59 protein-coding genes, 1 tRNA gene, 1 rRNA gene and 1 pseudogene (1 of these 62 running past the window's edge) are annotated in these 57,671 nt (G+C 41.7%); 8 read left to right on the forward strand and 54 right to left on the reverse strand.

Going from position 1 to position 57,671, the window contains the following annotated elements; all coding sequences use genetic code 11:
- Positions 1-65: 65 nt before the first annotated feature.
- From BN6556_RS00190 to spoIIE, 15 genes are all read right to left on the reverse strand, one after another.
- Positions 66-1,630 (reverse strand): 16S ribosomal RNA (locus BN6556_RS00190).
- Between the two features lie 297 nt (positions 1,631-1,927).
- Positions 1,928-3,409, reverse strand: coding sequence for a lysine--tRNA ligase (gene lysS / locus BN6556_RS00195; RefSeq protein ID WP_066185565.1), 1,482 nt, complete (start codon positions 3,407-3,409; stop codon positions 1,928-1,930).
- A 181-nt stretch (positions 3,410-3,590) separates the two neighbouring features.
- Complete coding sequence (locus BN6556_RS00200; RefSeq protein WP_066185568.1) at positions 3,591-3,815, reverse strand: helix-turn-helix domain-containing protein; 225 nt, start codon at positions 3,813-3,815, stop codon at positions 3,591-3,593.
- Complete coding sequence (folK, locus tag BN6556_RS00205) at positions 3,767-4,297, reverse strand: 2-amino-4-hydroxy-6-hydroxymethyldihydropteridine diphosphokinase (RefSeq protein WP_066185570.1); 531 nt, start codon at positions 4,295-4,297, stop codon at positions 3,767-3,769. The genes BN6556_RS00200 and folK overlap by 49 nt, the downstream gene beginning before the upstream one ends.
- Complete coding sequence (folB, locus tag BN6556_RS00210) at positions 4,294-4,659, reverse strand: dihydroneopterin aldolase (RefSeq protein ID WP_066185574.1); 366 nt, start codon at positions 4,657-4,659, stop codon at positions 4,294-4,296. The genes folK and folB overlap by 4 nt, the downstream gene beginning before the upstream one ends.
- Positions 4,652-5,488: a dihydropteroate synthase gene (folP, locus tag BN6556_RS00215; RefSeq protein WP_066185581.1), complete on the reverse strand. Its 837-nt coding sequence runs from the start codon at positions 5,486-5,488 to the stop codon at positions 4,652-4,654. Before folP ends, folB begins: the two co-directional genes overlap by 8 nt.
- A 450-nt stretch (positions 5,489-5,938) precedes the next feature.
- Entirely contained in the window at positions 5,939-6,865 is a 927-nt protein-coding gene (gene cysK / locus BN6556_RS00220; RefSeq protein ID WP_066185583.1) for a cysteine synthase A, read from the reverse strand.
- 124 nt (positions 6,866-6,989) lie between these two features.
- Positions 6,990-7,868: an Hsp33 family molecular chaperone HslO gene (hslO, locus tag BN6556_RS00225; protein ID WP_066185586.1), complete on the reverse strand. Its 879-nt coding sequence runs from the start codon at positions 7,866-7,868 to the stop codon at positions 6,990-6,992.
- A gap of 15 nt (positions 7,869-7,883) precedes the next feature.
- Positions 7,884-8,666 (reverse strand): type III pantothenate kinase, encoded by a 783-nt coding sequence (locus BN6556_RS00230; RefSeq protein ID WP_066185589.1) that lies wholly within the window; start codon positions 8,664-8,666, stop codon positions 7,884-7,886.
- A gap of 325 nt (positions 8,667-8,991) precedes the next feature.
- Positions 8,992-11,019 carry an ATP-dependent zinc metalloprotease FtsH gene (ftsH, locus tag BN6556_RS00235; RefSeq protein WP_066185592.1) on the reverse strand — a complete coding sequence of 676 codons (2,028 nt, stop codon included), beginning with the start codon at positions 11,017-11,019 and terminating at the stop codon, positions 8,992-8,994.
- A 95-nt stretch (positions 11,020-11,114) separates the two neighbouring features.
- Positions 11,115-11,660 carry a hypoxanthine phosphoribosyltransferase gene (gene hpt / locus BN6556_RS00240; RefSeq protein ID WP_066185595.1) on the reverse strand — a complete coding sequence of 182 codons (546 nt, stop codon included), beginning with the start codon at positions 11,658-11,660 and terminating at the stop codon, positions 11,115-11,117.
- Positions 11,653-13,077, reverse strand: coding sequence for a tRNA lysidine(34) synthetase TilS (gene tilS / locus BN6556_RS00245; protein ID WP_161485660.1), 1,425 nt, complete (start codon positions 13,075-13,077; stop codon positions 11,653-11,655). Before tilS ends, hpt begins: the two co-directional genes overlap by 8 nt.
- A gap of 125 nt (positions 13,078-13,202) precedes the next feature.
- The gene (locus BN6556_RS00250; protein WP_066185599.1) at positions 13,203-14,120 is read right to left on the reverse strand and encodes a protein kinase domain-containing protein; all 918 of its coding nucleotides are present in this window, start codon (positions 14,118-14,120) and stop codon (positions 13,203-13,205) included.
- Positions 14,092-14,826: a vWA domain-containing protein gene (locus tag BN6556_RS00255; RefSeq protein WP_066185602.1), complete on the reverse strand. Its 735-nt coding sequence runs from the start codon at positions 14,824-14,826 to the stop codon at positions 14,092-14,094. Before BN6556_RS00255 ends, BN6556_RS00250 begins: the two co-directional genes overlap by 29 nt.
- A 75-nt stretch (positions 14,827-14,901) precedes the next feature.
- Positions 14,902-17,358 (reverse strand): stage II sporulation protein E, encoded by a 2,457-nt coding sequence (gene spoIIE / locus BN6556_RS00260; protein ID WP_066185605.1) that lies wholly within the window; start codon positions 17,356-17,358, stop codon positions 14,902-14,904.
- Between the two features lie 452 nt (positions 17,359-17,810).
- Here spoIIE and BN6556_RS00265 point away from each other — a divergent pair.
- A tRNA-Met gene (locus BN6556_RS00265) sits at positions 17,811-17,884 on the forward strand.
- A gap of 1,243 nt (positions 17,885-19,127) precedes the next feature.
- Here BN6556_RS00265 and BN6556_RS00275 read toward each other — a convergent pair.
- The 7 genes from BN6556_RS00275 to BN6556_RS00305 all read right to left on the reverse strand — a co-directional run bounded on the left by BN6556_RS00275 (position 19,128) and on the right by BN6556_RS00305 (position 24,220).
- Positions 19,128-19,538, reverse strand: coding sequence for a S1 domain-containing RNA-binding protein (locus tag BN6556_RS00275; protein ID WP_066185612.1), 411 nt, complete (start codon positions 19,536-19,538; stop codon positions 19,128-19,130).
- A 75-nt stretch (positions 19,539-19,613) separates the two neighbouring features.
- On the reverse strand, positions 19,614-19,991 hold the full coding sequence (locus tag BN6556_RS00280) for an FtsB family cell division protein (RefSeq protein ID WP_066185615.1): 378 nt from the start codon (positions 19,989-19,991) through the stop codon (positions 19,614-19,616).
- A gap of 22 nt (positions 19,992-20,013) precedes the next feature.
- On the reverse strand, positions 20,014-20,568 hold the full coding sequence (yabQ, locus tag BN6556_RS22780; protein ID WP_066185618.1) for a spore cortex biosynthesis protein YabQ: 555 nt from the start codon (positions 20,566-20,568) through the stop codon (positions 20,014-20,016).
- Positions 20,565-20,864: a sporulation protein YabP gene (yabP, locus tag BN6556_RS00290; RefSeq protein WP_066185621.1), complete on the reverse strand. Its 300-nt coding sequence runs from the start codon at positions 20,862-20,864 to the stop codon at positions 20,565-20,567. Before yabP ends, yabQ begins: the two co-directional genes overlap by 4 nt.
- Positions 20,865-20,937: 73 nt before the next feature.
- The gene (locus tag BN6556_RS00295; RefSeq protein WP_066185624.1) at positions 20,938-21,195 is read right to left on the reverse strand and encodes an RNA-binding S4 domain-containing protein; all 258 of its coding nucleotides are present in this window, start codon (positions 21,193-21,195) and stop codon (positions 20,938-20,940) included.
- 12 nt (positions 21,196-21,207) lie between these two features.
- Positions 21,208-22,659, reverse strand: a complete 1,452-nt coding sequence (gene yabN / locus BN6556_RS00300) for a bifunctional methyltransferase/pyrophosphohydrolase YabN (RefSeq protein WP_066185627.1) — start codon at positions 22,657-22,659, stop codon at positions 21,208-21,210.
- Positions 22,660-22,675: 16 nt separating this feature from the next.
- Positions 22,676-24,220: a putative polysaccharide biosynthesis protein gene (locus BN6556_RS00305; protein WP_066185630.1), complete on the reverse strand. Its 1,545-nt coding sequence runs from the start codon at positions 24,218-24,220 to the stop codon at positions 22,676-22,678.
- A gap of 207 nt (positions 24,221-24,427) precedes the next feature.
- On the opposite strand from BN6556_RS00305, the gene BN6556_RS00310 reads away from it, so the two are divergent.
- Positions 24,428-26,230 carry a cation:proton antiporter gene (locus tag BN6556_RS00310; RefSeq protein WP_066185633.1) on the forward strand — a complete coding sequence of 601 codons (1,803 nt, stop codon included), beginning with the start codon at positions 24,428-24,430 and terminating at the stop codon, positions 26,228-26,230.
- A gap of 313 nt (positions 26,231-26,543) precedes the next feature.
- Here BN6556_RS00310 and BN6556_RS00315 read toward each other — a convergent pair whose 3' ends face one another.
- Entirely contained in the window at positions 26,544-27,410 is an 867-nt protein-coding gene (locus BN6556_RS00315) for a YitT family protein (protein ID WP_066185775.1), read from the reverse strand.
- A 95-nt stretch (positions 27,411-27,505) separates the two neighbouring features.
- Positions 27,506-27,685, reverse strand: coding sequence for a YvrJ family protein (locus BN6556_RS00320; protein WP_066185635.1), 180 nt, complete (start codon positions 27,683-27,685; stop codon positions 27,506-27,508).
- A 125-nt stretch (positions 27,686-27,810) separates the two neighbouring features.
- Here BN6556_RS00320 and BN6556_RS00325 point away from each other — a divergent pair, with 125 nt between their 5' ends.
- Both BN6556_RS00325 and BN6556_RS00330 read left to right on the forward strand, forming a co-directional pair.
- The gene (locus BN6556_RS00325; RefSeq protein ID WP_066185637.1) at positions 27,811-28,014 is read left to right on the forward strand and encodes a glutaredoxin family protein; all 204 of its coding nucleotides are present in this window, start codon (positions 27,811-27,813) and stop codon (positions 28,012-28,014) included.
- 112 nt (positions 28,015-28,126) lie between these two features.
- Positions 28,127-28,396, forward strand: a complete 270-nt coding sequence (locus tag BN6556_RS00330; RefSeq protein ID WP_066185639.1) for a hypothetical protein — start codon at positions 28,127-28,129, stop codon at positions 28,394-28,396.
- Between the two features lie 467 nt (positions 28,397-28,863).
- Here the strand turns inward: BN6556_RS00330 and BN6556_RS00335 are convergent, their stop codons facing one another.
- The 4 genes and pseudogenes from BN6556_RS00335 to BN6556_RS00345 all read right to left on the reverse strand — a co-directional run bounded on the left by BN6556_RS00335 (position 28,864) and on the right by BN6556_RS00345 (position 30,228).
- Positions 28,864-29,223 carry a type II toxin-antitoxin system PemK/MazF family toxin gene (locus BN6556_RS00335; RefSeq protein ID WP_066185643.1) on the reverse strand — a complete coding sequence of 120 codons (360 nt, stop codon included), beginning with the start codon at positions 29,221-29,223 and terminating at the stop codon, positions 28,864-28,866.
- Complete coding sequence (locus tag BN6556_RS00340; RefSeq protein WP_066185650.1) at positions 29,223-29,489, reverse strand: AbrB/MazE/SpoVT family DNA-binding domain-containing protein; 267 nt, start codon at positions 29,487-29,489, stop codon at positions 29,223-29,225. The genes BN6556_RS00335 and BN6556_RS00340 overlap by 1 nt, the downstream gene beginning before the upstream one ends.
- Before the next feature lie 225 nt (positions 29,490-29,714).
- Positions 29,715-29,792 (reverse strand): annotated as a pseudogene (locus tag BN6556_RS22415) (ATP-binding cassette domain-containing protein); the annotation flags it as partial.
- Between the two features lie 37 nt (positions 29,793-29,829).
- Positions 29,830-30,228, reverse strand: coding sequence for a hypothetical protein (locus BN6556_RS00345; protein ID WP_066185656.1), 399 nt, complete (start codon positions 30,226-30,228; stop codon positions 29,830-29,832).
- Positions 30,229-30,484: 256 nt separating this feature from the next.
- On the opposite strand from BN6556_RS00345, the gene BN6556_RS00350 reads away from it, so the two are divergent.
- Positions 30,485-30,748, forward strand: coding sequence for a hypothetical protein (locus tag BN6556_RS00350; RefSeq protein WP_066185659.1), 264 nt, complete (start codon positions 30,485-30,487; stop codon positions 30,746-30,748).
- 151 nt (positions 30,749-30,899) lie between these two features.
- Here BN6556_RS00350 and BN6556_RS00355 read toward each other — a convergent pair whose 3' ends face one another.
- From BN6556_RS00355 to BN6556_RS00365, 3 genes are all read right to left on the reverse strand, one after another.
- Complete coding sequence (locus BN6556_RS00355; protein WP_066185662.1) at positions 30,900-31,313, reverse strand: hypothetical protein; 414 nt, start codon at positions 31,311-31,313, stop codon at positions 30,900-30,902.
- Positions 31,314-31,387: 74 nt separating this feature from the next.
- Complete coding sequence (locus BN6556_RS00360) at positions 31,388-32,050, reverse strand: hypothetical protein (protein WP_066185664.1); 663 nt, start codon at positions 32,048-32,050, stop codon at positions 31,388-31,390.
- Between the two features lie 43 nt (positions 32,051-32,093).
- On the reverse strand, positions 32,094-32,519 hold the full coding sequence (locus BN6556_RS00365) for a hypothetical protein (protein ID WP_066185668.1): 426 nt from the start codon (positions 32,517-32,519) through the stop codon (positions 32,094-32,096).
- A gap of 522 nt (positions 32,520-33,041) precedes the next feature.
- Between BN6556_RS00365 and BN6556_RS00370 the strand changes: the two genes are divergently transcribed.
- Positions 33,042-33,347: a hypothetical protein gene (locus BN6556_RS00370; protein ID WP_148436625.1), complete on the forward strand. Its 306-nt coding sequence runs from the start codon at positions 33,042-33,044 to the stop codon at positions 33,345-33,347.
- Positions 33,348-33,684: 337 nt separating this feature from the next.
- Here BN6556_RS00370 and BN6556_RS00375 read toward each other — a convergent pair whose 3' ends face one another.
- Complete coding sequence (locus BN6556_RS00375; RefSeq protein WP_066185673.1) at positions 33,685-33,957, reverse strand: hypothetical protein; 273 nt, start codon at positions 33,955-33,957, stop codon at positions 33,685-33,687.
- 151 nt (positions 33,958-34,108) lie between these two features.
- On the opposite strand from BN6556_RS00375, the gene BN6556_RS00380 reads away from it, so the two are divergent.
- On the forward strand, positions 34,109-34,384 hold the full coding sequence (locus BN6556_RS00380) for a hypothetical protein (RefSeq protein WP_066185674.1): 276 nt from the start codon (positions 34,109-34,111) through the stop codon (positions 34,382-34,384).
- A gap of 83 nt (positions 34,385-34,467) precedes the next feature.
- On the opposite strand, the gene BN6556_RS00385 is transcribed toward BN6556_RS00380, so the two are convergent.
- From BN6556_RS00385 to metG, 20 genes are all read right to left on the reverse strand, one after another.
- Positions 34,468-34,677 carry a hypothetical protein gene (locus BN6556_RS00385; protein ID WP_130858616.1) on the reverse strand — a complete coding sequence of 70 codons (210 nt, stop codon included), beginning with the start codon at positions 34,675-34,677 and terminating at the stop codon, positions 34,468-34,470.
- Between the two features lie 205 nt (positions 34,678-34,882).
- On the reverse strand, positions 34,883-35,419 hold the full coding sequence (gene spoVT, locus BN6556_RS00390; RefSeq protein WP_066185679.1) for a stage V sporulation protein T: 537 nt from the start codon (positions 35,417-35,419) through the stop codon (positions 34,883-34,885).
- A gap of 108 nt (positions 35,420-35,527) precedes the next feature.
- Positions 35,528-39,061: a transcription-repair coupling factor gene (mfd, locus tag BN6556_RS00395; protein WP_066185682.1), complete on the reverse strand. Its 3,534-nt coding sequence runs from the start codon at positions 39,059-39,061 to the stop codon at positions 35,528-35,530.
- Positions 39,062-39,211: 150 nt separating this feature from the next.
- Positions 39,212-39,442, reverse strand: a complete 231-nt coding sequence (locus tag BN6556_RS00400; protein ID WP_066185685.1) for an anti-sigma-F factor Fin — start codon at positions 39,440-39,442, stop codon at positions 39,212-39,214.
- An 83-nt stretch (positions 39,443-39,525) separates the two neighbouring features.
- Positions 39,526-40,086: an aminoacyl-tRNA hydrolase gene (gene pth / locus BN6556_RS00405; RefSeq protein ID WP_066185687.1), complete on the reverse strand. Its 561-nt coding sequence runs from the start codon at positions 40,084-40,086 to the stop codon at positions 39,526-39,528.
- Positions 40,087-40,156: 70 nt separating this feature from the next.
- The gene (locus tag BN6556_RS00410; RefSeq protein ID WP_066185689.1) at positions 40,157-40,765 is read right to left on the reverse strand and encodes a hypothetical protein; all 609 of its coding nucleotides are present in this window, start codon (positions 40,763-40,765) and stop codon (positions 40,157-40,159) included.
- Positions 40,762-41,538 carry an ABC transporter ATP-binding protein gene (locus BN6556_RS00415; RefSeq protein ID WP_066185692.1) on the reverse strand — a complete coding sequence of 259 codons (777 nt, stop codon included), beginning with the start codon at positions 41,536-41,538 and terminating at the stop codon, positions 40,762-40,764. The genes BN6556_RS00410 and BN6556_RS00415 overlap by 4 nt, the downstream gene beginning before the upstream one ends.
- Positions 41,539-42,453: 915 nt before the next feature.
- The gene (locus BN6556_RS00420; protein WP_066185694.1) at positions 42,454-43,086 is read right to left on the reverse strand and encodes a 50S ribosomal protein L25/general stress protein Ctc; all 633 of its coding nucleotides are present in this window, start codon (positions 43,084-43,086) and stop codon (positions 42,454-42,456) included.
- Between the two features lie 160 nt (positions 43,087-43,246).
- On the reverse strand, positions 43,247-44,194 hold the full coding sequence (locus BN6556_RS00425) for a ribose-phosphate diphosphokinase (RefSeq protein ID WP_066185778.1): 948 nt from the start codon (positions 44,192-44,194) through the stop codon (positions 43,247-43,249).
- 22 nt (positions 44,195-44,216) lie between these two features.
- Positions 44,217-45,581, reverse strand: a complete 1,365-nt coding sequence (gene glmU, locus BN6556_RS00430) for a bifunctional UDP-N-acetylglucosamine diphosphorylase/glucosamine-1-phosphate N-acetyltransferase GlmU (protein ID WP_066185700.1) — start codon at positions 45,579-45,581, stop codon at positions 44,217-44,219.
- Positions 45,582-45,904: 323 nt separating this feature from the next.
- Complete coding sequence (gene spoVG, locus BN6556_RS00435) at positions 45,905-46,195, reverse strand: septation regulator SpoVG (RefSeq protein WP_066185701.1); 291 nt, start codon at positions 46,193-46,195, stop codon at positions 45,905-45,907.
- Positions 46,196-46,344: 149 nt separating this feature from the next.
- Complete coding sequence (gene purR, locus BN6556_RS00440; protein WP_066185702.1) at positions 46,345-47,157, reverse strand: pur operon repressor; 813 nt, start codon at positions 47,155-47,157, stop codon at positions 46,345-46,347.
- A gap of 58 nt (positions 47,158-47,215) precedes the next feature.
- Entirely contained in the window at positions 47,216-48,082 is an 867-nt protein-coding gene (gene ispE, locus BN6556_RS00445) for a 4-(cytidine 5'-diphospho)-2-C-methyl-D-erythritol kinase (RefSeq protein WP_066185706.1), read from the reverse strand.
- Between the two features lie 155 nt (positions 48,083-48,237).
- Positions 48,238-48,417, reverse strand: coding sequence for a small, acid-soluble spore protein, alpha/beta type (locus BN6556_RS00450; RefSeq protein ID WP_066185708.1), 180 nt, complete (start codon positions 48,415-48,417; stop codon positions 48,238-48,240).
- Positions 48,418-48,614: 197 nt separating this feature from the next.
- Positions 48,615-48,875 (reverse strand): biofilm formation stimulator Veg, encoded by a 261-nt coding sequence (gene veg / locus BN6556_RS00455; protein ID WP_066185711.1) that lies wholly within the window; start codon positions 48,873-48,875, stop codon positions 48,615-48,617.
- 311 nt (positions 48,876-49,186) lie between these two features.
- Entirely contained in the window at positions 49,187-50,083 is an 897-nt protein-coding gene (rsmA, locus tag BN6556_RS00460; RefSeq protein ID WP_066185716.1) for a 16S rRNA (adenine(1518)-N(6)/adenine(1519)-N(6))-dimethyltransferase RsmA, read from the reverse strand.
- The gene (gene rnmV / locus BN6556_RS00465; RefSeq protein ID WP_066185719.1) at positions 50,076-50,657 is read right to left on the reverse strand and encodes a ribonuclease M5; all 582 of its coding nucleotides are present in this window, start codon (positions 50,655-50,657) and stop codon (positions 50,076-50,078) included. The genes rsmA and rnmV overlap by 8 nt, the downstream gene beginning before the upstream one ends.
- A gap of 559 nt (positions 50,658-51,216) precedes the next feature.
- Positions 51,217-52,560, reverse strand: coding sequence for a ubiquitin-like domain-containing protein (locus BN6556_RS22700; protein WP_066185722.1), 1,344 nt, complete (start codon positions 52,558-52,560; stop codon positions 51,217-51,219).
- Between the two features lie 193 nt (positions 52,561-52,753).
- Positions 52,754-53,524: a TatD family hydrolase gene (locus BN6556_RS00475; protein WP_066185725.1), complete on the reverse strand. Its 771-nt coding sequence runs from the start codon at positions 53,522-53,524 to the stop codon at positions 52,754-52,756.
- 69 nt (positions 53,525-53,593) lie between these two features.
- Positions 53,594-55,591, reverse strand: a complete 1,998-nt coding sequence (metG, locus tag BN6556_RS00480; protein WP_066185728.1) for a methionine--tRNA ligase — start codon at positions 55,589-55,591, stop codon at positions 53,594-53,596.
- 720 nt (positions 55,592-56,311) lie between these two features.
- Between metG and BN6556_RS00485 the strand changes: the two genes are divergently transcribed.
- A complete protein-coding gene (locus BN6556_RS00485; RefSeq protein WP_066185731.1) occupies positions 56,312-56,587 on the forward strand; it encodes an AbrB/MazE/SpoVT family DNA-binding domain-containing protein in 276 nt (91 codons plus the stop codon).
- A 93-nt stretch (positions 56,588-56,680) separates the two neighbouring features.
- Here BN6556_RS00485 and rsmI read toward each other — a convergent pair whose 3' ends face one another.
- Both rsmI and BN6556_RS00495 read right to left on the reverse strand, forming a co-directional pair.
- Positions 56,681-57,571 (reverse strand): 16S rRNA (cytidine(1402)-2'-O)-methyltransferase, encoded by an 891-nt coding sequence (rsmI, locus tag BN6556_RS00490; RefSeq protein WP_316245302.1) that lies wholly within the window; start codon positions 57,569-57,571, stop codon positions 56,681-56,683.
- On the reverse strand, positions 57,516-57,671 hold the 3' portion of the coding sequence (locus BN6556_RS00495) for a GIY-YIG nuclease family protein (RefSeq protein ID WP_066185737.1). Its footprint extends 147 nt past the window's final position; the window shows 156 of its 303 coding nt (coding positions 148-303); the start codon falls outside the window, past its right edge; the stop codon is at positions 57,516-57,518. Before BN6556_RS00495 ends, rsmI begins: the two co-directional genes overlap by 56 nt.

Below are 57,671 nucleotides of genomic sequence, written 5' to 3' on the forward strand. Positions count from 1 at the left end.
CTCAAAACTGAACTAAACAACCTAGTATGTGGCACCTCGTAAGAGGTGTTCCGTTCTATCCTTAGAAAGGAGGTGATCCAGCCGCACCTTCCGATACGGCTACCTTGTTACGACTTCACCCCAATCATTGGCCCCACCTTCGGCGGCTGGCTCCAATTGGTTACCCCACCGACTTCGGGTGTTGCCAACTCTCGTGGTGTGACGGGCGGTGTGTACAAGGCCCGGGAACGTATTCACCGTGGCATGCTGATCCACGATTACTAGCGATTCCGGCTTCATGCAGGCGAGTTGCAGCCTGCAATCCGAACTGAGAATGGTTTTATGGGATTGGCTTCACCTTGCGGCTTCGCTGCCCTTTGTACCATCCATTGTAGCACGTGTGTAGCCCAGGTCATAAGGGGCATGATGATTTGACGTCATCCCCACCTTCCTCCGGTTTGTCACCGGCAGTCACCTTAGAGTGCCCAACTGAATGCTGGCAACTAAGATTAAGGGTTGCGCTCGTTGCGGGACTTAACCCAACATCTCACGACACGAGCTGACGACAACCATGCACCACCTGTCATTTGGTCCCCGAAGGGAACTCCCTATCTCTAGAGACATCCAAAGATGTCAAGACCTGGTAAGGTTCTTCGCGTTGCTTCGAATTAAACCACATGCTCCACCGCTTGTGCGGGCCCCCGTCAATTCTTTTGAGTTTCAGCCTTGCGGCCGTACTCCCCAGGCGGAGTGCTTAATGCGTTAACTGCAGCACTAAGGGGCGGAAACCCCCTAACACCTAGCACTCATCGTTTACGGCGTGGACTACCAGGGTATCTAATCCTGTTCGCTCCCCACGCTTTCGCACCTCAGCGTCAGTTACAGACCAGAGAGCCGCCTTCGCCACTGGTGTTCCTCCACATCTCTACGCATTTCACCGCTACACGTGGAATTCCGCTCTCCTCTTCTGTACTCAAGTTCCCCAGTTTCCAATGACCGCTTGTGGTTGAGCCACAAGATTTCACATCAGACTTAAAGAACCGCCTGCGCGCGCTTTACGCCCAATAATTCCGGACAACGCTTGCCCCCTACGTATTACCGCGGCTGCTGGCACGTAGTTAGCCGGGGCTTCCTCGATAGGTACCGTCAAGGTACCGCCCTATTCGAACGGTACTTGTTCTTCCCTAACAACAGAACTTTACGATCCGAAAACCTTCTTCGTTCACGCGGCGTTGCTCCGTCAGACTTTCGTCCATTGCGGAAGATTCCCTACTGCTGCCTCCCGTAGGAGTCTGGGCCGTGTCTCAGTCCCAGTGTGGCCGATCACCCTCTCAGGTCGGCTACGCATCGTCGCCTTGGTAAGCCATTACCTTACCAACTAGCTAATGCGCCGCGGGCCCATCTGTAAGTGATAGCCGGAGGCCATCTTTTCCCTTCTCTTCAGGTGAAAATAAGGGGGTATCGGGTATTAGCTCCGGTTTCCCGGAGTTATCCCCGTCTTACAGGCAGGTTGCCCACGTGTTACTCACCCGTCCGCCGCTCGTTCCAGCACCTTCCCTCCGAAGAGTTCCGCTGCCTTCCCGCGCTCGACTTGCATGTATTAGGCACGCCGCCAGCGTTCGTCCTGAGCCAAGATCAAACTCTCAATATAGTTTGTACTTGTGCTCGCTTTTGACAAGCTAGCTTTTTGCTTTTCTTCTTACACATACTGGTTGTTTTGTTCAGTTTTCAATGATCAATGTTTCGGCTGCTTTTTTCGACAGCTTTTATATTATATCGCTTATGCTGGCCAATGTCAATAACTTTATTCAATAATTATTTCATTGATAAATTCGTTGTTTGCTTTCCTGTTTCAGCGACGTTTAATAATATACCATAAAACAAAATAGAGTGTCAATAACTTTTTTCATAAAAGCTATGTCCTTGATCAAGAACATAGCTTTTGCCTTTATTTATTGCGCATTTGCGGGAATAATAGTACGTCTCTAATCGATGGTGAGTTGGTTAATAGCATAACAAGGCGGTCGATTCCGATACCTAGACCACCTGTAGGAGGCATACCATACTCTAATGCCTCTAAGAAGTCCTCATCCATCTCGTGCGCTTCATCGTTACCTTGCTCTTTTTCTTTTACTTGCGCTTCAAATCTTTCTCTTTGGTCAACCGGATCGTTCAATTCCGAAAAGGCGTTGGCATGTTCACGCCCCACGACAAATAACTCAAAACGATCCGTAAAGCGTTCATCCTCTTTATTTTTCTTGGCTAATGGTGAAATCGCTACTGGGTGTCCATATACAAAGGTAGGCTGAATCAATTTGTCTTCTACTTTTTGTTCAAAGAACTCATTAACAATGTGACCATATGTCATATTATCCTCTACATCTACCCCATGTTCTTTTGCCAATGCTTTTGCTTCTTCGTCGGTCAACTGCTGCCAGAAATCTACCCCAGTATATTCTTTAATAGCGTCTACCATGTGCAGTCTTGTCCATCTTGGTGTTAAATCTATTTCATGTTCTCCATACGTAATAATCATTGATCCGGTTACTTCTTTGGCAATATGTGCGATCAGTTCCTCCACTAGCTCCATAATATCATGATAATCGGCATAAGCTTCATATAATTCAATCATGGTGAATTCCGGGTTGTGACGAGTGGATACACCCTCATTACGGAATACACGTCCTATTTCATATACCTTCTCCATACCACCTATGATCAATCGTTTAAGATGTAATTCAATGGCTATTCGCATATATAACGGAATATCCAGTGCATTGTGATGTGTTTCAAAAGGGCGCGCAGAGGCTCCCCCAGGAATACTATGCATCATCGGTGTCTCTACTTCTAGATAGCCTTTATCATCCAAATAACGGCGCATAGACTGAATAATTTTACTACGAAGAATAAACGTATGTTTACTATCCATATTCGTGATTAAATCAAGATAGCGTTGGCGATAACGCTGCTCTACATCTTTTAAACCATGGAACTTCTCTGGTAATGGTCGTAACGATTTCGTTAACATGGTAAACTGAGTTGCTTTTACAGAAAGTTCGCCCACCTTAGTTTTAAAAACGATTCCTGTAACGCCTACAATATCACCTAAATCGGTTGATTTAAAAATTTCGTATGTCTCTTCTCCAATTTGATCCTTGCGCACGTAGAGTTGGATTTGCCCGCTTAAATCTTGTATATGAGAAAATCCTACTTTTCCTTTACCACGTTTCGTCATCACCCGGCCTGCCACCGTTGTCTCAATTTTCTGCTCTTCTAATTCTTCCTTTGTCCAATCTTGATATCTTTCAAATAAGTCTGCTGCCAAATCTGTACGAACAAACTTATCACCAAACGGATCTATTCCTTGTTCGCGGTAGTTTTCCATTTTTTCTAGTCGAACTTGCATTTGTTCGTTTGTTTCTTCGCTCATTCTCTTCACCTCAATATAAATATCAAATTTTTTCGTGATTATTCAGCTAAGTTGGCTACTGCAATCGCGTTAGCAAATTATCCTTCATTCCTCACCTTCACCGTAATCCGTTATACCAGTTATTCTCCAAGCGTTGGTTAATCCTGTCACTGGAATGGTTATCGGTGGTGATTACCTCTATCTATTCTTCCTGTTTTCCTTTAACATTTGGGTCTAATTCTTCCAATGAAATCCCCAGTTGTTCTGTTATCGTCATTAATTGATCGGGTGACGGTTCTTTTCTGCCTCTTTCTATTTCGCCAAGTTGCGAAATAGACATACCGATAGTTTTCGCAAAGGCAACTTGAGTATACCCCTTTAGCTTCCGAAAGGCTTTGATTCTCTTACCCCTTCTGTTGGTTGACATTTTACTACTCCTTCTTTATCTTGTAACGGTAGTTGACCGACTAATTCTGAGATGCTTTGTTCAAGACTTTCTATATAAAGAGAAGGATGAATTTCTGCTAATGGTATTAATACAAATGCTCTTTCATGCAATCTCCGATGCGGTACCACCAAGCGGTCGTTCACAATAGATGTCTGATTATACAGTAAAATATCTAGATCAATCGTTCTTGGCCCCCATCGAATATCACGTTTCCTTCCTAATTTACGTTCAATGCTTTGACACACATTTAAAAGGGCAATGGGCTCTAACGTGGTTTCTAGCTCGATCACCATGTTTAAAAATTGTTCCTGATCTGTATACCCAACTGGATCCGTCTCATATACGGAAGACTGTTTGGCCACTTCAATATCCTCGTGCTGCTGTAATATGTCAATCGCCCGATACAGATAATTGAACCGCGGCGCAATATTAGAGCCTAACGCGATATAGACTTTATTCATTTTGATTTCTCCCTATATATATCCACAGCAACGGATTGATAGTGTCCTGGTATGGGTGGGTCAGGCTTAATCAATCGAATTTGACAAGCCATCAATGCTTCAAAATGAAATAATAATTCACTTGCAACCTGCTCCGCCACTGCTTCAATTAGATTTTTTGACGGTCCTTCTACCACTGCTTTTGTCAGCTGATAAACAAGGCCATAATCAATCGAATACTGTAGATCATCTGTCTTGCCCGCTTGGCGTAAATCCACTTCTAAAACAGCATCCACAATAAAACGTTGCCCTAGTTTCTTTTCTTCCGGAAAAACGCCATGGAAGCCGTAGAAGGACATCTGATTCAATTGTATCTTATCCATGTGCATCCCTGCCTTTATTCATTAACTTATCCAACATTCTTATCATTCGAGCATGTAATTTCACATTGTGTACCCGAACGATTTCGCACCCTTTCGTGATGCCAAAAGAAACAGCTGCTCCTGTTGCCTCATCACGCTGATCAGCAGGTAAATCGACTGTTTTGGCAATAACCGATTTACGAGATACACCTAATAATAACGGGAGGTCTAGCTCACGAAATCTTTCCATCTGCTGCATAACAGCGATATTTTCTTCATACGTTTTGGCGAAACCGATGCCAGGATCAATAATTAGCTGCTCCGGCTTCACTCCTGCAGCTAAGGCAATATCAATGCTTTCCTGCACATCCGCTAATATATCTTCCATTAATGATTGGTAAGGGATCTGGTTACGATTGTGCATTAAAATAATTGGCACCTGCAAATCAGCGGCAACCTTTGCCATTTCCGGGTCTTTCTTAGCGCCCCAGATATCATTAATAATGGATGCACCTGCTTCTATCGCCGCTCGAGCTACATTGGCCTTTGTTGTATCGATAGAAAGCGGAATGTTCACTTGCCCGCTCAATGCCTTGATTACAGGAATCACTCTGGCAAGCTCTTCTTCCTCTGATACCGGTGTGTAACCTGGCCTAGTCGATTCTCCACCTACATCTATGATATCTGCACCTTCTGCTTCCATGCGTAATGCCTGGTCTATTGCAGGCTGTGGGGAATTATATTTCCCACCGTCTGAAAAAGAATCCGGTGTGACATTTAAAATTCCCATGATTAACGTTTTATCTGGATAGTAATAATTCCTTTCTTTTGTACGCAACCATTTTTCCATCATCATCCACCCTTGTATTCAAGCCTATGAAAAGTAAGTATTCAATAACAAATTATTATAACATATATCTCTATAAAAAGTTTAGTAGAAATTTCATGATTTTAAATCAGGACGTTTAGGTGCACTGTTTATGTTTTCTCTGTAGTAAGTTTGGCTACTTGTCTGTATTGTAAAGTAACAGACTATTCCAAGTGATCATGTTGAACGTTTTTTATGTGCTAGGAAGCGCTCCGAAAATAGGTTGCGCTTTCACCCACAGGGCATAAGTCAACTGCCCACAAAAGTGATTGACTTTACATAATCTATCTTATCTGTATTTTGATGTTTATTTTCAGATATCGTCTCCTATTACCGGATCAAATTCGTTTCAATGCCTATGATAATCAGAATTTTATATTTTCTTACCTCACAAAAAAAGACCACCTATAAATAGATGGCCTCTTCCAGTATTTATTCGTCGTCAAACTGATAAAGCGGAGTGGATAGATAACGTTCCCCATTACTTGGGATAACCGCCAGCACCTTTTTGCCTTTACCTAGTTTTTTCGCTACTTGTTTCGCGGCATAAATGGCAGCACCTGAAGAAACACCGCCGAGCAGTCCGTCTTTTTTAGCGGCTTCCCGAGCTGTTTCATATGCTTGATCGTTCGTTACGGTAATAACTTCATCGTATACCTCTGTATCCAGTACCTCTGGCACAAATCCAGCACCGATCCCTTGGATTTTATGCGGGCCTGGTGTTCCCCCAGACAATATATCCGAATCAGCTGGTTCCACAGCATAAAGCTTGATATCCTTATATTGATTCTTCAATACTTTACCTGCCCCAGTAATTGTTCCACCTGTACCGATACCAGATACAAAGGCGTCTAATTGATCACCCATTTGATCCACAATTTCTTTACCTGTAGTACGCGCATGTACGGCAGGATTTGCTGCATTATTGAATTGTTGTGGCATGAAATAGCCATGTTGCTCCTGTAACTCGGTTGCTTTAGCAATAGCACCCTTCATACCTTCCGCACCTGGAGTTAATACAAGTTCCGAACCATAAGCGCGTAAAAGATTGCGTCTCTCCATACTCATCGTATCCGGCATAACAAGAATAGCTTTGTAACCTTTAATAGCTGCTACCATTGCTAAACCAATCCCCGTATTCCCACTAGTTGGTTCGATGATCGTATCTCCTTCTTTCAAATTGCCATCTTCTTCTGCCGCTTCAATCATGGCAAGTGCAATACGATCCTTTACAGAGCTGCCTGGATTCATGAATTCCAGCTTTGCATAAATCTCTGCACCTTCAGGGTCAGCTGTACGATTTAATTTAACAATAGGGGTATTTCCGATTAGTTCCGCAATATTTTGAGCCACTTTCATCCTAATTCCTCCTTAATCCCAAGTAATATTATTGGTTTAATTACTAATTTACATGAAATAAAGGTAATTGTCAATCCTTATCTGGGAATTGCTGCTAGCTTCTTACATCTTAAGACGTGCTATATTACGCTTCTGTTCTTTTTAAGGCACGCAACTCGTCGATTGTGAAGGTATACGTCTCATTACAAAAATGACAAGAAGCCGTGGCACCATGGTCTTCACGGATCATCGCATCGATTTCTTTATTCCCCAAGCCCTGGATCGCCGTCTCCAGCCTCTCTTTGGAACATGGACAAGAAAACTGGACAGGGACTTCCTCATGAATTGTGAAATTGCCATCACCTAATAATAACCCCAGCATTTCTTCCGGTGTTTTTCCCTCTTGGATTAATTGGGAAATAGCAGGAATGGAGGAAATATTATCTTCCACACTCGTAATCGTATCTTCCGCTGCACCTGGCAGCATTTGCACAATAAAACCGCCCGCACTGAGCACACTATGATCTGGATTGACCAATACACCTGCACCTACGGCAGAGGGAACCTGTTCTGAATTTGCTAAGTAATAGGTGAAGTCCTCACTGATTTCTCCTGATACGATCGGCACTTGTCCAGTGAAGTGGTTTTTGAGCCCAACATCTTTCACCACACTTAAGGTTCCTTCTGTTCCTACCGCCCGTTTTACATCCAGTTTGCCGTGCTGATTTGATTCAAAGTCAACGTGCGGGTTCACCACATAGCCGCGCACTTCCCCCATAGCGTTTGCATCTGCAATGACTGCACCTACAGGACCGTCTCCTTCAACCTTAACGGTTAACTTATCATCACCTTTTAACATCGCACCAAGCATGGTGGCAATCGTCATCGTCCTTCCTAAAGCAGCAGAGGTTGTAGCCCATGTATCTTGCCTTTGCCGTGCTTCTTCTACTGTATCAGTTGACTGGATGGCGTAGGCTCTTACTTCCCCGTTAAATCCGGTCGCTTTTAATAAATAATCACCCATATGGCGTCTTCCTTTCTAATGACTAAATGTTTGTTCATTTTTTTGATAAATATAATATAATCCTTTTAACGTAAGATAAGGATCTACAATGTCTACAACGGATGAATCCTTGGCGATCAGTGTAGCTAGTCCTCCGGTCGCAATCACCCTAGGATTAGCATTGATCTCCTGCTTAATCCTATGCACGACAGCGTCCACCTGACCCACATAACCAAAATATACACCTGCTTGCATAGCCTCTACAGTGGAGTGCCCTAGTACCTGTTCTGGTCTTTTCAACTCAATCTTCGGTAACTTGGCTGCATTTTGATACAAAGCATCCAATGATATATTAATTCCTGGAGTGATCACACCACTTTCATACTGGGCTTGCTCATTAATATAGCAATATGTCGTCGCCGTGCCAAAGTCAATAATAATACAAGAAGCCCCATACTCCTCAATGGCAGCTACTGCATTTACAATTCGATCGGCCCCTAGTTCTTTCGGGTTAGGATAGATGATCTGTAAATGCGGGTCTACTTGCTTTTCGCCGATCACCATTGGCTTACAGCGAAAATATTTATCGGCCATCCGCTGCAGAGCGAACAAAATAGGTGGCACAACCGATGAAATCACCATTCCGTTTATATCCGAAAAGGACAACCCTTCGTAGTCCAGTAATGAATGAATAAACATTGCATACTCATCTTCTGTCTTCTGTCTATCTGTTTGCATACGCCACTGGTAGGCGAGCTGATCGTCTTGAAAAACACCTAGAACGGTATTCGTATTCCCTACATCTATTACAAAAATCATGGCACCCTCCACTATATATATGTCATTAGTTCTCCTTACCTTCATATTGTATAGTTTGCATGACCTATCCCGCAAGTTAATTGTCTCCTTGCCCTGCTTAAGAAAAAGCAGGAAAAACCTGCTCGATCCTTTAGCGACCACTCAAAGTAGTCACTCACTGAACTGCCGGTTCATTTAAGGTCAAATTGTTCCAAATCCTATTATATCAATAATAAACTTTTTTACCTTACAAGAAAAAGCAAGTCTACATCTACCAACGCCTATAGTGGAAAAAAGCTGCCTTGAAGGTCATGGTGTTGAGCCTTCAAGACAGCCTGTATCGTTATTAATCTTCTTTATTCTCTTTATTTTCGTTAGTCTCATTATCCTCTGTCTGCTCATCGGCATTAGATTCTTTATGATCGGATTGAGGCTGGATATTAACTTTCACTTCTGAAGATGACTTATCATCCTCTTTGGTTTCGTTAGTCTTATCCTCTTCCTTTCCTTCATTCTGTCCAGACGGCTTGCCATCTTGTTCGGACACCACAGGATCAGGAAGCTTGCCTTCCTCAAATAAACCTTTGATTTGACTCGCGTCTAATGTCTCCACTTCTAACAGAGTTTTAGCAACTAATTCTAATTTATCACGGTTTTCCGTTAAAATTTCTTTCGCACGGTGATAGGATTCTTGAATGAAGTTCTGTACTTCCTGGTCAATTTCATACGCAATCGCATCACTGTAGTTTTGTTCATTTTGCATGTCTCGACCTAAGAAGACTTGACCTCCACTGCTGCCAAACTGCAATGGACCAATCTTATCACTCATACCGTATTCCATAACCATCTTTCGCGCAATACTGGTTGCACGTTGAAAGTCATTATGGGCACCAGTACTTACCTCACCGAAAATAATTTCTTCGGATACACGGCCGCCTAATAACCCGGTAATCTTGTCAAGCAACTCTGGTTTTGTCATAAAATAACGATCTTCCCGAGGCAGCATGACAGCATAACCACCAGCTTGACCACGCGGCACAATCGTTACCTTATGGACCATATCTGCATCATCCAGTACCATACCAATAATCGTGTGGCCACTTTCATGGTAGGCGACAATATTACGTTCTTTCTTAGAAATAACCCGGCTTTTCTTAGCTGGTCCAGCAATTACACGATCGATCGCTTCATCCACAGATTCCATATCGACCTTCTCTTTGTCATGTCTGGCTGCCACTAGTGCTGCTTCATTCAAAAGATTCTCTAAGTCTGCACCAGAAAATCCAGGCGTACGCATAGCAATCGTTTTTAACTCCACATCGTCAGCTAGAGGCTTATCACGCGCATGCACAGCAAGTACATCTTCACGCCCTTTTAAGTCTGGACGGTCAACAGTAATCTGACGGTCGAAACGTCCTGGACGTAATAATGCAGGGTCTAAAATATCTGGTCGGTTGGTTGCAGCAATAATGATAATTCCCTCATTCTCACCAAAACCATCCATTTCTACTAAGAGCTGGTTCAAGGTTTGTTCACGTTCATCGTGACCACCGCCAACACCTGCACCACGTTGACGACCTACTGCATCGATCTCATCAATAAAAATGATACATGGCGCATTCTTTTTGGCGTTCTCAAATAAGTCACGCACACGTGAAGCACCAACACCAACGAACATTTCCACAAAGTCCGAACCACTGATGGAGAAGAACGGCACCCCTGCTTCACCTGCTACGGCACGAGCGAGCAAGGTTTTACCTGTACCCGGAGGTCCTACTAATAACACACCTTTAGGTATTTTCGCACCAATAGCCGCAAACTTACGTGGGTCCTTAAGGAAGTCAACCACTTCCACTAATTCTTGCTTTTCTTCATCTGCACCAGCAACATCGCGAAAACGAACTTTCTTTTTCTCTTCGCTGTACATTTTTGCTTTACTTTTACCGAAGTTCATGACTCGGCTGCCGCCACCTTGGGCTTGATTAAGTAAGAAGAAAAATAGAATAAATATGATCACAAATGGAATCATTGTTGTTAGAAAAGTAACCCATCCATTTGGCCTTTCCTCTTCTTGCACGGAAATTTCCGGAGCATTGTCTGTGACATAGTCAATCATTGTCACCGTATTAGGTATATTGGATAAAAAAGATGTTTCTTCTTCTTCACCTTCATTCATCGTACCTGAAACACGTATAACGCCATGAGAAGGACGCATTTCCATCTCACTAAGCTGGTCACCTTCTAATGCTTGTTCAAACTCTTGAAGATTTAACTCTTCTGCTTGATTGTTTTGTCCTGTAATTACTTGTATAATCGCAATCAATACCAAAAAGATTACGAAATAAAGGATCACATTACGTATAATCCGATTCATTGCCTACCTCCTCCCGAAACGAGAAAACTATATTAAATAGTACCATAACCAAAGACTTTGTGACAACTAATTACAACTGGCAAATGAAAAAAATCTTATGCCTCTTCACTATATATTTCCGGCTTCAACACACCGATATATGGAAGGTTGCGATACCTCTCTTGATAGTCCAGTCCATACCCAACGACAAATTCGTTTGGCACTTGAAAACCAACAATATCGGCCTTAATATCAACCGTCCTGCCTTCAGGCTTGTCCAACAGTGTAACAATTTTGATTGATTTCGCCTTCCGGTACTTAAACAGGTCCACTAAATAACTTAGCGTCAAACCACTGTCAATAATATCCTCAATGATGAGAATATCCCTACCTTCTACCTTCGTATCTAAATCTTTGACAATCTTCACTTCTCCGGATGAGCGTGTTTCGTTGCCATAGCTGGATACATCCATAAAATCCATTTCCAGATGTCCATCAATACGACGAAGAATATCAGACATAAAAGGCAAGGCTCCTTTCAAAATCCCGATAGCAAGCGGAAATTTGCCCTCATACTCCTTTGTTAGTTGCGCTCCTATCTCTTTGCATTTCTCTTGAATCTGCTGCTCAGAGATTAATGTCTCCTTGATTTCATTATGCATCATGGTGCCTCCTGTTATTTGTTTCTATGTAATGTAATACTACATATTCGCTTGCTTCATATAATGGCGTAATTTCAGCCTTTCTTAAGCCAACTAGCCAGAGCAGCTGTCCATCTGATCCTACTACAATAGGCCAGTTGTCCCGTTGTTCTAAAGGGATTTTCTCATCTATAAATATATCCTTCACCTTCTTCCTTCCCTGTAAACCTTTTATCCTTATTTTGTCCCCAGGTTTTCGGGTTCTTACGGATAAAGGAAAAAGAGAGGTGAGTTCCACTGGGATATGCAAGGTATTTGTATCGTCTTTCACATAAGAAGCGCTATACCTTATTTGTAATGAAGCCCCATCCGCTAAATAGATTGTATCGGGTATCTTGCTCAGTTGGCGACCTTCCCATTGCGAATGATCTACGGTAAGAAAATGAAAGCTTATCACCGTATAGCTCTTGGTTACCTTTAAGCCACTCGGGAAGTCGATCGTCACACTACTTCTATCCGTATGTAATAAATGAAAGAAATCTTTTTCGTGCTGTAATGTCATCGCGGAAGGTACTTTATGGTACAGATAACTCAATATTAGATGAAAGACTCTTCTTTGTAAAGCCATCGGATAGGACTGAAGCTCATTTATTTGGAAAGAGGCCGATTGCGGCGCAAGTGTGATCGTTTCTGCCATCACTTTTTCCGCTTGCTTCATTAAGTATAGTTGGTCTTCCGTTAATCGTTCTGTCATTTCTTGCACATGTCTATGTAATTGCGGCTCTTGCTTTTTCAACAGTGGCAATACTTGATTGCGCAGATAATTTCTCGTATATTGCGATGATTGATTAGAAGGGTCTTCGCGTGCCTGGAGCCCAAATATATGAGCGTATTGATAGATCTCTGCCTTGGATAAACATAAGAAAGGACGTACAATAAAACCGGAGGCGAATGCTCGACTAATTGGAATACCTGTTAATGCCGACGGATTGTTTTGACGAAGCATACGCATAACGACAGTCTCTACCTGATCATCACCATGATGTGCTAATGCCAAATAATCTGCATCATATTGCTTCATTATCTCTTCAAACACTTGATACCTTAATATTCTAGCCGCTTGTTGTGTCCCTTCTTTATGATGCCGCTTCCGCTCCTTGACATCAATCTTCCTTCCAACAAAAGGGACACCCCAGTCCTTACAAATCTGCTCCACATACGTTACGTCCCGAGCCGCTTCATCTCCACGCAAACCGTGATCCATCGAAACCGCAATGATATGCAACTGCCACTCTTGCTGCAGCACCGTGTAATATTTTAGCAGAAGCAACGAATCCACACCGCCTGACACACCAATCACAACGGTTGCGTTACGGTGTATTAACTGATGCCGTTCCATAAACGGCAATACCTGCTTCTCTAAGCTGGACTGATTCACAAACCACCACCTCATTCAATCACCTTGATATGTTATCTTCGTTCCCTCTGTTATTTTAACATATTTCACACCGCTTGATTTCATTTCAAGAAAAAAATAATAGAAAATATCAGAAGGCAGAGTGCCTACAGCCATAAAAAGAGACAATAGCCCGCACCAACGGTTAGAATGCTTACCATCTCGATAACCGGATGAAGTGCATCATCGGTTTGCTTGTCTTTTTTCTTCGATCGTCTTTTTCTGTTATGGGAAAGCAAGGCTGTATGGACCTGACCAGCGTCCACAATCGTTTGCTGTACCATTTGCTTTAAAACATGTTGAAGTGGCTCTATATCCACCGCCTGATCAATCTTTTTCCGTAAGGTCTTTTGGGGATCGGCTCCCCGAGAGAAGCCGTTGGGATAATAAATCCGTAAGATAACCATGGCCAGCGCAAATACATCATAACCTGGATCCGCCTTCCTGCTCCCACACCCCCAATAAGCGCGATCGTAAAACTCGGTATACTCCTTAATCGCCCGTCCCTTTAACGTCGTACCACCCACATCCACCCAACGTAAACGGACAGGTCTTCGAGCGACGATTAAATTTTCCAGTTTTAAATCACCAAATACATAACCTTGTTGATGCAATCCCTCTAAATCCTTGGAGAAACTAATCAGCAGCGTCAACAGCCACTGCTTCCCCTGTTGACGAACAAAATGAGGAAGTGTATCACCAGAGACATATTCCATAATATAAAACGAATAACGATGACCGTTGGCTGTGATATAGTCGTCCACATCCATCAAAGAAGGCCCAAGGTGATGACCTTGAACCACTTGCAGGGATTTTAACACATTGACTTCCGATGTAATCGATGCACTTTGTTTACTTATCTTCAGGGCAACATAGCTGTTTTTATACTGACATAGGTACACGGTCCCGATAGCACCACTGCCCAGCTTCCGGATCACTTGATAGGAACGGCCATGCCATTTCCCTTTCACTAACATGCCCCTTCTCAAAGAAATATCAGGCTTCTTCGATGTCGGTGAGGTCATCTCTCCTCCATCTCCTTCGTAATGATTTCTTGCCAAACTGATACATCGCTTCTCTTAATGCAGGACCAGTCGGAGTTACTCCACCACTCGATATTCTGGAAAAAATGGCAGAGATCGATTCTAATTTGGACGTCCAGTCTACCAATTTTTGAATCGGTTTTTTGCGTCCGGGAAATTGGTAAATCGCAAAACGATTATCCCCCATTCTTGCATTCATACTAATCGATAAGTCCACGAGGGCTTCTTGTACAGACGGGAGTTTATTCGTCATACTAGCACTAGTGTCTACCAAAACCAGTACCTCCAAGGAACAAGTTTCTCCGAGTTCGTCCACGACTTCCATAACCTCGCCACGCTGTTCCGGCGGCAATTCTTCCATTGTGGTATCCTGCCCTAATATTTGCTTTAGTTCGCCATTCACCACTCCTTGCAAGGTTTCTGTCATCGCTTGCTTGGTGACCGTTTGCACGGTTTGTGTTAATGCCTGTTGATAGACGATTTGACTTACCCCTTGGCCATTCGCTGCAATATCCTCGACCTCTTCTAATCCGCTAGGCTGTTCACTTTGTGTGTCTTCCAAAATACCAATCACATTGACTGTAATTCCCTGCTCTGCTATGAAACTAGCTACCATAGATGGGTCCTCCCCTTGATTCGAACAACCATCTGTAATTAAAAGAACTTGCTTTAATGTTCCGGCTTGCATATTATTCCTCCTCCAATTGGTAATGATGATAATTCTATTTTCACCAATGGAAGCAGGAAATATACCTTCAATTGCTCAACTAATATGTTCTTCTTGAAAATGACGGAATGAACGAATCGGAGCCCATTGCGGCTGATTTGCCTTGATTTCGGCGACCAGCACCGTCATGTCATCACCAATCTCCCCGCTTTGTGTACGAATGACCTCTTCTAATAAAATATCAGCCATTTCTTGTGGATCATTGGTTTCCATTTCTAGCAATTTACGTTCCAGCCACAAGTCCACATTCTCAATATGTTTTGGGCCTTCAAAGATCCCATCACTCATCATAATCAATAGATCACCAGCTTGAAGCTGAGCACTGACTACATCCACGTCCACTTCCTGAATAATGCCAATCGGCAAATTACTCCCCTCTATTTTCTCTACATGATTATTTCGTAAAATAAAGCTAGGTGTGGAGCCAACCTTCAAGAATTGCACCCGAGCATGATGCAAGTCCACCATCGCTAAGTCGAGAGTAGCATACATTTCTTCATTCGTCCGCAGTGCCAAGATCGAGTTAATCGACTTAATCGCTACCTGTTCATGAAAACCGGATTCGAGAATTTGCTGTAATAACCGCAACGTTTCTGTGCTTTCCTCATGCGCACGATTGCCATTACCCATACCATCACTGATCGCCAGGGCGAATTTGCCTGTTCCCAGCTCCATTGCTTTATAGCAGTCACCGGATACCAGCCCCCCTCCTTTTGCAGCATGCGCCACTCCAGTCTGTACCTCATATTTCCGCGCGGATCCGAAGGTAAAGAAACTATACCCTTTTGCTAATGGGGAGACATCTTCCGTTACGGCAATAACAGTTTCCTCCAAGATGTCCGACAGGATTGGCGCCACGATTTTGGCTGCCTCTCCATGATACTGTTGAAAAACGATCACCATTTCAACGTCGATATTTCCAGGTTCTAAACTGTAAATGTCCAGTTTCTCTAACTCTATGCCGACATGTTTCAATGCCGCCACGATCTCGACTTCCTGTTGTTCATGATTTTCTTTTTCCTTCATAATCTCCTCTGCGAAATTCTGCATGAAATCGGATACACCTTGAAGCTGATCTGCTACAAAACGGCGGCTCTCTAATACTTGTTTTCTCAATTGTTTATTCGCTTGGAAAAAGGATAATTCCTGCTGCATGGTATCGATGACTTTACGTGATTTGATACAGTGATTCTCGAACTGGCGGTTAGTAATACTATTTAATTGATCATCCGTCTCCAGCTGATCCTTGACATCCTTCATTAAGTTATAGGTTTTATCAAAATGCTGCACCCAGCAGGTTTCTTTTTTAAAACAGGTTTGACATGTTTTTTCCGTCACATTACTTAGGTAGTAGTCCACCTCCACATCATGCTCCTGCCAATGGTGAGAGGTTGTTTGAAAACTATGGGATAATGCCTTGAATACATTGGAAAAACGTTCTACTCGATGAGCCGTTACATTTCGCACCTTCTGCAGATATTGTTCCTGCTCCTGTGTATGCTCGACGGTTCCAGGGATATACTTGGCTACCTGTTTGATAAAGGAACGAGGGGTAAGCAATAGCAATAAACAAGCAAGCGACGACTCCCACAGGGCAAGCAGCCAATAATCGCCTGCTCCGCTATATAGGCTGACTAATAAGGTGCTGACCAATAAGCCTATACTCACGCCCAGCTTTCCGCCTTCCTTGAGCAGGCCGCCCAACAGCCCGGAGAAGGCAAGCAGGCTCATCTGAAACATATTAGAGATGCTAGCCAGGCTTAAAATCAACCCTGCTACCACTCCAACCGTTGAGCCGATAGCTGCCCCGCCAACAAGGCCCAGCAGTAAGACGAGATATCTTGCTAATACCTGTTCCATATGTGCTTGATAGAACTCCACCCCAATCACACCTGTCATAATCGAGGCAAGTAAAATGATAAAACAGACAATCTCTTCATTTTTTAGAATCGGTTTATATCTTTTTGGTGATAATAATGGCATACTCTGCATAAAGATAAGTAATAAGACGGCGGCTAATAATCCCTCCACAAAAGCAATCACCCATTCCGTATAGGTGAGCTGTACTTGCAGCGCATACATGGTTACTCTCGGAATACTTGCCGCCAGAAAAACAACAACGGGCAAAATCCTGTCTAAGGACTTCACTTGTTGGATAAACAGCGAAATAACGAAAAATATAGCTAAAGATAACAGGATATAGAAACTATGGATGGCGCTATATGTAAGTGCCCCTATTATCGTAGAAATAAACAAAGGGAATACCTTGTCCCGACGCAAAAACCATACAGCAGCGACAAAGGCAATAACAAACGGTGACAACGTTGATAGAATAACCGCTCTCCCTAATAAGAAGCCAATGATATAAATGAGTAGTCCTTTTTCAAGCATCAAGGTTGTCCATTTTTTCGCCAGCTTGTGTTTTGTTTCCTTCATACTTGCTTGTGCGCCTGTAAACAATGATTTTGGTTTATTTTCCGTATATGTGTCCATTAATATCACTCCTCTGCACCCCATTAAATCATAAGATCCCTCTATTTTTTGTCAAAACAAGCAAAGTGCCGTTCTAAAAAGTTCGACGGCATTCCTTAAATATACAGGAAAGCGACAGATTCCTTATGATTTATCCTTCATTTCTTCCCTATTTTTGGCTGACCCTGTAGAGATAACAAGGACGATTTTTTTGCTGGGATCATAAAAGAGTGATAGTTAGTCTTAGAAGACTCATGAAGAGCTTATCGAATTGCTTCTTTCTGCATGATGAACAGAATCCTTCTTTCGCTTAGATAATATGTGTACAACATTCATCTACATTAAAAAGGAAACGCAAGCATATAGACTGTTCATGGCGATTATATATTTCTAGGCTTCTTACAAAAATCATTGACATAACGGACAAGCTATTGTATTATATTCCTTGTGTCTTTCGAAGATACTTAACTTATGGCGGTGTAGCTCAGCTGGCTAGAGCGTACGGTTCATACCCGTGAGGTCGGGGGTTCGATCCCCTCCGCCGCTATCAAAAAAATCCTTGCTTCCACGAAAATGGAGCAAGGATTTTTTCTTATGACTTTTTCTTGAGCCTGTACATCACTATCCCCAGCACCAAAAAGAGAATGATAAGCACAGGAACAATCAACCATAAAGGCGAGCCAATGATAAAATGGCTATCTACATATTGCACGAAGCATCACCTCATTTTCTACTATATTTGTATATATTCATTTCCTATTGATAACAATCCAATCAAAAATAATCCCCGGTTCCTTCACGTTAAACTAAGCTAAATACATAACTGCCGATAAGATGGGTTATGTAAAACAGCAGATCCACCTATTCCGTGTAGCAAAGTTGATTGTTTGTTTGTGCTAAGAAGCGCTGTGGAAATAGGTTCCGCTTCGATGCATAGGATGTGCAAGTGCAGGTGTTGCAATAAATGGTTTCGGTGGGACGAGTAACCGCAGTCCCAGGACGTTGCGATCTTAGCAGGCGAACCTTTATGGAGTCTCCACCTATTTTTCTCCGCCAAGTAGTAGTACTACAATGGTTATCACTGCATGCATGAAGGGTTCTAGGCATGAAAGTAGTTCAAAGCAGTATAATATAATGATTCTTTGGTCCGCTCCATCGTCCTATTCTTTTTTATACTTGAAGAATAAGTTGTATCTCAGACTAGTGATGGATCCACGCAAAACTTTTCCACATATCGGTAAGAGAATAACTTTTTGCTCATTCTTTTGACTAGTCCAGATATGATAAAGGCTAATCACTTATCTTCAGCAAAATATCATGGATGTAAAAGGGGGGGGGCGTTTCAGATCATCACCATGCTAATTCTTGCTAGAGGTGTAGAACTATTCCCTAGCGTAAGCCAACCACGCAGACTCCAGCAGGAACAGCACGAGCTGAAGATCCACTTGGAAAAGTGCTTTTCTTTTTCAAGTTAGCTGAAGCCGTGCCTGCGGAAAGCGGAGTGGTTGGCTGGAGCGTTGTTATGCACATATATTCTCTCAAAATAACAGCTCGAATGTTTTACATAATTCATCTTATCGGTACTCATTATACGTTTTCCTATCTTACAAGAAAAAATCCGTCAAAGTTGATGAAAGCTTGACACATCTGCACCCATTAAGTAATCGCTTACAAATGCACGATTTTTATAAAAAATGCCTCCCCTTATCCACTTATGATAAGAGAGGGCATTTTTTCTTTTATATCTTCACGAGTCACATCCATCTTCTACGATTATAGACAGCAAGTTATTATCCTTTTCTCGCTCCTCGTCCGCCGCGTTTAGATTCTGTATGCTTTTTCAATGTTGCTAGTCGATCTTCCGAATCTTTTAAGAAACGATTCATCTTCTGTTCGAATGATTCGCCTCTGTCACGGTTATTTTTTCCATTCCCTTGACTTTTGCGACGATTGGATGAGTTGGATTCATCTTTTGCTTTTTTAATAGATAAACCAATCTTCCCATCATCTTCTACATTAAGAACCTTCACCGTTACTTCGTCACCAACCGTTAAGTGTTCATTAATGTCTTTTACATAATTATCGGCAACTTCACTAATATGGACGAGTCCCGTCTTACCTCCTGGTAATTCAATAAACGCCCCAAAATTAGTAATACCCGTTACCTTACCCTGTAACTTGCTGCCTACTTCGATTGACATAAAAAAATTGCTCCTCCTTAGAATGTAAAAAAATATATATTACAACTATATTATATCCAAGCAAGTAAAGCGGTGTCAATAAGATGGCTCTTCTTCAGGCAGTTTAAAGACAATTTCGCCTTTTTCTGTGAAGAAATAATTGGTTTTCGCAATTTGTAATAAATAATCTTCATCATTTAATAACTCTATTTCGCCCTCTAGTTGTTTTTCCTGCTTTTCAAGATTGGTTAATTCATCCGACAGCTCGGTGTACTCCTGCTGCATATTATGGTGCTGGATACGTTGATTCACGTGAAAGGAAATGAGGCCAAGCATTATAACCGCAGCTACTATACCGAACATCATTAATCTTCTGTATAGTTTCTGCTTACGACGTTTTTGGCGTTTGACCTGTGCATCTTGTTGTTCTATATAGGCTTCATTGATACGGGATACTTTGTTTCGTCTAGCCATATGAACCATTTCCTCCTTATGCTCATTTGTGCTTTCTTCTTATTTTACTATAAAACCGATGAAAAAGATGTAGATAATTTTGCGCATTTTTTGGCAAAAGTTTTCTGACCTTATGGAACAGCCAGGTGATTGGAAAAAATACCCACTTCAAAATAGTCAGCAATAGGGAAACTATTTTAAGCAGGATCACGACTATGACCGTAACGATCCACACAATAGGTCGAACCAGCAGTATGCGTATCAATTGATAAAAAAATCGATATAAATGTTTGATGACATGTATACATATCTCCAATACCCGGCTGAAGAGACGTTCAAACAATGCTTTAAACATAGCAAATCCACATAAAACAGCCAAAAACAGATAAAAACGTACAATGCCTTCATTTACCACAAAAAGAACCGTAAAGAGGACCATGGCTTGTATAAACCAAAATAAGATTTCCAGCAGGTACTTCCAGGTTATGCTGTTCCTCCATATAGGTGCCAATCGATTAAAAGTAAAATAGGCGGCGCCAACATAAACCCCGGATAAGAGCATCGTTAATAGGGTAATAAATTGGGTGCTTAAGGTCATTTAAACAGCTTGCTAAACAGTCCTTTAGCCTTCTCCCCATGGTGCTCGTCCAAGTAAGTCAGTTCATATACCTTCCCTTTTATCGACACAATCCCTGACTCCACATCGAGATTCTTCATTTGTAAGTTCTCCCCACGGATGACAAGATAGCCCATCACCGTTTGCAAAAGAAACTCCTCACTATCAAAGCTATCTACTTCTTTGACTCCATCTATCTCTAGCAATCGGCGGTTTGTCATTTTAACTTGATGGTCCAATTGTGATGTCGGCGTCGGCTTCTTTTCATAATAGTTCATTTCCTTATTCCCTCCTTTTATCCATTACTAATCTATGAATAAAGGGACAAGTTTAGAACAAGGAGACTCACGATTATTGCTTATATTCTTCCTTTTTCGTCGTATATAATTGGGCGGCTTCCTCTTTTTTGACGGCTTCTTTTAACTCGTTAATTTCTAGTATTACGATCTTTTGGCCAAATTGAATCTGCAGCTCATCTCCAACTGCTATCGTTGTAGACGCCTTGGCCGTGTTGCCGTTTACGAGAATTCTACCTTGGTCGGCTATTTCCTTTGCTAGTGTTCTTCGTTTAATCAGACGTGATACCTTTAGAAATTTGTCTAAGCGCATAGCGTTTTCCTCCTAGTCTTCCAGCTGCTTGGCTTCTTCCCAAAAACGATCTAATTCTGTTAACGAGAAGGCCTTCCATGGCTGTCCGCTTTCTTTTACTCGTTGTTCCACATGTTCAAACCGCTGCTTAAAAACATGATTGGATTTGATTAAGGCGATCTCTGGGTTAATCTTATAATATCTTGCTAGATTCGTCATTGCAAATAGAATATCTCCAAACTCCTTCTCCTGTTCTGCTACCGTCTCTTGCTCCAGCGCCTCCTTCCACTCGGTGAGCTCTTCATAGACTTTGTCCCACATCGGAGCAGGCTCTGACCAATCAAAGCCTACCTTGGCTGCTTTCTTCTGTATCTCTTCCGCTAGTAAAAGGGCAGGCAGACCTTCCGTGAGATGAGCAAGGAGACTAGTTGGTTGACCGCCTTTCTCCTCACGCTTAATGGTCGCCCAGTTACGAGCCACTTCTTGTTCGTCCTCTACCTCTATATCAGCAAACACATGCGGATGCCTGCGAATCATTTTTTCGGTAATACTATATATTACGTCATCGATGGTAAAAAATCCTGCCTCTGTGCCGATTTGGCTATGCAGCATGACTTGCAAGAGCACATCACCTAGTTCTTCAGCGATGGCTTGATCATCCTCTTGATCAATTGCCTCGATGACTTCATACGCCTCTTCAATCAAGTATTTTTTTAGTGTCTGATGGGTTTGCTTACGATCCCACGGGCATCCGCCAGGCGCTCTTAAAATGGCAATCACTTCCTGTAGGCGGTGGAATTGATGATTTAATTGTTCCTTAGCAACCGGGGCGACATACACACTTGTGAGATTACTCAACGAAACTTGCTGATCCAGCTCTACTAGAGGAACCTGCTGCAATCGTTCCTCTTTACTGCCCACCGCCTCTACAATCGTTACTAGCTGCTCTGGCGGCAGATCCTCTAACAAGGTAAGTTTCACTTCGGAGGCGATGAAACCATCGTAGACCTGACAGAAAACAAGGTGCTGCTCGTAGGAAAGCTGATGACGTTGGAAGCCAGTGGCATCAACCAATTGAAACCCTTCAATAGGATCGATTTGCAATGCCGCAAACAAATCATCCAGAAAGCTTTGACCTCCGGCAATCTTCACCTCAATCTCACTTTGCTCGAGAAGCAACTGTACGGTTTGCTCCGCTAGCATCGGATGACCTGGCACGGCATAAACGATTTTTTCAGCTATTTTCGCTTGTTCCACTAGTTGCTTCACAATCTGCTGATAGACCTCTGCAAACTGGTCATGCTGCTCATACACGGCATCAAACGAAGTAAAATGAACCCCTTCTGTACTTAGCGTTTGAACGACGGGATGATCCAAGGTGCGTACCATTACCTTTTTTGCGTTCCTTATTTTTTTATAGATACCGAGAGGCAGCTGATCGATATCACCGCCGCCAAGGCCGATAATTTCTATCATTGGTTTCATAAGTATACCCCCTGATTTATTTCTGCTTGCGTACAGACAGTTGTTCTCGCTCTTTTTGATTCAATGCACCCGTTTTGATCAGTACGAAGACATAGACAGCTGCTCCTGCTGCCACTTTTACAAGCACAATGACGAATAAATAAAACCGATCATCCACTACGGGCAGCAGCAACTGCAGGGTGTATAAAAGTAGTGCCATCACACCACTAGCAAGCAAGAGTTGTTTCCAAGGCAGAACGCGAAATCGGTCTACCTTGATTCGTGCCCGCAATAGGCGATCATAGCTTAAGGCAATAGCAGCGAGCGTCACTACCGTGGCCACTGCACCCCCATTCACTCCCAACCTGGTGATCAATAGATCATTCAACACTAGCTTCAGCAGCAGTCCAACGAGCAAAATCGCGGCCGTCCATCGCATATAACCAAATCCTTGTAATATCGCGGCAAGGGTGACAGCTAAAGAAGAGAATAGAATCGCAAGCGCTAAGATACGTAATGCGGTTGTCCCGCTCTGATTTTGAAAAAAGAGCTGATTAATCTCTGGAAGTAACAGCAACAAACCAACCGTCGCCCCAACCGATAATAAGACCGCATATTTTATCGTGCTCCGTATTTTTTCCAATGTGCCTTGCTGGTCCATCTGCCACGACAAGCTGGTCACTTGAGGAACCAGAGCCAAGGCAAGTGAAGAGCCCAAAACCGTCACCAATTGGACAAGCGGCTGACCTCGGTCAAAGATCCCTTTCCATTCTCTAGCCTCTTCCAACGTGAACCCATAAGCAGATAAGGCAGGAACCATGGTAAAGGCATCGGCTAACTGCATGACTAACAGCAGCATATGATTAAGACTAATCACGACACCAGATAAGATGATCGATCGGCCTAAAAAACGGAAGCTGTGCCCAGTCAGAGAGGTTCTTGGCTCTATCTGTTTCCTCGTATAGCGCTGATAGAATGGCCATAGAAACAGAGCGGCCAGCAACAAACCCGATCCAGTCGCCACAATCGCGCCCGTTGCAATATGGTGGACGGCTAAGTGCTGATAGAAAATCAAGATGGCTGTCGCAATAAGTAAGCAAGCGCGAAACAATTGCTCTACCATTTGTGAATAAGCGGTCGGTTCCATCCAGTGCCCCGCCTGTGTCACCCCTCGTAATAATGCCACAAAAGGAACCAGTAGAAACACCCATCCCAGCTGTCGGAGCGCACGGATTAGCTGTTCGTCCCCCATCATCCCTGCTATCAACGGACTGGCCCAAAGGATCAACAAGGCAATGACAACACAAAAGCCGATCATCATACATAAAATCCGGCGGTAGCTCTGTTTATTTTTGGCAGACGGCCACTCAGCCAAATATCTTGAAATCGCCGCCGGAAATCCGTATAAAGCCAGCATCGAAGCAATCCCAAGGAGCGGATAAAGCTGTTGGTACATATAGAACCCAACATCCCCCGTGAGATTCTGTAAAGGTATGCGATAAAAGGCGCTAATCACCTTGCTGAGCAATCCAGCAATCATTAAGGCAAAGGCACCTGTATAGATTTTTTTTACTCGTGTCATGCGGTACTTCCTTTAAGTTAAATTAATTGTCATTATACCATAATACAAAGAAACCCGCTCCTACAAGTAAAGCATAACAAACCGGCAACTAGGGAAACTATATCACATACAAAACCACCTTGCTAAAAGGTCTTGCAAAATAGGCGACAAATCTTGGTAAAATTGATAAACTGCTAACATACATAAAAAGAAGCGGGAGATGTACATATGGAAAATATCGCATTAATCAGTGTTGCCGCAATCGTGGTGGCAGGTATCTTCTCACAATGGTTGGCTTGGCGCATACAGTGGCCATCGATTGTGATTATGTCAATTGCCGGTTTGTTACTTGGACCGGTCTTTGGACTATTTGATCCACAAGAAGCGCTAGGAAATTTCTATAGTCCATTAATCTCCCTTGCCGTGGCAATTATCTTATTTGAAGGGAGCTCAAGTCTTGATGTACGTGAAATTAAAGGGGTGTCCAAATCCGTCTTTCGTATTGTCACGTTCGGGGCCTTTCTCGCTTGGATTGGCGGGGCACTTGCGGCTCATTTTATCGCAGGGTTGAGTCTGGAAATATCGTTTATTATTGGCGGGCTATTTATTGTAACTGGGCCAACGGTCATCATTCCTTTACTCCGCAATGCTAAGCTCAAACCTCGAACTGCAGCTGTCCTTAAATGGGAAGGGATTATCGTCGATCCGTTTGGGCCATTGCTTGCCTTGTTTGCCTATGAGGTCATCAAGGTACTGACCACTGAGACACTGCAAGCCGATTATATGCTGAATTTTTTTATTAGTGCCGTGATTGCCATTATTTTCGGTTATGTGATTGGTTTTCTAGTCAGTTTGATGATTGGCAAAGGCATGTTTCCGGAATATTTGAAATCACCAATTATGATTGCCTTTGTATTACTTTGCTTTACTCTGGCAGAGGTTGTCATGCATGAGACAGGTATGCTTGCCGTTACGGTAATGGGTTTAACGGTTGCGAGGACAAAGCATTATATCTCGTCCCTTGGTCATGATGTCAGCCATTTTGTCGAGAATATATCGGTCTTGCTTACATCGACCATCTTTATTTTGCTGACCTCTTCCTTGTCCCGAGAGACGATTGCTGAAATGTTTACATGGCCGATTATTGGCTTTGTTCTAGTAATGCTCTTTATCGTACGCCCACTGTCAATTTGGCTATCCACTTTCGGAACGGAGCTTTCCAATGCAGAAAAAGGGCTGATCGGCTGGGTGGCACCTCGGGGTATTGTGGCACTGTCTGTTTCGGGATACTTTGCCACTAACCTGCTGAATGATGGACATGAAGGGGCAGAACTCTTGACCACCCTAACCTTTGCGCTAGTGTTTATCACCGTCTGCGCGCATGGATTTTCATTAGGGCCGGTGGCTAAGGCGCTCAAACTGGCCAATGATGCACCACCCGGAATTCTAATCGTTGGGGCTAACAGCTTTTCGATTGCACTAGCTGGACATTTACAAAAACTTGGCATCCCTGTATTAATCAGCGATCCATCCGCTACCCAGCTGCTGCCGGCCATTCACCAACAAATTCCGACCCATCAAGGACATATTCTGGCCGAGCACAGTGAGTATGAGGTAGACCTGACTCCATATGAAACCATTTTATCGATGACAGGGGATCCTTCCCTTAATGCGCTCGTCAGTCAGTCGTATGCACCCAGATTTGGTTATAACAACACCTTTTCTCTGCCGAACCGCAACTATAAACAAGGGAAACAAAGCGCGGTACCTACCGCAAGAAAGGCCCACTTGCTATTTGATGAAGAGGCGATTTTTACCGAGTTAAATAAACGAATCAATACCGGCTACACGATACAAACCTTGCCATACCAGCAAAAAGAGAAAATAGAAAGAGAATCCTTACCAGATGATACGATTCCTCTTTTCGTGAAAAAGGAAAAGACAGCTGTACAATTTGTAACATTGAGACGTAAAATCACCCTGGATGAGGGAGATCAGCTGATCGTGCTGCGAAAGGGTAGCTCTGAGTAGAAAAATCAGGGAGAAGTTTACCCAGTCCTTTCAGACAAGCTCGATTGGAAACTGCTATAAGATGTTTTTGTACAATAGAGCCATTTTTTAGGTTCTTTCCTGTACGAGTCAAACGCTATGAAAAAAAGAAGATTTGGCTGAGTTCATCATAAAGCACCCATACACATTAACGCTCAAAATAACGACTAGAAAAACTTACACAATTCAGCTTATCGATCGTCTGATTAGTTCACGTTTAAATCCTATGATAGTGCATTTCTTATTTATATAAAATAATAGGAGAGCGGGGTGGCCGACAGCTTCCCGCTCTCCTTTATAGTTTTTGCCCATAATAACGTTCGAGTGAAAAACCTCTGCCAAGAATTTCAGAGGCATTCATAAAAATGGTGAAATCCTCTGGTGCTTCTTCCTGCAGCAACCTTTTTAACTGTACGGCCTCTGGTTGTTCCGCGACACAAAGAATCATCGTCTTATCCATTTTGGAATAGCCGCCAACCGAGCGAATCTTCGTCATGCCCCGGTCAATGCCATCCTGAATCAAGCGCTGAACCTTCTCCTCTTCTTCGGTAATAATCAGAATCAGCTTCGTCGAGGCGGTGCGCAATTGAACAAAGTCAATTGCCTTACCGCTAATATAGATCGCCATCAACGCAAACAAGGTGAGCTCGATATTGAATACCACCATCGAGGTGATCACAACCAGCCCGTCTACGATAAACTGCGAATAACCACTGGATATCCCGGTAAACTTCTTAACGATTTGGGCAATCGCCGCCGTACCACCCGTCGAACCATTTCCTTTATAGACAACGCCGAGACCGGCCCCAAGAATTAAACCACCATATAGGGCACTGAGAAATGGATTGGTCACCTCAACCGGTATATCAGCAGATAGATAAATCGTAAGCGGCACCCAAAAAGTACCGACTAACGTTTTCAGGCTAAAATCCTTGCCAAGCGCCAGCCAGCCAATAAAGAAAATCGGGATATTAATCGCCAATTGAACGATAGCCGGATTTACGGCATATAGTTCATAAAGGATCGTACTGACCCCCGAAATCCCCCCAGCCGCTAAACGCGCCGGGAGGAAGAAGATATTATAGGCAAGCCCCACGATTGTTGCCCCGATAATAATGTATATATATTCTTTCCAAGCGTTCGTTGTATACCACTTTTTCATTTGCTGTGTTCCTTTCTTTTCACTAATCACGGTTAAGAAACCTATCTTACTGTATCACCTTATGAAAAAATAGTAAACATGGATGCCGTACGTGTTTATTCCGAGCGAGAATTCTGCTTATCTATCCGCTTGATCACATGAGATAACTCGATAATAACAGACTCCAGATCTTTTAATTTGCGCTCAAATCGTACAAATAAATAAATCGTTATAGCAATGGGAAAGCCAAAATTACCGATCAAGGTTACCCACAAAGGAACTGTTTCTGGTGTCATACGCTCCCCTCCTTTCCTTCCTACGTAATAAAGAGAAAAAAGTGGAGAAAATGAAAGGTTTTATCTTCATCCTTTCATTTTATTGTCTGCACTTCTCTTTAATCGTTAGAAAGAAGGGCTGAGAAATGGAGATTATCGTATATTCAACAGACCTATATATTTTCTGTCAAAAGCAGAAGGCATTCCTAGAAAGCTTGGGAGTGGATTTTGTAGAGAAGGATATCCAGAAAAACGAACAATATCGAGAGGAATTCTTCGAACTGGACGGAACAGGTACTCCTCTCACTGTTTTTAAAGTCCTCTCGTATTCGTTAGATTTAATCCACTAATACATGATAGGACTCAATCGTTGGGAAGCATTTTCCTTCACGATGTTCCACCAACAATTGTGTGTCAGTAGTTCTTAATATAAAATAAAGGTAACAGAAAGGAACGATTTTAATGATGAATGGCTTAGAAGTATTTCTCATAGTTGGTCTAATATCTGTTATCCTTTCCTTCTTTATTTGTCGCAGTATAAAAAATAAACAACAGAAGTCATATACTTTTATGATTCCACCTATAGTAGTAACTGTTATAGTTGTGTTGGGCATGATTATATCTATCTTTTTGATCCCTGATGGTTGGGTAATTCTAAGTAATGCTTTTTTTGCACTGGTCATTATAATAGGTGCTTTTTTAGGTTCATTACTTGTAGCACTTACCAAATAGTATGATATAACTTTATAGATCATATTTAAAGTAGATGACAGATATCAAGTGGGGAAAAAGGTTAATGAATATTAACTTTTGAAGAGACTCGGCGTCAGAGTATGAAAGTTCGGGAAACAAAACCTCAACAAATGATTGTTGTGTTTATCCAATTAAAGCGTAATTTGGTCTTAACGTCTCTATCTGTTTTATATATTGCCAATATCTGTACAATATCCGCTGCCAACATAATGCCTCCACAGAACAATTAAGGTGTATTCCAGAAGAAAAGAGGTATAATAAACACCCATAACACGAATAGCATAAGAAGCAATCATGGTATAGTTCATATCCATAGTCCTTTCTTTAAAAATTGATAGAATCGCAAATATTCAAATGTTCTCTGTTAAGGACCAGAATAAGGATTCTACTCTTTCGTCTCTATTAAATACCAAATACCATTATAAAAACAAAATACAAAAATATATTTAAAAGCCACCATTTCTTTCTTCATATTCTTCAAAAATATATGTATGTACTACTTGAACAACCTTATTAACAAGGTCATTAGGCGCTTTTCCTTTTATCTCCGAATTTCTTGTTTTCCAATCCAAATTTTTGATTTGATCCACAATAAGGACACCTTCCATATCTAATCCTTCAGGAATCGAAATATGAAACCCCCATTTTTTTTGCGTTCGACTAATTGGACAAACAGTGGCATAGCCAGTAATACGATTAAATTTTTGAGGAGATAAAACAAGAGCAGGTCTTCTTCCATCCTGCTCAGTCCCTGCCTGTGGATTAAAATCTAAATAAATAAGATCACCTCTAGCCGGTACTTGCATTATATTTCTTCCTTCCCTACTGTATTACTAAATAATTCCTCGACTGGATTTTCTCCCTCACATTGAGCTAGAAGAGAATCCAACGTAGGTCTGTTGGATACTTTGAGCATTATTCCATCTTGAGTATCAAAAATTTCTAATTCTGTGCCGTTTTCCACACCATATTTTTGAGCGATTTTGAATGGAATGCGAACTCCAATACTATTCCCCCACTTTTTTGCTGTAACAGACATCATATACACTCCCTTATGATGATTTTCCCCCATTGTATCACATCCTTATCATTTTGTATATACTAGTTTATACAAAATGATTCAAAATGATACCTTTTACATAAGGTTAAAGTTAATTTTCTTTCTATTTTACCTTAAAAACCAGTCAATGTAGGAAAGTACTTCTTTTTTATGGGACAAAAGCATTGAATGTTAAAATTCAGTTCATTGCGTGAAAAACTTCAAAGAGATGAAGTAGTGAATAATTCTGTATTTAGACTCATCTAATAAAATAATATTCGATTTTTCAAACAAGGCTTGAGCAATATTTAAGCGCTGCTTCATTCCTAATGAATATTCTTTATCACTAAATTTATTGCTGTCCCTACCAAAATTAAATGGATTGCAGCCGGACTAAAATCGGAATCCACATTCCAAAGAACAGTACTAGCGATAATACGTTTCCATGTAAAGCCTTTTTCCATCGTACTTCTTCCAAGTTTATAACTACTTCTTTTTTAAGCGGGTGGATCCCCCCCCCCATACCTGCCATAAGAGCTACAAAAACCATAAAAACAGCACTAAGAATGATCACAGTAAGAGCTACTAAAGAGGTTATTTTCAAACCCTTCGTATAGGCATAAACAGCTAATACCCCGGCAAGAAATAGCGGCCCCCATAACTTGAGCCAATCCGTTATGACTGGGAGGTACATAGCTCCCCCAAAAAGGATAATGGGTATGATACTACCCATGAGAACGATCCAACGAAATCCAACTTTATTGATTTGCATGTAAGAAACCTCCTAGGAATAAGAATGTAGTCTTCCCTAACAAATTCAGTACAAATTTTCACCTGTAAACTTCATCCTCAGCATAACATTGGTGAAATAAATATCAAAAAGGATGAACGCTAAGCAGGCTTTATATTTTTAGTTATTAGAACTATAATAAATGGTATAGCGCTTCCATAGAAGATAAGGAACTGCAGAATACCAAGATTAAATGAACTCCAGAAGATTGTTTTTAAAAAGGGGGAGGCCGAATACGATGAAATTAGTAATTTTTCACTTGGGTTATTTTATGGCACTTGTATGCTTATCTTTCTTCACTTCTTTCTTTTTATTCGGAATGGCGTTTGGTGGAGCAATCAATTTATTTATATTGGCGGTTTCACTTGTATTCAGTGTGTCGTGGATTGTCGATTATATTTGGCGTTTTCTAAGTATGAAACCAGATACCGAAAAGATACGATTAATCCCCCTGCTAAAAATGGGGCATTTGTCAGTTTATTTCTTTCTAGTATTTTTATAGTGTATAGTTTATTGCTAACTACCTTGTTCCCTCTCCCAAATGAGATGTCCCCACATGGGTATTTCTAGGAACACCCGCTGTGTTGCTTTTAATATGGTATGTGCTTTTGTATAGATATACGAAGCATAAAACAGACAACATGCAACTGATATCATGTTTGCTTCTTGTTGCCGTCTCCTTCGCGTACACTTACAATATTCTTGAAGTTTATGTGGTAGAATTCATGCGATAAAATCAAGCCAGCTATTTTTTTCGCTCGCGTCGGTTTCATTTTGCGAAATAAAACAAAGATCACAAGAAACCAAATAGGAATAATAAAAGCAAAACTAAAGAAGAATGCCCAATCCGATTTGATCCCCCATCCTTCTGGGATAACAGGACCATCATTAAGACCATCACTCATATTATATTTATCTCGAATACGTTTATAACCAATAATGAATATAGGAGTAATAACTATATAATATAAAACCACGATCGTTTTTATAAATGCATGAAACATAGCAGATTCCTTAATTAATAAACCGAGCAAAAGCAGTAAAATGAGGCACAGCACAATAAACATGTTTATCCCCTCTCCATGTAGCATTAAAGAGAAACGATTCTCCTGCTACACTGGCTATAATTGACTTTACCTTTTTATGGGAGTTCATGATAAAGGGTTCCATCGGTGTCCATAACGTCCACATTAGGCTCTAAGGAATCCAGTAAAATAATAATAGAAGGATTGGCTTCGGTGGACTGGTTCTCAAAGGTGCGCACATGTACGATCATTCGAGCACTCTTACGTTCAACCGATAAAACCTCGATACTATTCCCTGCTTTTTCTTCACCTAGAGACAGGATCATCGCCTTGTCATCCCCATATGTATTGAAAGTTTTAAACCCCTCGATCCCCGGATGTTCTTGCAGATGCTCATAATACGTTTTCAAATCAGGATCTAGGCTTTCCTCTTTTGCAGCCACGGTAAAACTACGGCCATTAAGCTCTTCCAAGCCTATATAGGACATACCTGCTAATGCCACCACAACGATGGCGGCCAGCGTTATTTTCTTTCGTAACGATTTATTTCCTACAAACCATAACAAACAGCCAACCGTGAAGATACCTGCTCCAATCAATGAGATCGGCATTCCCACAAATCCACCAATGATAAATCCACCAATCACAAAGACCAGACCGCTCCCGCCTACGATAATTTTTCTTTTTTCTTCGTTTGATTCTTGGATAAAATATTTTGTAAGTGCGTACCATATCGCGCCAAATAGTAGGCCGATTAGATAGATAAATAACAGTTTCATTTCTTATCATCCTTATTGATGTTGCGTTTGTGATGGAGTGCTTCTACCCTTGTGTCCATTCCAGATCTAACGTCTCTATCGCTTCTTTCAACTTGTTCTCTCCTATTATTTCATATGATTTTTGATTCATCGTTATAAACGTATCGCCAAAATCCATGTGATGTTGTTCCAGAGCGTTAAAATTGGGCTTTTTTTCTGTCATTGTATGAATGGTTATAATATAATTCATGGGTGATGATGAACGGCTTGGCTTTAGTGTCATATCGGCAGACTTCTTCATGATGGTTTCCATTGTTTGTTTATCGTTAATCTTAATATATGCATGGCTCGATGCAACATCATCGGAATCTTCCCTTCGATAGATATCTATACTCTGGATATCGTCTGTTGTGGCAGCAATGTTCTCGGTAAACACTTCCTTCAAGGTTACGGTTCGAATGTTTTTTTGATAGACAACGTATCCTGCCAAATCTCTATTTCTGCTGTCTGTTTGCTCGTATTACTAGCTATTCTTTTATCAAACTCCGACAGAAGACTCCCACCTCAAGGAATGTGAAGGGCATAGCCCGATGAGTAGGTGGGAGATGAATGTCGGTAGTATCCTAAATAGTTGAAAACAGCGAACATTTGTGCTGTGATATGATTGTAAGTTGCTCTTTGAAAACTGAAGATAGGAGGTTGTTGCAGGAAAATCGTCTGCAACGTAAAATCTTCAACGTTCAGTCGCCCCACACGACCCGAAGTTGCGAAAATCAAGCTAAAGTAGGACGTGTGGCGAGTCGGGCGTACAAGATATAAAGCACGAACCGTTGGGATGACGGGGTTAGCTTGCTAAAAAACTGGTGGATGCACCGGTGTTCGCAGGAATCTCCCACTTCAAATTTTCATTAGAAAATTAAGTGGGGGTAGTTCAAATCGTTCCTTCTCACCCACAACTACGTTTCGTGAAGTGGTCATCCATAACTTGGATGATAAAAAGGTAACACGGATTATGATAGAGAACAGAAGTAGAACAGAAACCCTTGTGGCTACTATGGATAATCAGATGCCCCTCGATAAACTATTCCGTCAATTACCGGAAATGGAACTAAGACGAACGCTATTTAACAATAAAGACTCATTGGATTATAGTTTAATCGTAGAAACGGGGTATGACTCTCACCTCTTTAGTTACGACAGCAAATATGTCTCCGTTCGTGGAAAAAAGTATAAGATTACCTCTGGCGATCTAGTCTCTTATATTGATCAGTTGAACTTGGAATGGAAAAATTATAACGAGTGGTTTGAGAGCGAATAATATATGACTATCTTCCATAACCTCTTCATGAACCATATTTCTCTTTTTCCCATGCTATGATCCTTCAATTATGAATACCGCCCTGATTTTTAGACTACCGTGATTTCTTTATCTTGAGGACATTCGCAATCACCATTAACATGATTCCCACCACGCACATGATGATGCCAACCATATCTGTTGTGCTTAATGACGGACCACTTACCATCCAAATAGCAGCACCCATAATTAAGAAAATAAAGCCTGTTTTTGTTAGGTAACTCTGCCCTTTGAGTAGAATGGGATAGCCTCCTAATCGTTTATCATTTGTTCCCTCTAAGCCATCTATGATACAAAATTACTGGGACAGACGCGGCTTTCCCAGTACCACCATCATCACGGAAACGAACGAAAAGATCAGAATATACATCGCCAAGATAGCATATGCAGCCCCTTCAAAGCCTCGTATCTCTACCAGTCCTATATAGCCCAATATACCTGTCGTCAACACACCCAGGATGGCAGGGATAATATGCAACTTGGTTTTATCACTTACCTTCCTCAGTATACCCGTTGCCAATAACAGAGCAATCCCAAGAATACTGGCAATAAGTAATGGTTTTATAAACATCCTCACCCCTCCCCTCCTGACCGAAAGTTGCGTTTTCTATGCTACTATTTTATCATATAAGTAAACGCTTCCCAAGAAGGGATTAATTCTACGGTTTGTTTTTCTCAAGCTGAAATAGCTTTAAATACTGCCAGAAATAGGGGGGAGTTTTGTGAAGAAAATAATATTTATCATACTTTTCATTGCTATCACCATCTTTTTATTTTGGCGTTGGCATGCAGAACCTGAGATTTCAAAAGAAGAGGCGGTAAACACGGTTATTGAGGAGCATATGAGTAATACAGGGGAAATAAAAATATTATCGATTCAAAAAAGATGGGGAAACTATATCGTAGAATGGGAAAATAAGCAAAATTGTGAGAAAGGGAAAAATACGATTGATGGGATAAATGCCGAAATACGCAAAGGAAAAGTTTCCGTATGCTAATTGCACCTCATTACGATGTGTTACGTAAAAAAGTGAGCCTCTTTCCTATCAGCAGACCCACTTTTCATCGTATACGTGATGGCTTACTGATTCGCAAGCTTTTTAATTTTCTCCTTACTAAGCTCTGTTACATCAGCGATTTCACTGATCGACATTCCTTTGGCTAGCAACTTCATAATTATTTCTTGCTGTCCTTCTTTCATCCCCATTTCATAATAGGAATTAGGAAGATGACGGACCACTTCTTTCTCCTCTTCCGATAAGTTTTCTAGGTTCTCGATTTCCTTCAGCACTTGTTTTTCCTCCTCTTCGTTTAGTTGCAAATACGTATCAAAAAAACCATACAGCAGTTCCATTCTCGCTGGGTCGATTTCCTTTCGATTAAGCTAGTATTATTTACACAAAAGTGCTTGTATCTGGCTTGCCACAGTGATCATCCCTAACCACCATAAAGCCCCTTAAACATAAGCTTTCCGCTTACTTTAAGGGGCTTTTTCTTTAATCCATCTGCTTCGCTAGAAAGGTTGCTGCGGTTTGGGCCGCTTTTTCTTCCAGTTCGCCAAATGTTTTTTTCTCTTTGCTGAACAGGATCACACAGCCAATCGGATCACCACTGGCCACAATCGGTTGGATCACATAGGAGCTTACGGTTTCCTCCTTGCTTTCCACCATTTCTAATTCCGTAGAGCTCGATTGGCTGGATGGCTGACGCTTATCCATTACCTCATCCATTTGCTTGGAGATATGTTTACCTAAATAATCTTTCTTTGATTCTCCTGCGACAGCGATGATTTCATCCCGATCACTAATAAGTACCGACACATGTAAAGAGTCGAATAATGCCTCTGCGTATTCTATGGCAAAATCGCCAAGCTCACTAATGGGTGAATATTTCTTCAGAATCACTTCCCCATCTCGATCGACAAAAATCTCTAGTGGATCTCCCTCTCGTATCCGAAGTGTCCGACGAATTTCCTTTGGGATGACCACCCTGCCTAAATCATCAATACGACGTACGATTCCTGTTGCTTTCATTCATCATTAACCTCACTTTCTCTTCATACAGCATAAGATAATTATGTTGTAAGGTTAGTATGATGAATTAAAATGGAAACTATACCTTTTTTCGGGGATTTTTTTCCGTTAGCTGACCGAGGCAGCTTTCATACCGTCTAATGCCTCGATAAACTCTGCCAATATATCATAACGTTTGGCATATTGTTGTTTATCAAAACGGAAATCCACCTTTAATTTCTGCTGCTCGGTGCCTAATTGAATCATTCTGCCATACTGATTAGCCAACTCAAACAACTTTGCCCCATCGAGTGCTCTACTGCTCTCTTCTTCCATGATGACCTCCATTGTCTGCTTCCGCTCCGTCACCGATTCCACCCGTTCTTTCTTGAGCATCATTTTCAGCGCCGCTACTTGAAGCAGGTTTTCTACTGGATCTGGATAGTCGCCAAAGCGATCGATTAATTCATCACGCAAGTCTTGAATATCCTCTTGGGAATAAATAGATTGGAATCGTTTATACATATCCACCTTTTGCTTTTCATCCGCAATATAAGAATCAGGAATATAGGCGTCTAGTTTCAAATCAAGTTCTACCTCAAATGGTTGGACTTCTTCAATTGTCTTCCCTTGTTTCTTCGCTTCCACTGCCTCTTGCAGCATTTGCGAGTACATATCAAAGCCGACCGAGTCGATAAAACCATGCTGTTGGGCCCCGAGAATATTACCGGCACCACGGATGGATAGATCGCGCATGGCAATCTTAAAGCCAGAGCCTAATTCCGTAAATTCCTTAATGGCCTGCAATCGTTTCTCGGACACTTCTGTTAAGACTTTATCCTGATTGTAGGTAAAATAGGCATAAGCCACTCGATTAGAACGTCCCACACGTCCACGGAGCTGATACAGCTGGCTTAACCCCATATGGTCAGCATTGTAAACAATTAGGGTATTGACATTGGGAATATCCACGCCTGTTTCGATAATGGTGGTGCTGACAAGTACGTCGGCCTCTCCTTCTAAAAAGGAGAACATCACATTCTCTAGTTCCGTCTCATTCATTTGTCCATGCGCAACGGACACACGTGATTCAGGCACCAGAGCCTGGATTTCCTGGGCAATTCGCTCAATCGAATCTACTCGATTATATAGAAAATAGACCTGCCCTCCCCTGGCTAATTCACGCTCAATCGCTTCTCGCACTAGTGGTGCATTATATTCCATCACATACGTCTGGATCGGAAAACGGTTCTCTGGCGGCGTCTCAATGACGGATAGGTCACGCACCCCTAACATCGACATATGCAATGTACGTGGAATCGGTGTAGCCGTAAGCGTCAGTACATCAACATTCGTTTTTAATTGCTTGATCTTTTCTTTATGTTTTACACCGAAGCGTTGCTCTTCATCGACAATAAGCAGACCTAAATCTTTATAGACAACATCCTTGGATAACAGACGATGCGTACCGATGACTAGATCGACACCACCTGTTTTTAGGCCTTTTAATGTTTCGGTTTGCTGCTTTCTAGTACGGAAACGACTGAGCAAACCAACATTGATCGGATAATCCTGAAATCGTTCCATTACCGTCTTATAGTGCTGCTGTGCCAAGATCGTGGTTGGCGCTAAGATAGCCGCTTGTTTGCCATCTGCAATTGCCTTGAACGCAGCTCGAATAGCTACCTCCGTCTTGCCATAGCCTACATCCCCGCAAAGCAGGCGATCCATTGGTTTTTCGCTCTCCATATCCTGCTTAATTTCTTCAACACAACGAAGCTGGTCGTCGGTTTCCTGATAAGGGAAGGCCATTTCAAAATCCTTTTGCAATTCTGTATCCCCATCAAAGGCGTAACCCTTGGCTGCTTCCCTTTCTGCATAAAGCTTCATCAAGTCGTCGGCAATATCTTCGACCTTGGACTGCACCTTGCTTTTTACTTTTTTCCAATCGTTGCCGCCTAAGCGATACATCTTAGGTTCTTTACCCTCGGAACCAACATATTTTTGCACCAAATCGATCTGATCAATCGGCACAAATAGTTTATCGTCACCCGAATATTTAATCAGCATAAAATCTTTGTGTATCTTATTGATTTCCAATGTTTCAATGCCGATATAACGACCGATGCCATGATTCTGATGTACCACATAGTCGCCGACTTTTAATTCTTGATAGCTTTTAATTCGTTCGGCGTTAGAAATTTTTTGCTTGCGTTTCTTTCTGGTAGTCTGTTGTTTAAATAACTCACTCTCGGTAATAATAGCTAACTTATGCATAGGCAGCTCAAAACCACCGCTTATATTTCCAATCGTCACGGTTGGCTGTTCAATAGGCAATGCCGGGAGTGATTCCCGAATCGCCACGTTCATTTGATAATCATCCAGAACGGATTGTACTTTTTCCATCCGTTTAGGGTCAGGTGCTAAAATAATCACGGAATAGTTGGCCTTATGCCATCGTTCCATCTCATTTTGCAATAAGTTCATTTGACCATGAAACTGCTGCATCGCCCGACAGGAGATACTTACAATGTTGGCCGGTGCTGTATTAGGAATATGACGCAAAAATACGGACATATAGATACGCGTTTGTTTCATACTTTGCCATACGGCATGCCAATCAAAAGATAAATTCACATCATGTACCACTTTGGCCCGTTGCAAGTGGTCTTTGAACCATTCCTGTTCTTCTGCATCGAGATGGGCAGCCGTCTCTTGAATCCTGCTCATCTCATCCAGCATTACCAATCCATCTGCTGGCAGATAATCTAGTAAACTATAATGCTCGTCATAGAAAAGGGACATATATTTTTTCATCCCTTCAAAACGTTCTCCCTGCTGCAGACGATCGATATCACTACGAATCGTTTCTGTTAAGGTTTGCTGATCGGCTTGATTCTTGATTTTCTTGATCGAATAAGACAGAGCCTCTTCCAGTTTCTGTGCTGCAGCTACTAAGTCATGTTCCTTCAGCAGTAATTCAGTAGCTGGTAAGACTTGAGCCATCTCTAGTTTTTCTAACGATCTTTGTGATTCGGCATCATAATAGCGAATCGAATCTACTTCATCATCGAATAGTTCAATACGAATCGGCTGTTTTTCCGTTAATGGGTAAATATCAATAATGCCGCCACGCAAACTGAATTCGCCCGGACTTGATGTCATGTTCTGCCGGACATAACCCATATCGACTAACTCTGTTAACACCTGATCTATATCTAAAATTTGTCCTAATGTAAACGACAACTGGTATTCCTTCCAGTAGGCTAACGGTGGTAACATTCGCTTCAAAGCTGCGACAGGCGCAATCAGAATCCCTTCCTCACTGGAAAGCCATTGGGTCAAGGCAGAAATACGCTGGCTTAGTAGCTCTGGACTGGATACCGCTAATTCCGCTGCTAATAGTTCATTGACCGGATATAAATAGACTTGAGCATGCTCGGAAAACTCCGTAATATCATCATATAATTGCTGCGCTTGTGTGAGTTGATGTGTTACAATCAATGTTTTCTTTTTGGTAGACTCCTCTAATATAGTCGCCAAGATTCCTCTAGCCGAACCAGATAAGCCGGATATTAACTGTTCTTTCAAACCAGATTCAATACCATCGATGACCGAATGGACATCATCATGCTGCTTCAAGGCTTGTTTTAACTCGTACATAAGCTCCCCCTACTTCTCCTAACATGATAGTTTCTTTTATGCAGCAACAAGGACATTCGTGCTTCGGCCTTGTGCTATACGGTTCATTTCTCTTATAGTCACGCAAAAATGCTTTGGTTAAGCTACCAAAGCTTTCTTACCTAGGTTATATTATTGAATAAAATGATCTACTTCATGATATTGTGGATGCTGTTCTAATAGTTGCTGACAACATTCGCAAATGGCAAATAGCGTCACCTGCTGTTGAGGATGGTAACGAAGCAGCTCCCTCTGTTCCTCGTCCGATAAAAAAGACCAGCCAATCTTATCGAAATCGAGCATGTGTGGCTGAATACTAGCCATCTTCGTTCCACAGTGCTTACACTTATAAGTGATCGTCATCGTTGCCTCTCCTTTTTTGTGAGTTTACTACTAGCTTAACCATTACTCACAAAGACTATGCAACGAAAAAAAACAGACAATCCTTATTTATTGTAATCATTCATTACCTTCGGAAAAGGTTTATCCATCCATGTCTCCATTGCCTCAGCGGCGATCGTGATGGACTTATCGACTGACTCTCGATCTTGCTTGGCAAACTTTCCTAATACATAATCAATAACCGGGATGGGACCATCTGGTCTGCCGATACCGAATCGCAAGCGGTTAAATTGTTTGGTTCCTAATTGATCAATACAAGAACGCACCCCATTATGTCCGCCGTGTCCGCCTGTTTGACGCAACCTTATCTTACCTGTAGGCAAATCTAAATCATCATAGATAACGGTTATTTCGTCTGGCGCTATGTCATAATAGTCCACTAATGGCTTTACAGATTCGCCAGATAAATTCATATATGTCTGTGGTTTAAGCAGGATAATCTTCTCTGTACCTACTGTCTCTACGGTCCATTGTCCGTTGAACTTACTTTTATCCAGTTTCCAGCCATTGCGCTTCGCTATTTCATCGATCACCATAAAGCCAATGTTATGCCTTGTCTTGCGATATTTCAAACCTGGATTTCCTAATCCTACGATACACTTCATAATTCCTACTACTTCCTTTTCCTAAAGTTTCTTAAGTTATAGTGTAACACAAAAAGGTGATCCATGAACATCAAACAAGGTCACCCCGTGTCCGAATTTTATTGGCAAGCCATAAAATCAACCAGCACATGCCTGCCCCAAGAAGGAGATAGGCAATAATAAATACATAACCTATCGTTCCTAAGTATGTCAGACTTTCCATAAAAGCCCCTAATAACCCTCCAATCATCACCGTCACCATATATGCGGTAATGGTTAGTCCCCATTTTAAGACGGGATGAGACAGCATAGTGAACATGGCAATGACGATTGGTGCCAGAACCATCATCGTAGCTAATCTTGTGATGATTTGTATGAATGAATCTGCAAAAGTAATATCACTAAAACCGATGAATCTACCGATGGACTCAAGCAATAACCAGACAACACCGATAAAGAGCACACCTAAAGTCCTTGCTCGGAAAAATGCTTGCAGTGGCAAGGGTAATGATAACATAAATCTTCTCACATGTTGTTTTTCGTCCATTTGCGTCAGAGACAAGCTCATAACAAAAACTAATACATAGCCGGTTACAGAAAAATCGGTATAAAAAAATGTTCCTGCAATCGGGGCAAACAGAACAAGAAAAAGCAAGCCCCATCGCATCAGCCAAAGGTCGAACTTTATAAGCGTTATCAATCGACGTCACCACCTAAGTAATAATCATGTAAATCCTCCAGTGTGGCACGCTTCATTCCTTCTTTGGAAACGGCGTCTTTATGTATGGTACCATCATCAGCCACGACATGATTCGCTTGCAATTCCTCTACAGCTCCATGCAGGAGAATTTCTCCTTTGTCCATCAACCATACGGTAGTAGCGAGCTGCTCCATGTCTGACAGAATATGAGAAGAAAAAATGATCGTGGTTCCACTATTTTTATGTTCTTTTTTCAAAAGGGCAATCATTTGTTTTCTAGACTTGGTGTCCAGACCGGATGTTGGTTCATCTAGCAATAATAGCTTGGGATGATGTGCAAGTGCCACCGCAATACCTGCTTTCATACGCATCCCTCGCGAAAGTTTCTTGACTTTTTTCTTAGCGTCCACTTCAAATGTATGTAACATGGAAAAGAAATAGGCTTCATCCCAGCCCGTATAAACCTCGCTTAATAGCGCAGAAAGTTTGGATAAATGCAAATCATCATATACGGATAAATCATCAAAAACAAAGCCTACATCGCGTTTCCATTCCTGTAGCGAAGAAGCCAGATTTCCTTCTATATAACGATAAATCGCACCGCTTGTCGGTCGGATCAATCCAAGCACCAGTTGAATCATCGTGGATTTACCTGCACCATTGTTTCCGATAATACCGAGAATCTCACCTTTTTCAACTGTTATGCCAGGAATCTTCAACATAAATTGATCCCTTTGCTTGGTCACTTGTTCAAGCTGTAAAGCTATGGTCATACGTTCACCTCTTTGCTCTATCTTAAATCTTATATTAGAACATAATATGTTAACACAAAACTTTGCTAAATAGAGGCTACCGATAATGTGGGTTATGTAAAGTAACTTGTAGTTATTTTGAGATGTTATGTGTGCAAGGCTAACGCTCCGGCCAACCACTCCGCTTTTACCCACAGGGCATAAGTCAACATGCGATTCAAGCAAAGAACGCTCTCATCGTGTTTCCTATACCATGGGGACGGCTTCAGCTAAATTGTTCTAAACGAAAGAATAACCTTAGTTACCACACGACAATGTAGTCATATAACTTTTTCTTCGAGTGATTCACTCATCTTGCTAGGACTCCTATGAATAAAAAAACCGTTCCTTAGCATGTGTTCGTTACAATACCTGAATGTAGCACATTATTTAGTAATGCAATGGTTGTAGAGTGTGAAGCACTTATCTCACTACTATATTCATCCTGATAAATAGTAGTTGATGTACTTAGGATATTTGATACTTACAGTGATAAACATTGTAGTATTATCACATAGCGGAGGGAATGTGCGGAGACTCCTAAACGGTTCGCAGGCTAAACCCATGACTTTTCCTGTCATAACACCTGCACTTGCACGTCTTGTGCATCGCATGACGTGCTGAAGCTCCGCTAAAAAGTGCTCTTCTTTTTAGTTAGCTGAAGCCGCTCCCATGGAACGCGCAGCATATTCCCACAGCGACTTGTCTTGCACATAACAAACAGTCATACTCAGTCCACAGAGAAATGCGTTTTACATAACCCACAGTACCGGCACCTTGGTTAGTAGTGACGTTTATTGCTAAATGACTTTTCACAGCCATTGTAGTCGAAACTATTATTTTTTTTGCTTATGACGAAAAGGCGCAACCACGTTCGTTGCGCCTCATTGCACTATTTTATTCTTCTTCACTGTCGTCTGATTTCTCACCGATTACTTCCGGTTCGGTTGGCTCTTCTTCGGTGGTTTCTTCTGGTTCTTCATCCGGAACCAGGATCGAAACTACTGCCGTATCACCATCTTCGACAATTTCAAAGTTACTTCCTGCTTTCAAGTCCGACACCATAATGCTGTCACCAATGCCCAGTTCAGAAACATCAACGGTTATCTGTTCCGGAATGTCACTTGGCTTAGCCGAGATAGAAAGTTCATATAATGGCTGCTGTAATACACCATTATCCTGTTTCACACCAATCGCTTCTCCTTCTAACACAATCGGTACTTGTACTTCCATTGCTTCTTTCATATTCACTGCATAGAAATCAGCATGTACTAAAGCATCCTTCAATGGATCGACTTGATATTCATGCAGCATAACATCTACTGAACCGCCATCCACCTGCAATGAGATAATGGCGTTTTTCCCTTCATCTCGAACGGTTTTTAATAGTTCAATACTATTAACAGAAATAGTCTGCGGCTCAACTTGGTAGCCATAGATAACGGCAGGAACCTCTCCTGAGGCCCTTAATGCCTTTGTATTTGAAATTTTTAAATCTTCTCTCTTATTTGCTTTTAACGCTATTGCCACTGTAAATCACCCTCCATAATTATTCACTTATACCGTTTTATATTTCCCGCGAATAAGGCAGGTTAAACCTATTTTTTCGCTTAAAAATGATAGATCGTTATTTCATGCATCATGTTCGAATGGACTACGATATGGCGTTACTTTGCTGCTTAAGCTCCTATCAATCAAATAAGATACTAACAGACTGGCGTTCATGCACGCGGATAATCGCTTCACTGATTAACGGTGCTACAGATAGCTGTGTCAGCTTATCTATTTGTTTCTCCTCATTTAACGGAATACTATTCGTTACCACTAACTCTTTGATCTTCGAATTTTCAATGCGTTCAATCGCCGGTCCTGACAAAACAGGGTGTGTACAGCAGGCGAATACTTCTTTGGCACCATTTTCAATTAAGGCGTTTGCTCCTAACGTAATCGTACCTGCCGTATCGATAATATCATCGATAAGGATAGCTGTCTTCCCTTCAATATTACCAACAATGTTCATGACCTCTGCGACATTCGGACGCGGTCTGCGTTTATCGATGATAGCAATGGGTGCCTTCAATCTTTCCGCAAGTTGTCGGGCACGTGTTACCCCACCATGATCAGGGGAAACCACCACAATATCATCTAAATCTTTCTTACTCCAATAACTTGATAAAATCGGTACCCCTACCAACTGATCCACCGGAATATCAAAGAAGCCCTGGATTTGTGGTGCGTGTAAGTCCAGTGTAATGACTCTTGTTGCACCTGCCACCTGTAATAAGTCGGCAACTAGCTTTGCAGTGATTGGTTCACGCGCACGCGCTTTGCGATCTTGTCGCGCATAGCCATAATAAGGGATGACGATATTAATCGATTTTGCGGAGGCCCGCTTTAACGCATCAATCATAATCAACAATTCCATAATATGCTGATTGCCTGGTTCACAAGTGGACTGCACCACATAGACGTCACAGCCACGTATACTCTCTTCAATATTGATTTGAATTTCTCCATCACTAAACTTGGTTACCGAGCTTTTACCTAATTCCACCCCAATATTAGCGGCAATTTCTTCTGCCAATTTTGGATTTGAGTTTAGTGTCAATACTTTTAAGGATGAATCCTCATAGGACATTTCGATACCTCCATGTGCTTCTTTATTTATATTTCTTTGCATATTCCTCTTTATTCACTTGTTTCGCTCGGCCAATCGATAATGCATTTCCAGGTACATCTTCATGGATGGTAGAGCCTGCCGCTATAAGTGCCCCCTTACCAATTCTTACAGGAGCAATTAAATTCGCATTACAACCGATAAACGCATCGTCTTCGATGAACGTTTTAAATTTATTCTTGCCATCATAGTTCACTGTAATTGTACCACAACCTACATTGACACCACTACCAATTTCCGCATCGCCAATATAACTAAGGTGTGAAACCTTACTGTTATTATCTACTTTTGCTTTTTTAATTTCAACAAAATTACCTATTTTCACGTCATTACCGATATCTGCTGCTGGCCGAATATGGGCAAATGGACCAATTTGCACCCTTTTTCCAATATAACTCTCGTTGGCCAAACTATGGCGCACCACGGTGCCTTCTCCAATATGACTGTCATTTACTTCTGAGTGAGGACCGATAATTGCATCAGCTTCTACTTTTGTGTTCCCTTTCAAAACAGTGCCTGGCTCGATTACCACATCTGCTGCAATTTCAACATCCACTCCGATATATGTATTGGCAGGATCGATAATAGTCACACCATTTCTCATATGGTGTTCATTCACTCTCTTTTTCATCAGCATCTCTGCCTTTGCCAACGCCACACGATCATTCACGCCAATTGTCTCATCAAAATTATCTGTCAGGAATGCCGCGACTTTTTGCTTTTGTTCCTGGGCGATTTGAATAACATCTGGCAGATAGTATTCCCCTTGAGAATTGTCATTAGACACCTGTTGTAATGCTGCAAACAACATTTCATTATCAAAACAAAAGGTGCCCGTATTGATCTCTTGAATAGCCTGTTCAGCTGGTGTTGCATCTTTATGTTCGACGATTTTATTTACCTGTCCGCTATCATCACGTACAATCCGACCGTATCCGGTTGGGTCATCTGCCACAGCAGTCAGAATTGTCACAGCTGCCTGTTCCGATTCATGGTGATCGAGTGCCGCCTGAATCGTCTCTTCTGTCAGCAATGGCGTGTCTCCACAAACCACAATGGTCGTGCCTTGTTTGCCTCCAAGATACTTCTCAGCCTGCTGAACGGCATGTCCTGTCCCTAGCTGCTCCTCTTGTACCACAAATTGTGCCGTATCACCGAGTTGTTCTTGGACTTTCTCAGCTCCAAATCCAACTACTGTAATGATATCTTCAAGACCCAACGGCTTTAATTGATCCACTACATGCTGCACCATTGGCTTTCCTAGTACAGGGTGAAGCACTTTATATAATTTCGATTTCATTCTGGTACCCTTACCTGCTGCAAGTACGATTGCATATCGATTAGACAAACCGATTCCTCCGTTCTATTCTTTTATCTCATGTATTATTATATCATTCATTTAGGTGTAAAACTCTCCAATTATGAATATAAACGAAATACAGGTGATTTTCAATAAAGACCGCTCAAAAATTCTGGAGGAATAGTTGGAAATTCGAGTATGTGAAAAATATGGAGGGGGTGCTGCCAGTAGACCGTGGGCATATTTTTTGCGCTAAGCCGGTGTTCCAAGAGCCTAATTACAATGATGGGCTCTGCAAGTTATGCAGGTGGATGCACCTATCTAGAAACAAAAAAGCCTAATCAATCGAATGATCAGACTTTTTTCCTTTTCTACGAAACTCCTGCTTCTTCATAGGTTACTTCTGTGCTCCCAGCACGTTCGTAAGCTTCTAATACAGCTTCTTGAATCTTTGCCCTTGTACCAGAATTGATCGGGTGAGCAATATCACGGAACTCACCATCAGGCGTTCGCTTGGAAGGCATTGCTACAAACTTGCCATTATTTCCGTCAATCACACGAATATCGTGCACCACAAATTCATGGTCCAAGGTAATGGAGGCAATCGCTCGCATCCTTCCATCGGTATTCACGCGGCGTAATCTAACGTCAGTTATTTCCATTATGGTTCACCACCTTTTCCCTATATAAGAACGTAATACATTAATTCAACAAAAGTTTTTAATTTCCTGCTTATTTTTAAAAATTTTTAGCTTTTGTCTTTTTTTATTGTTTTTTATATAAGGTTGGTGGTTAAATTCATCATCTTTTCCTATTGAAAGTAATTTCCCTTAATCACTTCGATCTGTTGATTATTCGAATCAACATTCTTAATTTGCAATAACGATGTATAGTCATCAACTACTCGTTCTTCTTCCTCATCCTCTGCCTCAGCCAATACGCCAATCGCTTTCACCTTGGCATCAAACTCTTTCAATAAGCTTTTGATACCATTAATCGTTCCGCCTGCCTTCATAAAGTCATCAATAATACACACATTCTCACCGGCGCGTAAACTGCGCTTGGATAACACCATGGTTTGAATTTTTTTCGATGAACCGGAGACATAATTAATACTAACGGTCGATCCTTCTGTCACTTTGGGATCACGACGGACAATAATGACGGGTACATTCAAGTAAGAGGCAGTAGCATAAGCAAGGGGTATCCCTTTGGTCGCCACGGTTACAATCGAGTCAATATTAAGCGTGGCAAACCGCGATGCAAACAATCGGCCAATTTCTCGGATGGTCGATGGGTCACCTAGTATATCACTCATAAATAGGTATCCACCAGGCAATATCCGTTCTGGATCTTCCAATTGCTGACACAGTGTTGCGACTACAGATTCGCTTATCTCGTTCCCTATCCTTGGCATATACCTTACCCCGCCAGATGCACCAGAATTAGATTCCAGCTGCCCGATACCCTCTATATGAAACACCCGATTAATAATGGCTAAATCCTCACTTATCGATGACTTAGCTGCCCCACACTTCTCAGAAAAAAACGGAAGAGAGATTAATTCCATTGGATGCTCCACCAAATAATTAGTCATCGAGACAAGACGATCACTTCTTTTCATTACCACACCCCAAAATCCGAATATTTTGAGATAAATATAACATTTTATACGTGTTTAATCAAGTGTTTGTTGCCACCCCTAATATTCGCACGATATATACTTCCTCACAAAAACCACGCAGACTGTTATAGATCCGGTTGGCACGAGTCTCTTGTTGTACCAGCCCGAAGACCGTCGGACCGCTGCCGCTCATCAATACGGCGTCGGCACCTGATTGTTTCATCTGCTGTTTGATTTGCTCTACCTCTGGGTTTTTAGGCAATGTGACAATTTCCAAAACATTTTTTAGGCGCTGACAAATTCCTTGGTAATCGGCTTGTTGGATAGCAGTTATCATTCCTTCGGTGTCTGGATGCTCGATTTCATCTAGCTGCAATGATTGGTACACAGATTGCGTTGATACACCTTGCGCAGGTTTGGCAAGTACAACCCAGCATTGTGGCGGCGGTGGCAGCTCCTCAATCTTTTCCCCTCTTCCTTTCGCTAAAGCCGTTGTGTTATATACACAGAAAGGAACATCCGAACCGATCTCTGCGCCTAATGAGGCTAACTCGCTTGTTCCGATTCCTAAATTCCATAAACGATTCAAGCCTCGTAAGGTTGCCGCTGCATCACTACTTCCACCTGCTAAGCCTGCAGCTACCGGTATCTGCTTATCAATGGCAATCCGCACCCCTTGTTTGACGTGATAACGATCCTTCAGGAATTTAGCAGCTCGATAAGCCAAGTTTCGTTGATCATTTGGTACAAAGCGATTTTCACTAACCACCTTGATGGTATCTTCTTGCAGTAAATGGAATTCCAGACGATCTGATAAATCAACAGTGGTCATAATCATCTCGATTTCGTGATATTGATCCTCTCTTTTGTAGAGGACATCTAATGTTAGATTAATTTTTGCAGGGGCCTTTTCAGAAATATACATGATTGATTCACCTTCTGGTTTTATTAATAATCATTTCTCTGCCTTTCTCGGCAGATCATTATTAGCAGCAAGTGTATCCACGTTTCCACTCACCTTCATTCATCTTACCTAAAGATACCACAAAAGGGATCAAGTGCGCAAAAAGGACAAAGTCTTTAGACTTTGTCCTTTTTCATGCTTTCTTCTGCAATTTGTACAGCTCTTTTCACCATATTCCCTGCATCTCTGGTCGTTATGCCGCCCCAGCCTTCTTTTTGAACAGTGTCATAAAAGCCCAATTCCTTGGCAAGTTCTTCTTTGAATTGATTAGACATCATGCTGCGTCTTCTAGCCATTGAAGTGACTCCCCTTCTGTCGTATCAACGACATTTATAGCTTATGCAAGACGTCCATATAGATACTCGGTAATAAAAGGTTGCCAAACCATATCACGTACAAAAGCTTTCGCTATCAGGAATTGAATGACAGCGAAAGCTTTTGTACTAACTTATATTATTTAGCTGGTTTCTTGCAGAAGCGGTAAATTGTTTTACTACTCCCCTGATACCGCCTCTAGTTTCTCCGTAAAGCTTAACTCCACAGTTTCGGTAAGAATATCTGCATAGCTATAAGACACACGTTCAAATGCATTTTCTTCTTGGTCAAGCTCCACAATAAAAACAGAAGGATACATTTCCGCTAATACGCCGCAACGCTCAACGATTTTTTTCCTTCCATCATTTGCTTTGATACGTAGACGTTTGCCCACATTTCCTTCTAAGCCTTGTTTAATCTCAACTAATGTTTTAGCCAATATACTCCACCTCACTAAGTATAATTATACCATATCCTTGTCCAACAGTCAATGAAAAATCTTTTATTATAACAATAGTTTTTATGACCTGTCAACAAAAAAATTTGCATATTTGCTAATTAGTTTTCCTTATTACCAGAAAATTATGTATATCAAAAGAAATAATTGAAATTTGGTTTTATTTTTCTACTTAGTACAGGCAAACTACCGCTAAGACGGATTGCGTAAATCGGACTATTTTCAAGAGTAATGAATTCCACTTTCCTTTTACTCATTTTATAATAAAACAAAGGCTAGGGGTCGCTTATTCCCTAGCTTGGTGGTATATTATTTATTTGTTGATAAAAATAATTAGCGATATCGGCAAATTCCTGCATACTTAAAGATTCCCCACGTCTTGTTCCATCAATCGCTGTATGTTGAAAACCAGCTTCCACTTGTTCCTTCGATAATTTTCCTTTGAAATGACGATTCAGGTTATTTCGGAGGGTTTTACGTCTTTGCTGAAAGCTTGCCTGGACTATCTCGAAGAAGAATGACTCATCACGGAGATCCACGGGTGGCTGTTGACGCTTTTCCAAATGCAACACAGCCGAATCTACGCGCGGCTGCGGGATAAAAACGGTAGTTGGCACCGTCATTTTCACACTAGCAACGGTATAATATTGGATAGCAATCGATAATGAGCCGTAATCTTTGGTGTTTTCATGGGCTGCCATCCGTTCTGCTACTTCCTTCTGCATCATTGCGGTTATACTGGAGAAAGGTAACTGACTCATCAGTAAATGCATAAGAATTCGTGTGGTAATATAATAAGGCAAGTTAGCCACCACTTTTACCGGTCGATCATCTTGGAAATAACCCTGCCACAAACTGGCGATATCAGCCTTTAAGATATCTTCATTAATAATTCGCACATTCGAATAGGATGACAGCGTATCCTTCAGGATAGGTACCAGGCGGCCATCTATTTCGAATGCCGCTACCTTGTGTGCCGCTATCGCCAATTGTTCGGTTAGAGCTCCAATGCCTGGACCTACTTCAATCGCATTTATTTCCTCGGAAATATTGGCATGTTGAATGATATTTTGAAGTATATTCACATCGATGAGAAAATTCTGACCTAAACTTTTTTTAAAGGAAAAACCGTATTTCTCTAAAATCTCTTTCGTACGCTTCGGTGTTGCTATTGCCTTTTGCTCACTCATTGGCCTCCCCCCGCATCATCTGTTGTATCACTTGTTCCAGTTCTTCTTTGTCTATTTTAAACATTTGTAACCTTTTTAGTAATTGTTTCCCATTGGGATGTCCAATCCTTAGCTGTTTGCTTAATTGAAGCCTTCTTTCTTTAGCTCCAGGTCCGCCAATCAAGCCATAGTCCATCAAATCGGCTTGGGAAAGATTCGATGTGTGTCCTTCATCTAATTCATAAACCTGACTTAATGCCTGTCGAAGCGTTGCAAACGAAGCATGTTCAATTCCAAGGCTATGATCTTTATTTCTTTTGGATGCTGCCTCTTCTCTTGTTAGAAAGGCATGTTTACAACCAGGGATATGCTGATTTATTATTTGCCTAATACGCTGACCAGGATAATCTGGATCTGTAAAAACAATCACCCCGCGCTTATTTTTGGCGTGGGCAATTTGAGCAAGTGTATCTTTATTAATCGCGGAGCCGTTGGTTTCGATCGTATCCACCTCAAACACCTGCTTCAATTTTGCGGTGTCATCCTTTCCTTCTACTACAATTACTTCCTTTATTTTTAGCAGGGGCTCACTCATTGTGTTTATCCTCCAATTACTTCTCACTAAACATTCATATTTTAGTGCGTGTTCAAAAATGCCGATAAATAGGACCTCGTTGGCTAAAACCTCAGGCGTCCTGGGACTGCGATTACTCGCCCCACCGAACCCATTTGTTGCAACGCCCACACTAGTACGTCCTGTACGTCGAAAGCTCAAGGCGGCGCAGTCTCCCGGTACCGGAACGTATGCTTTTCATACGTGAGGAACGGACTCACGCAGGATGTGTTGACTTCTACGTTGCCCACAGGACGTGGGCGGTCTTAGTAGAAGTTCCTATATCGCCAACGCAGAAATTCGCTGCGTCATTTTTGTTGGTCTTTTTGAACATCCTCTTTTAGTTTACCACAAATGGACTTTATTTTGATAACATCTCTTTCTTATAACAAATCCGGACAAACCCTACCACTAACCAAAAGTTGATACTGACTGCCGATTTGTTCCAAGTCAAAATCGGTCCATACACAGAGTTATATGCTTTCTACCGATAACAAAAACCTCCAACAGTTAGATTATGCTAACCGTTGGAGGTATTCGTTTAATCCATTATTTTTACCTGAACGTTTTTCATACCATAACTAGCGGCTTTTTGCGGAGAAGACATGTGCAAATCAATCTTATTGCCTTTAATGTTACCGCCCGTATCTCTGGCTATCGCATAGCCATAACCTTCTACCCAAACCTTTGTCCCTAAAGGAATCACGTTTGGATCTACTGCCACAACACCTTCAGGATTAGACTTCAAATCATAACCTGTGGCTGTTAAACCGCGGCCATCACAAGAAGCACAATCCCAGTTATAAGCCGTTGCTTTCATGTAAAGTGTTTTGCCTTCTTCTTCATTTCCTCCACGTGAAACATTTTCCGTTTTTTCAGCGGAGGCAGTCGTTACTGGTTCTGATTTTGGTTCCTGCTTTTTCTCTTTTGCATCATTTGATTCTGGTTTCTCTTGTTTAGGTTCTTGTTTTGCCGATTCTTCTTCCGTCTGAGCAGCTAGTACTTCCGTTTCCTCAACGGGTGCCTCTTCCATGGTTCCTACAGCAACAATCCTGTCTTCACTATCTTGTGTGACTTCTTCTTTCACTAGCTCGCGGGAGACTTCCTCACCATTCTCCATTACAACCTCATAATGTTTCTCTACGATTCCCGACTTTCCTTCTGAGACCACTTCTTCGGTCCCCTTTGCCAGAGAATCATCACTACGCTTTACCAATTTGGAGTCTTGCTTTTCTTCTACTACATCGGTAACTTTTTCTACGCGCACAATATTAATCCCTTGATCTCTTTCGATCAGGGCATCTTTTTCTGGTTCTACACGATCTAATTTTCCTAATTCAATGCTTTCTTCTACCAACAGCTCTTCGATCGTGCTTCCAGGTGATGTCAAGACTTCTTTCTGCATATCTTGATCATTGATGGTTACCTGAAATGCCTTATCGATTGACCAGGCAAGATCATCATCAATCGGTGTATCCAAAGCAATGGATAGATTATCTTTTTCGTCTACTTCTATTCCTTGCTCATTTAAAAATTCTTCCACGGTTGCGCTCGTTGTAAAATAAGATTGCGCTTCTCCATCCATTGTAACGGTAACTTCTTTCGCCGGTATATGTTCAATTTGCATGCCATCGACGACTAATGTATCTTGACTATGTGAAATGTCATCATGTTCTGCTATAGAAATGGATAGCTCATCCAGTACATCCTCCACTACATTAGCGTGTGTGCGGATACTGGTACTCTCGTCTGCCTGCACAACGGTGACTTCTGCTTTGGATAATTCATAAAAGGAAAAACAAATAAATCCGATAATAACAAATAAAGATAAGGCAAGCTTGAAGTCTGTGTTGTTTAAAAAACGACGAATACTAAATCTTTTCATGAACAGATTCCCCTCCTTTTACTCGCCGTTGTATTATATAAAGTTCCTTTACAAGTGTCAAACGGTTATTCTGCCTAATAAAAATGGCCAACCCCTTTGAAATCAAGAGGTTGGCTATCTATATACACATATATTTCATTTCATTTACAATCATGTAACACCGGTCAAAAAAGCAAAACACTTCCTATTTTTTTCACACTTCTATGCCGAAGAAACGCTTGGCATTCTCGGTTGTTTGCTCACTTAACTTCTCATAGCTTACGCCACGCAAATCAGCTATTTGTTCCGCAACTAAACGAACATAGGCCGGTTCATTTCGTTTACCGCGATTTGGATGAGGAGCCAAAAATGGACAATCTGTTTCAATTAACAAACGATCCATCGGTACATATTTCGCCACTTCTTTGGGTAAAGTCGCATTCTTAAACGTGACAGGTCCTCCTAATGAAATATAAAAACCCATATCCAGACAAGTATCTACATAATCAATAGAATCATTATAACAATGCATAATGCCGCCTACTTCTTCCGCATGTTCTTCCTGCAGCACTCCGATAATATCCTCCGTTGCTTCACGATTGTGAATAATGATCGGCAGCTGTACCTTTTTAGCCAATTGAATTTGCTTGCGGAATACCGCTTTTTGTACATCTTTCGGGGATTTGTCCCAGTGGTAATCCAGCCCCATTTCTCCAAGCGCTACCACCTTGGGATGATCGGCCAGTTCTTCCAGCCAGACTAATTCTTTCTCTGTCATATCGATCGCATCAACCGGATGCCATCCTACCGCTGCATAGATATGGTCATACTGCTCGGCCATCTTGATTGCTTTTGGAATCGTTTCGTGGTCAAACCCTACGATAACCATATATTCGACACCTGCTTCTTTTGCCCGCTTCAATACTTCTTCTCTGTCCTCATCAAAATGAGAGACATTTAAGTGCACATGTGTATCAAATAACATCGAGTATCCTTCCTTTCTTCCTGCTACAAGAGGAAACGCTTATCCTGTTTCGATAAGCGTTTGTCCACTTTATTTTACTACCGAACCATTTGGCAGGTCAGAGGACACGGTGGCCAATGATAAGGAGCCATCTTCGTCTTCACCAGATAAAATCATGCCTTCTGATAATGCACCACGTAATTTGACAGGTTTCAGATTGGTAACACAAATCACCTTTTTGCCAATCAGTGACTCTGGTGTGTAATATTCGGCAATCCCTGAAATCACTTGGCGTTTTTCCGAACCAAGGTCTAATTGCAGACGCAATAGCTTATCCGCCTTTTTCATTTTCTCTGCTTGGACGACCTCGGCTACACGCAAATCAATGGACATAAATTGATCATAGCTGATTTCCTCTTTCGTCTCTTGCTCGTCTGATGCTTCAGGCTGTACCGGTGCCTTCATCGTATCTTTAATAGCCTGTACCTCTTCTTCAGCGTCCAAGCGCGGAAAAATAGGTGCTTGCTTATTGATTTTTGTACCTGATTTTAGTTTACCAAACGAAGCCAAACTATCCCACGTCGCATCTACTTCTGGATCTAATCCTAATTGTTCCAAAATCTTACGAGAAGTTTCTATGAAGATCGGCTGAAGAAGTGTGGCCACTATACGTAAACTTTCTGCCAAGTGAACCATGACACTCTCCAATTCACCACGCTTATCGTCTTCTTTTGCTAAAATCCAAGGCTGTGTTTCGTCAATATATTTATTGGTACGAGAAATGAATTTCCACACAGCGACTAAGGCAGCGTTAAATTGCATGCTATCCATTTCTTGCTCGTATGTGTTCACTGTTTCTGCTGCCAGTTCACGTAACGATGGATCAAATGTAGTCACATCCCCATGATATGCCGGAACCGTTCCGTCAAAATATTTGTTGATCATGGCAACGGTTCGATTCAATAGATTTCCTAAATCATTGGCCAAATCATAGTTAATCCGCGAGATAAAATCTTCTGGTGTGAAGACGCCATCACTTCCAAAAGGCATTTCACGCATGAGATAGTAACGGAGTGGATCGATCCCATAGCGTTCCACTAAGAATTCTGGATACACGACATTCCCTTTTGATTTAGACATTTTACCGTCTTTCATCAATAACCAGCCATGTCCGAAAATCATCTTAGGTATAGGTAAGTCTAACGCCATCAACATAATTGGCCAATAAATGGTGTGAAAACGAACAATCTCTTTCCCTACCATCTGGACATCAGCCGGCCAATATTTCTTAAATCTTTCTGACTGATTTTCATAACCGCCGAGATCAGGGTCATAACCTAACGCCGTAATATAATTGGACAGGGCATCGATCCAAACATATACGATGTGCTTAGGATCCGATTTAACCGGTATCCCCCAGCTAAAAGTCGTACGGGTGATCGCCAAGTCTTCTAGGCCCGGTTTGATAAAATTATTGATCATTTCATTTTTTCGTGATTCGGGCTGGATAAAGTCTGGATGCTCTTCATAATACTGCAGCAGACGATCCGCATATTTACTCATACGTAAAAAATACGACTCTTCTTTGATCCACTCCACTTCATTTCCACTCGGCGCAATGCCACCCGTAACATTGCCATCTTCATCACGATAAACTTCTTCTAATTGAGTCTCTGTAAAGAACTCCTCGTCAGATACAGAGTACCAGCCTGCATACTGATCCAAATAAATATCGCCTTGATCTTTTAATTTTTCAAAGATTTTCTGGATCACTTCTTCATGGTAATCATCCGTGGTACGAATAAATTGATCATTTGAAATGTTAAGTAGTCTCCATAAACCTTGAATGCTTTCAGCCATTTCGTCCACATATTCTTGCGGGGTTTGGCCAAGCTCGGTTGCTTTCTTTTCAATCTTTTGACCGTGCTCATCCGTTCCTGTTAAGTAAAAGGTATCAAATCCTTGCAGACGCTTATAGCGGGCGATTACATCGCATGCAATCGTTGTATAGGCATTTCCAATGTGTAATTTTCCACTCGGATAATAAATCGGTGTAGTGATATAAAATGCTTGCTTATCCTGTGACATGCTTTACCTCCTCGATTCGTTCTTAGTTCTTACATAAAAAAAGCGCACCATAATAAAGCTTCGATGTTTGAAGCTCGCTACTTTCTTTTCTGTATATAAATTAGTCTGCTTTTATTGTAGCGATTTTTCAACCATTTTTCCATTATTAAAGTAGTTTATCCATGAATTTTATCATTTAATCTTAGAAAAACGCAGAAATGCCGTCGGTCTTTGACGTTAATCCAGAATAGGTAGCAACTTTTAGCTATGGTGATTATTTTGCAAATCCTCGCCAGTTACCTGCGTTAGCCTGACAAACCCGCACGTGCTGTAAAGACCACAATCTGTAGCCTGGAGGAAAACGATAAACGTCTCAGAGATACTTGAGCCGTCGTTCTAAGTATGACGGCCTTTTTTCCGTGTTCTCTCGCTTTTTTGGCCGTCATTTTGATTATGACGGCCACTTTTTTGTGTTTTCCTGCTTTTTTGGGCGTCATCACAAACAGGCAATCCATCTTTTTTAATCATTTATCGATATTTACGCTTCTGTTAACGATTATTGGCGACAGTTTTTGTCGAATAATATTTTAACTTCCATTCTTGAAACCCCTTACTTTTAAAGTATTTTAAAAAATTTGAAAAAAAATACTTATTTCGTTTGACATTACTGGGAACTAATGGTATTATAACGCTGTAGGTGTCGAATTATGCCGAAAAAATATCAAAAGGGGAGAAATTTTAATGAAATCAACAGGTATCGTAAGAAAAGTAGATGAACTTGGCCGTGTCGTTATTCCTATCGAACTTCGCCGTACACTTGGAATTGAAGAAAAAGATGCCCTTGAAATCTACGTGGATGACGAACGCATCATCCTTCAGAAATACAAACCAAATATGACCTGTCAAATTACAGGCGACATTTCTGACGATAACTTTACTTTAGCAAATGGCAAACTTGTGCTTAGTCCAGAAGGTGCCAAGGAACTTGTAGAAGAAATTCAAAAAAAACTTGATTAATTCAACGATGTGGTATATCTAGCAATTAGCTGATATGAGATCTATAGATTCAAAAAAGCACGGTCATCATGTTTGACCGTGCTTTTACTATGTCTATTGAATATGATAGGCCGTATATACATCCCTTTTCGGTAATTGTCGTGTTTTGGCCACTTGTTTGATCGCTTCTTTGCTGGTGCATTCTCTCTCTTTCATCATCTGTTCGACATGCTCTTTTACACTGAGCGATTCCCACCACTCCACTTCTTGCTGCTCTTGCTTGCCCTCGATAACAATGCAACATTCCCCTTTTAATGGGTGATCGCTTATCCATGCAGCCAGTTCCGGCAAATTACCACGCAAATATTCTTCGTATTTTTTGGATAACTCCCTTGCAATCGAAGCTTGGCGATTACCAAATCGTTCTGCTAGCTGTTCCATCGTTTGCGTTATCCTATGGGGAGATTCATACAGAATAAAAGTCGTATCCAGGCTTGCCAGCAATTCAAATGCCTGTTCACGCTCCTTGTTCTTTCGGGGGAGGAAGCCATAAAAATAAAAGGAAGAGGTAGATAAACCAGATCCGACTAGGGCCGGCAACGCCGCATTGGCACCCGGCAATACGATAACAGCAACATCCTGATCAATAGCCGCTTGAATCACTTCATAGCCCGGATCCGAGATACCCGGCATTCCGGCATCACTTACCAGGACAAGCGTCTGTCCTTCTGCTAACATAGCAAGGATTTGATCCTGTCTGGTGGCCTTGTTATGTTCATGGTAACTGATCATCCGCTTCTTTAGATCAAAATGATGCAACAGCTTTCCTGTATTACGAGTATCCTCCGCTAGCACGATATCTGCCTCTTCTAGTACACGCAACGCTCGGAAAGTGATGTCCTCTAAGTTTCCAATTGGCGTTGGAACAATATATAATACTCCTGCACTGTCATTTTGATAGCTCTTCTGGATTTGCATGGCCACCATACCTTTCTTTATGCTCATGGATCATTTGCTCTTTTTCTTTACGAGACAGTCGTTTGATGCTTGCCTCCAGGCGTAATGCCTCCGACTTTGTGGGGCATGTTTCGATAAATTGCAGTTC

Origin of the sequence: Gracilibacillus timonensis (genome assembly GCF_900086715.1) — a bacterium.
Lineage (GTDB): Bacteria > Bacillota > Bacilli > Bacillales > Amphibacillaceae > Gracilibacillus > Gracilibacillus timonensis.

What these genes read in the sequence shown, in the direction of transcription:
- lysS (WP_066185565.1), bottom strand. Translation starts at nt 3,409, where the DNA reads ATGAGCGAAGAAACAAACGAACAAATGCAAGTTCGACTAGAAAAAATG.
- BN6556_RS00200 (WP_066185568.1), bottom strand. Translation starts at nt 3,815, where the DNA reads ATGTCAACCAACAGAAGGGGTAAGAGAATCAAAGCCTTTCGGAAGCTA.
- folK (WP_066185570.1), bottom strand. Translation starts at nt 4,297, where the DNA reads ATGAATAAAGTCTATATCGCGTTAGGCTCTAATATTGCGCCGCGGTTC.
- folB (WP_066185574.1), bottom strand. Translation starts at nt 4,659, where the DNA reads ATGGATAAGATACAATTGAATCAGATGTCCTTCTACGGCTTCCATGGC.
- folP (WP_066185581.1), bottom strand. Translation starts at nt 5,488, where the DNA reads ATGGAAAAATGGTTGCGTACAAAAGAAAGGAATTATTACTATCCAGAT.
- cysK (WP_066185583.1), bottom strand. Translation starts at nt 6,865, where the DNA reads ATGAAAGTGGCTCAAAATATTGCGGAACTAATCGGAAATACCCCTATT.
- hslO (WP_066185586.1), bottom strand. Translation starts at nt 7,868, where the DNA reads ATGGGTGATTATTTATTAAAAGCGACCGGATTTAACGGGGAAGTAAGA.
- BN6556_RS00230 (WP_066185589.1), bottom strand. Translation starts at nt 8,666, where the DNA reads ATGATTTTTGTAATAGATGTAGGGAATACGAATACCGTTCTAGGTGTT.
- ftsH (WP_066185592.1), bottom strand. Translation starts at nt 11,019, where the DNA reads ATGAATCGGATTATACGTAATGTGATCCTTTATTTCGTAATCTTTTTG.
- hpt (WP_066185595.1), bottom strand. Translation starts at nt 11,660, where the DNA reads ATGCATAATGAAATCAAGGAGACATTAATCTCTGAGCAGCAGATTCAA.
- BN6556_RS00250 (WP_066185599.1), bottom strand. Translation starts at nt 14,120, where the DNA reads ATGACCTCACCGACATCGAAGAAGCCTGATATTTCTTTGAGAAGGGGC.
- BN6556_RS00255 (WP_066185602.1), bottom strand. Translation starts at nt 14,826, where the DNA reads ATGCAAGCCGGAACATTAAAGCAAGTTCTTTTAATTACAGATGGTTGT.
- spoIIE (WP_066185605.1), bottom strand. Translation starts at nt 17,358, where the DNA reads ATGGACACATATACGGAAAATAAACCAAAATCATTGTTTACAGGCGCA.
- BN6556_RS00275 (WP_066185612.1), bottom strand. Translation starts at nt 19,538, where the DNA reads ATGTCAATCGAAGTAGGCAGCAAGTTACAGGGTAAGGTAACGGGTATT.
- BN6556_RS00280 (WP_066185615.1), bottom strand. Translation starts at nt 19,991, where the DNA reads ATGGCTAGACGAAACAAAGTATCCCGTATCAATGAAGCCTATATAGAA.
- yabQ (WP_066185618.1), bottom strand. Translation starts at nt 20,568, where the DNA reads ATGACCTTAAGCACCCAATTTATTACCCTATTAACGATGCTCTTATCC.
- yabP (WP_066185621.1), bottom strand. Translation starts at nt 20,864, where the DNA reads ATGAACTATTATGAAAAGAAGCCGACGCCGACATCACAATTGGACCAT.
- BN6556_RS00295 (WP_066185624.1), bottom strand. Translation starts at nt 21,195, where the DNA reads ATGCGCTTAGACAAATTTCTAAAGGTATCACGTCTGATTAAACGAAGA.
- yabN (WP_066185627.1), bottom strand. Translation starts at nt 22,659, where the DNA reads ATGAAACCAATGATAGAAATTATCGGCCTTGGCGGCGGTGATATCGAT.
- BN6556_RS00305 (WP_066185630.1), bottom strand. Translation starts at nt 24,220, where the DNA reads ATGACACGAGTAAAAAAAATCTATACAGGTGCCTTTGCCTTAATGATT.
- BN6556_RS00310 (WP_066185633.1), top strand. Translation starts at nt 24,428, where the DNA reads ATGGAAAATATCGCATTAATCAGTGTTGCCGCAATCGTGGTGGCAGGT.
- BN6556_RS00315 (WP_066185775.1), bottom strand. Translation starts at nt 27,410, where the DNA reads ATGAAAAAGTGGTATACAACGAACGCTTGGAAAGAATATATATACATT.
- BN6556_RS00320 (WP_066185635.1), bottom strand. Translation starts at nt 27,685, where the DNA reads ATGACACCAGAAACAGTTCCTTTGTGGGTAACCTTGATCGGTAATTTT.
- BN6556_RS00325 (WP_066185637.1), top strand. Translation starts at nt 27,811, where the DNA reads ATGGAGATTATCGTATATTCAACAGACCTATATATTTTCTGTCAAAAG.
- BN6556_RS00330 (WP_066185639.1), top strand. Translation starts at nt 28,127, where the DNA reads ATGATGAATGGCTTAGAAGTATTTCTCATAGTTGGTCTAATATCTGTT.
- BN6556_RS00335 (WP_066185643.1), bottom strand. Translation starts at nt 29,223, where the DNA reads ATGCAAGTACCGGCTAGAGGTGATCTTATTTATTTAGATTTTAATCCA.
- BN6556_RS00340 (WP_066185650.1), bottom strand. Translation starts at nt 29,489, where the DNA reads ATGGGGGAAAATCATCATAAGGGAGTGTATATGATGTCTGTTACAGCA.
- BN6556_RS00345 (WP_066185656.1), bottom strand. Translation starts at nt 30,228, where the DNA reads ATGCAAATCAATAAAGTTGGATTTCGTTGGATCGTTCTCATGGGTAGT.
- BN6556_RS00350 (WP_066185659.1), top strand. Translation starts at nt 30,485, where the DNA reads ATGAAATTAGTAATTTTTCACTTGGGTTATTTTATGGCACTTGTATGC.
- BN6556_RS00355 (WP_066185662.1), bottom strand. Translation starts at nt 31,313, where the DNA reads ATGTTTATTGTGCTGTGCCTCATTTTACTGCTTTTGCTCGGTTTATTA.
- BN6556_RS00360 (WP_066185664.1), bottom strand. Translation starts at nt 32,050, where the DNA reads ATGAAACTGTTATTTATCTATCTAATCGGCCTACTATTTGGCGCGATA.
- BN6556_RS00370 (WP_148436625.1), top strand. Translation starts at nt 33,042, where the DNA reads ATGATAGAGAACAGAAGTAGAACAGAAACCCTTGTGGCTACTATGGAT.
- BN6556_RS00375 (WP_066185673.1), bottom strand. Translation starts at nt 33,957, where the DNA reads ATGTTTATAAAACCATTACTTATTGCCAGTATTCTTGGGATTGCTCTG.
- spoVT (WP_066185679.1), bottom strand. Translation starts at nt 35,419, where the DNA reads ATGAAAGCAACAGGAATCGTACGTCGTATTGATGATTTAGGCAGGGTG.
- mfd (WP_066185682.1), bottom strand. Translation starts at nt 39,061, where the DNA reads ATGTACGAGTTAAAACAAGCCTTGAAGCAGCATGATGATGTCCATTCG.
- BN6556_RS00400 (WP_066185685.1), bottom strand. Translation starts at nt 39,442, where the DNA reads ATGACGATCACTTATAAGTGTAAGCACTGTGGAACGAAGATGGCTAGT.
- pth (WP_066185687.1), bottom strand. Translation starts at nt 40,086, where the DNA reads ATGAAGTGTATCGTAGGATTAGGAAATCCAGGTTTGAAATATCGCAAG.
- BN6556_RS00415 (WP_066185692.1), bottom strand. Translation starts at nt 41,538, where the DNA reads ATGACCATAGCTTTACAGCTTGAACAAGTGACCAAGCAAAGGGATCAA.
- BN6556_RS00425 (WP_066185778.1), bottom strand. Translation starts at nt 44,194, where the DNA reads ATGTCCTATGAGGATTCATCCTTAAAAGTATTGACACTAAACTCAAAT.
- spoVG (WP_066185701.1), bottom strand. Translation starts at nt 46,195, where the DNA reads ATGGAAATAACTGACGTTAGATTACGCCGCGTGAATACCGATGGAAGG.
- purR (WP_066185702.1), bottom strand. Translation starts at nt 47,157, where the DNA reads ATGAAAAGAAGTGATCGTCTTGTCTCGATGACTAATTATTTGGTGGAG.
- ispE (WP_066185706.1), bottom strand. Translation starts at nt 48,082, where the DNA reads ATGTATATTTCTGAAAAGGCCCCTGCAAAAATTAATCTAACATTAGAT.
- BN6556_RS00450 (WP_066185708.1), bottom strand. Translation starts at nt 48,417, where the DNA reads ATGGCTAGAAGACGCAGCATGATGTCTAATCAATTCAAAGAAGAACTT.
- rsmA (WP_066185716.1), bottom strand. Translation starts at nt 50,083, where the DNA reads ATGAGTGAGCAAAAGGCAATAGCAACACCGAAGCGTACGAAAGAGATT.
- rnmV (WP_066185719.1), bottom strand. Translation starts at nt 50,657, where the DNA reads ATGAGTGAGCCCCTGCTAAAAATAAAGGAAGTAATTGTAGTAGAAGGA.
- BN6556_RS22700 (WP_066185722.1), bottom strand. Translation starts at nt 52,560, where the DNA reads ATGAAAAGATTTAGTATTCGTCGTTTTTTAAACAACACAGACTTCAAG.
- BN6556_RS00475 (WP_066185725.1), bottom strand. Translation starts at nt 53,524, where the DNA reads ATGTTATTTGATACACATGTGCACTTAAATGTCTCTCATTTTGATGAG.
- metG (WP_066185728.1), bottom strand. Translation starts at nt 55,591, where the DNA reads ATGTCACAGGATAAGCAAGCATTTTATATCACTACACCGATTTATTAT.
- BN6556_RS00485 (WP_066185731.1), top strand. Translation starts at nt 56,312, where the DNA reads ATGAAATCAACAGGTATCGTAAGAAAAGTAGATGAACTTGGCCGTGTC.
- rsmI (WP_316245302.1), bottom strand. Translation starts at nt 57,571, where the DNA reads ATGAGCATAAAGAAAGGTATGGTGGCCATGCAAATCCAGAAGAGCTAT.